Below are 54,111 nucleotides of genomic sequence, written 5' to 3' on the forward strand. Positions count from 1 at the left end.
GAAGGAGAAATCCTCGGCGCCCATCATCGGAACGAACTTGTCGTTGACGCGCTCGGCGCCGACGATGTCGCGGGCGACATCAGCGGCAACGCCGGCCTCGCGCGCATGGTTCATCGTCACCGGATACATCCGCGTGTATTTCGTCTCGGCCGACCCGCCATAGGCGCGGGCGACGCTGTCGGCGACCTCGCCGATCCGGCGCTCGACGAGATCGCGCACCTCGGGGTCGAGCGTGCGCACGGTGCCGCCGAGCTCGGCAGTCTCCGGAATGATGTTGAAGGCCGTGCCGGCGTGGAATTGCGTGATCGAGATCACCGCCGATTTCAGCGGATCGACGTTGCGCGCGACGATCGATTGCAGCGCGCCCACGATCTGCGAGCCGATCAGCACGCTGTCGATTGCCTTGTGCGGACCGGCGCCGGCGTGGCCGCCCTTGCCGTGGACGGTGATCTGGATGTTGTCGGAGGACGCGAGCATCGGACCGGGCGTGGTCGCGAAATGGCCTTCGGCGAGACCCGGCATGTTGTGCATGCCGTAGACCTCCTGGATGTTCCAGCGGGTCATCATGCCGTCCTCGACCATCGCCTTGCCGCCACCGCCGCCTTCCTCGGCAGGCTGGAAGATCACCACAGCGGTGCCGTCGAAATTGCGCGTCTCGGCGAGATATTTTGCCGCACCGAGCAGCATCGCGGTGTGGCCGTCATGGCCGCAGGCGTGCATCTTGCCGGGGACCTTCGAAGCATAAGCTACGCCGGAGGTTTCCATGATCGGCAACGCGTCCATGTCGGCCCGCAAGCCGATGGTCTTGCCGGAGGCGGATTTGCGGCCGCGGATCACGCCGACGACGCCGGTGCGGCCGATCCCCGTCACCACCTCGTCGCAGCCGAATTCGCGCAAGCGGTCGGCAACGATGCCGGCGGTGCGGTGGACTTCGTAGAGCAGCTCCGGGTTCTCGTGGAAGTCATGACGCCAGGCGGCCATTTCGTCGGAGAGGGCGGCGATGCGATTGACGATGGGCATGAGGCGGATCTCGTCTGTTTTGAGTTTTGTCGTCATTCCGGGGCGATGCGAAGCATCGAACCCGGAATCCGGAGATTGTAGAGCGAGATTCCGGGTTCACGCTTCGCGCGCCCCGGAATGACAAGTATATCAGCTCTCCCCGAACACGCGCTTGAAGATCGTGTCGACATGCTTGAGGTGATAGCCGAGGTCGAACTGCTCCGCGATCTCGGCGTCGCTGAGATATTTCTTCACCTCGGCGTCCTTCTTCAGCAGCTGAAGGAAATCGCCTTCGCCGCGCCAGACCGGCATGGCATTGCGCTGCACCAGCTTGTAGGCGTCCTCGCGGCTCGCGCCTTTCTGCGTCAGCGCCAGCAGCACGCGCTGTGAATGAACGAGGCCGCCGAGGCGGTCGAGGTTCTTCTGCATGTTGGCGGGGTACACCAGCAGCTTGTCGATCAGGCCTGCAAGGCGCACCAGCGCGAAGTCGAGAGTCACGGTCGCATCGGGACCCATCATGCGTTCGGCGGAGGAGTGCGAGATGTCGCGCTCGTGCCAGAGCACGACGTTCTCCAGCGCCGGCGTCACATAGGCGCGCACCATGCGGGAGAGGCCGGTGAGATTTTCGGACAGCACCGGATTGCGCTTGTGCGGCATCGCCGAGGAGCCCTTCTGTCCCTCCGAGAAGAACTCTTCGGCTTCCAGCACTTCGGTGCGCTGCATGTGGCGGACCTCGACCGCGAGGCGCTCGACCGAGGCGGCGATGACACCGAGGGTCGAGAAATACATCGCATGGCGGTCGCGTGGGATCACCTGGGTCGAGATCGGCTCCGGCACCAGCCCCATGGCTTTGGCGACATGCGCTTCGACGCGCGGATCGATCTGGGCGAAGGTGCCGACCGCGCCGGAGATGGCGCAGGTCGCGACTTCCTTGCGTGCCGCGATCAGGCGCTCCTTGGCGCGCGAGAATTCGGCGTAGGCATAAGCGAGCTTGAGGCCGAACGTGACGGGCTCGGCGTGGATGCCGTGGCTGCGGCCGATGGCCGGCGTCATCTTGTGCTCGAAGGCGCGCTTCTTCAGGGCCGCCAGCACCTTGTCGAGGTCGGCGAGCAGCAGGTCGGCGGCGCGGGTGAGCTGGACGTTGAGGCAGGTGTCGAGCACGTCGGAGGAGGTCATGCCCTGGTGCACGAAGCGCGCCTCGGGGCCGACGATCTCGGCGAGGTGGGTCAGGAAGGCGATGACGTCGTGCTTGGTCTCGCGCTCGATCTCATCGATGCGGGCGACGTCGAAAGTGGCATCCCTGGCCTTGGCCCAGACCGTCCTGGCGGCCTCCTTGGGGATCGTCCCGAGTTCGGCTAGCGCGTCAGCCGCATGCGCCTCGATCTCGAACCAGATCTTGAACCGGGTCTGCGGCTCCCAGATCGAGGCCATTTCCGGACGGGTGTAGCGGGGGATCATGTGACGGCTCCAAAGAGGTGGGCGGGCGCCCCAGGGGACACCGGCCAAAATGCTTTTTACGCCGTGATTTAGCAGAGGGGGAGGGCGAAACAAACGGCGCAGGCAAGGTAGCGGGGGATGGCCGGGCTATTCACGAGCCTCGGCTTCTCGCCTGATGCGCCGGCTCAGCCACTAACTATCAATCACGGATCATTGAATGACAGATATTGAAATCTGTCAGCGGGACGTGTATATCCGTTCCCGGACGCTCCGATTTGGGCGTCTCGCGGCCACCCCCGGAAGCCCTGACGTCCGAAAGTGCGGATCGAGGGACGAATTGAAGAGAGGGACCCGTGGATCAATGGAGACTTACGACAATGACGACCGAAATCATCAATTTGACCGGGACGATTGGGCACTGGCTCAATCTACTGGTGGCGCGCCAGATCGCGGCGCAGGCTGCAAAACTGCCTCATTGAGGCGAGAGCTTTCCGAAACGGCCGGCAGGGGCGCTTCGGAAGCAGCTCCATCGCCGGGTAACTGAGCCCTCAACGGGAAGATGGTGCTGGCATGAACGAAGTGGTTGTCTTGACGCCGGAGCGGATCCTCGAAGTGACCGAGGACGTATTGCGGCGCTACGGACTTGCCAAGGCCACCGTCGTTGACGTTGCCCGTGCACTCGATGTGAGCCACGGCAGCGTCTATCGCCATTTCCCGAGCAAGGCTTCGCTGCGCGAGGCCGTTGCCAAACGCTGGCTCGACCGCATCGACGCACCGCTGCGACAAATCGCCGGGGAGCAGGGACCGGCCCCGGCGCGGCTCGAACGCTGGCTGCGCACGCTGTTCGCCGCCAAACGTTCGCGCGTGCTCGACGACCCCGAGATGTTCGAGACCTATCTGACACTGGCACGCGAAGCCTGCGCGGCCGTGCGGTGTCACAAGGACACGATGATCGACCAGATCACGGCGATCCTGTCCGACGGCGTGAAGCAGGGCGTGTTCCACGTTGCCGACACCAAGGCCACCGCGCGCGCAATCTTCGATGCGACGGTCCGCTTTCATCATCCGGCCCATGCCGGTGAGTGGAAGGATGCGGACCTGCCGGCGCGCGTCGATGCGACGCTTGCGCTGCTCTTGCGCGGGCTTCAAGCCGCCTAGACCGACCAACTCCCATCAGTTCGCAAGATCTGTTTCAGCCTCTCGCCTTGTGGAGGGGAGCATTTCCGCGCGCCGCCGACCCGTGAGAGGCCCGCCTCGTCGCATGAAAGGCGCCATCCGCCGGCACGACCGGCGGGCTCTCCGGATAGGCGTTGACTTCAACCTCGACAAGATCCTTTGATCGCTTCCGCAGCCGGTAGAATGCCAGCTCCTGATCGAGCATCGGACAACGGAAGCTGACGACGGCCGTATCCGGCAGCCGGCAAAGCTCGTCGATGAGCTCGCCTACCGTGATGATCGCGGGATGGGCGGCTAACTTGTGAATGGCCTTGGTCATGGCGCTATTCCTCCACTCCGCTACCAACCGAAGCCGAAGGGACTCGGTTCCAAGCCGTCCGGCAATAACAGGACGGCAAGCATCGGAAACCTCACACAAATCCGAGCGCATTCGGAGTGAGGCGCAACGCTCTCCGTGCGACAGCATCGCTGCTAGATTGTCGTGAGCCCGCAGCTTGCAGCCAGCCGCACCAGCTGTGCGTCCGTGCGGGCGCCGGTCTTGGTTTTGATCAGATAATGATAGTTCTGGACCGTCTTCACACTGAGATTGAGACGCGCCGCGATCTCCTCTGTGGTGGCGCCGCCGGCGAATTGGCGCAGGATCTCGATCTCGCGCTCGCCCAATTGATCCAGCACTGATCCGGTCGGCGACAGGCTGTCCTCGGCCAGCACATGCGCGATGTCGTCGCTCATGGCGCGCTCGCCGCGCGCGACGCTTCGGATGGCGTTGACCACGGCGGACGGCTCGCTGCTCTTTGTGACGAAGCCAGAGGCGCCGGCATTGAAGGCGGCTTTCACCAGCACGGCCTCGTTGTGCATGGTGAAGACGAGAATGCGAGCCCGCGGACTGCGGGCGCGGATGTTGCGAATTGCCTCGAGGCCGCTGGCGCCGGGCATCGAGATGTCCATCACGACGACGTCGGGGTCATGCACCTTGAAGGCGCCGTAAGCATCCGCGGCGTTGTCGGCCTCCGCCAGAACGTGCAGATCGCCCTGGCTCTCCAGCACGCGCCGGTAGCCTTGGCGGACGATGGGGTGGTCGTCGACCAGCAGCACGGAGATCCCTGTTGCCGCGACCTGGCTCATTTGGACTTCACGCAGCGAGCGGGATGGTGGCGGCGATGCTCAAGCCGCGATTGGCGGGTAGGATCGACAGCGATCCGCCGGCTGCCGCCACGCGCTCGCGGATACCGGTGAGACCGAAGCCGGCCGATTGCGCCACGCGCGCCGCATCGCCGCCGCCATCGTCCTCGACGCGGATGAGAAGCGCATCGTCCTCGCCCGCGCGCCGCTCGACCCGCAGGGAAATCTCGCGTGCCGCGCCGTGGCGCAGCGCGTTGGTCAGGCACTCCTGCGCCACGCGATAGGCAGTATTGGCGGCGGGGCCGCTGATGTCGGTGAAGTCGCCTCTGAGGTCAAGCTGGATCGTCGGTTGCGTCGCACTCTGCGAGCGCCAGCTGTCGACGAGATTGACGAGGCTCGCCTCAAGACCGAGCTCCTCGGGCAGTGGATTGCGCAACCGCTTCAGCGCATCGCGCAGCGAGGCCATCAACTGATGCGTGGCCTGCGAGATCATGCGCGCGTCCTGCGCGATGGCGTCATCCCTGTTCTCCCTGGCGCTCGCCATCTCGATCGTGTTGGCGAAGGCGAGGATGGCCGAGAGATTTTGCCCGAACTCGTCGTGCAGCTCGCGGGCCAGCGCGCGCCGTTCTTCGTGGCGAATTTCGATCAGGCGTCGCGTCAGCGCCGCGCGCTGTTCGGTGCCCTCTTGCAGGCGGCTGCCGAGCGCATCGACCGCGCCGCCGATCATCGCAAGCTCCATCGAGCGAAAACGCGGCAGTTCCGTGCGATACTGGCCGCGGGCCATGCGCTGCAAGGCGGTGACGATGTTGCGCGCCGGCGCGAGCGCATGCGCGATCGCGAGCGAGGCAAGCACCCCGATCGCCGCCGCCATCAGCAGGGCAACGTCGATGACATTGAGGATGTACTCCCAGGCAAGCGAGATCGCGGCGGCGGAATCCGGTGTCGCAACCACGGTGCCGGCGGCAGCAGCTCGGGGGCTGACAGGCCGCACCACCTCGGCGTGGCTACCGAGCAAGGTCGGCACGATAGCGGCAAACCAGGGCGGCGGCGTCTTGCCGATGCCTTGGCTCTGGCCGCAGAGCGGCTTTTCGAATGCGGCCGCCGGCTGGAACTCGATGCAGACGCCTGGGGAGATCAGTTTCATGATCTCAAGCGTGCGCCAGTCAGGGACGGGCAGAAGATGCTCGCGCGTTCTGCTGCTGCGCAACAATAGCTCGTGCCAGTACAGCGCCTGAAGCGCCTGCGCGACCCGCTGCGCGGAGGCCGCGGTTGCCCGGTCGACGCTGCGATAGGCATCGACCGTGGCCCATACGGTCGCGGCTCCCAGGCACAGCGCGACGATCAGAAGCAGGCGGGCGACGAGCTGAAGCACGAGGCGCATGCGATCACCCCAAAGTTTGGTAAGCTCACAGTAACAACGCCGCCGCGCCTTGCCAATCGCAGGCGGTGCTGGAGGACGTGGCTCGGGCAAATTTCCCGAGCCAATTTGGGCATGGCTCTTTGGACCGAGAGCAGGGGCTTTGATCTAATCAGCAACGCAGATCGTTGCAGGCCGGGAGCGATGCAGCATGAGTTCGATGACGATTGGTCCGACCGCGCGGCAACCAGCCGATCCGTCCGAGCGAAGCGCGCTCCTGTTCTGGATGATCTTCACCGGTTTGTCTGTCTTTGCCGTGGTGCTGCTGTGGCGGTTCGGCCTGATCCATCTGATGCTCACTTCGGACCGGACCTATATTTCCAGCGTGATTGCGTTGCTTTATGTCGTCACCTGCGGTCACTGCTTTCTGCGGACGCGGGCGATTGCGCGCGAAGGCGCTGCGGCGCGGCGCTGTCGCACGGTGCTGTCGGCGTCCGACGGCAGCCGGGCGCTCGACGCAAGCGCGACGTCGCTGCCGCGCGGGCTGGTGCGGGATCATATCGAGAGCCTGGTGACCAAGGCGGCCGCGCAGGATTACCGGCCGGTCGACCAGACCTTGCTGCTGCGGACGCTGGCCGACCGCTTGCGCGGGTCCAACGGGTTCGGCGCCTTCGTCTCGGATACGCTGATGAAGCTCGGCCTGCTCGGTACCATCATCGGCTTCATCATCATGCTGGCGCCGATCGCCGGGCTCGATGCCGCCGACAAGGTCGCGATGCGGTCGTCGATGGGGCTGATGAGTGACGGCATGGCGGTCGCGATGTACACGACGCTGGCGGGTCTCGTCGGCTCGATCCTGGTCCGCATTCAATATTACATGCTCGACGCCGCGACGCAGCGAGTGTTCTCGGATGCCGTGGTGCTGACCGAGACTTATGTGACGCCGGCTCTCGAGCGCAGGCGTCCGGGACCGCCGACATGATGGATGATTTCGGACTCTATCCACGCGAGGAGCCGTTTGATCCCCTGGGCGTGATGCTGTTCAAGGCGCTCCAGGTGGTCGCTTTCCTGTTCTTCCTCGCGCTGCTCGCGGTCTCCCCGGATGCCAAGGAAGGCAAGATCGACTCCAAGGCCGAGTTCATGATCACGCTGGACTGGCCGGACAACCATCCCGACGATCTCGACCTATTCGTGCAGGATCCGGCCGGCAACATCGCCTGGTACCGCCACCGCGAGGCCGGCTTCCTGACGCTCGATCGCGACGATCGCGGCGGGGCCAACGACTTCATCATGGTCAACGGCAAGAAGATCGCTTCGCCGATCCGCGAGGAGATCGTCACGGTGCGCGGCATCGTCGCCGGCGAATACACCGTCAACGTCTCCCATTTCGTCGCCACGACGGGTCAGCCGGTCCAGGGAAACATCAAAGTTCAGAAGCTCAACCCGGTCGCGCAGGTCATCTTCGACAACAAGTTCACGGTCGACCACACCGGTGACGAGAAGACGGCGGTGCGGTTCCGGCTCGACGCCGAGGGCAAGGTGATCAATGTGGACCAGCGGCCAAAATCGCTGCTGGAGACGTTCCGCAGCGGCTGGCGCAACGGCGCCGATGTCGATCCGAAGACCGGCGTGAGGGTACGCCGTGAGTAATCTGCAAACGGTGATCCTGACGCTGTCGATCGCCTACGCCGTCATCGGCGCACTGCTGCTGGTCGTGCTGGTCTATGCACGCCTGCACTGGTCGCTGAAAGCGGTGGCGGTGGTCGTGACCAGCGCCTTCTATGTCGTCAGCTTCACGGAAATGCGCGGGCTGCTCGGCTGGGCGAGCACCGACCGGCTGCCCAGCTCCTTCAAGCTGCTCCAGGCCCGTATCGTCGAGCCGCATTCGCTGGAGGGCGATCCTGGCTCGATCTATCTATGGGTGGAGGAGCTCGACGAGGATCACCGCCCGAGCGGCATCCCACGGGCCTTTCGCGTGCCCTACAACGACAAGCTGGCCGACAAGACCCATGCGGCGGAGAACGAGATCGCGGCGGGGCATCCGCAGGGCGGGCGCGCCGCGGATTTTGGCGGCGGCGAGGGCAGCCTGATCGACATGGTGCGCGAATATGTGACGCCCAAGGTCGTCCTCGAGACCAGCGGCGGGGACTCCTCGACCGGCGAGTTCAATGCGCCGCCGGCCGGCGCTCAAGGCGCCGTGTTCACGCCGTTGCCGCCACCCCGGATGCCACCCAAGGACGAGCAATAGGCCTCTTCACCATCACATCGGTGCTGTGCTGGTAAACCGTCCCGCGCTGGCGCATCCTGTTGACCTCCCTCAATTTGGCCTTATGGGGTTTCGATAAGAACGTGAGGGTGGAGGATGCGTGCTTCTCGCTGTTTTCTCGGATATCCATGGCAACCGGCAGGCGTTCGAGGCATGCCTGAAGGTCGCTCGTGCGAAGGGTGCGGAGCGCTTCATCCTGCTCGGCGATTTCGTCGGCTATGGCGCCGATCCCGAGTGGGTGGTGGATACTGCGATGGAGTTGGTCGCCCAGGGTGCCGTCGCTGTCCGCGGCAATCATGACGAGGCCGTCAGCACCACGACCGAGACCATGAATGCCGAGGCGCAGATCGCGATCGAATGGACCCGCGGGCGCCTCGATGTCGCGCAGCGACGCTTCCTGGCCGAGCTGCCCACGCTCGCGCAGGACGGCGACCGTTTGTTCGTGCATGCGGAGGCCTCGCAGCCCACGCGCTGGAACTATGTCCGCTCGACGACCGATGCGGCCAGGAGCCTGATCGCGACGCCGTCCCATGTCACGTTCTGCGGCCATATCCACCGGCCCGCGCTCTATTCGATGTCGGTGACCGCGAAGATGACGAGTTTTGTGCCCAAGACCGACGTCCCGGTGCAGCTGCTGCGCGGGCGGCAATGGCTTGCCGTGCTCGGCTCGGTCGGCCAGCCTCGCGACGGCGATCCGGCCGCCGCTTTCGTGCTGTTCGACACGGTCTCGTGCCAGATCACCTATTGCCGCGTGCCCTATGACATCGCGAGCGCTGCGAACAAGATCCGCGAGAACGGCCTGCCGCCCTGGCTCGCCGACCGGCTGTCGCAGGGGCGCTAGGGGCCAATGCCAAAACCCCTGGTTAAATCCGGCGCGGAGATCGACGGCTACACCATCGGCGAATGCGTCCATTCCGGCGGCATGGCGACGCTCTGGACCGTCACGCATCCCGGCATCGACGTGCCGCTGCTGATGAAGATCCCGCGGGTCTCGGAGGGCGAGGACCCGGCGGCCATCGTCTCCTTCGAAATGGAGATGATGATTCTGCCGCGGCTCGCAGGCCCCCACGTGCCGGCCTGCTTCGGCACCGGCGATTTTGCCCACCAGGCCTACGCCGTGATCGAGCGCATTCCCGGGACCACGCTCTACAAGCGCCTGCCCGACCTGCCGCTGCCTTACGAGGAGGCGCGGCTGCTGGTGTCGAAGATTGCGGCCGCGCTCGCCGATTTGCACCGGCAGAACGTGATCCATCACGACATCAAGCCGAGCAGCATCATGTTCCGCGATAGCGGCGAGGCGGTGCTGATCGATTATGGCCTGTCGCACCACGACCATTTGCCCGACCTGTTGCAGGCCGAGTTCCGCCTTCCTTACGGCACTGCGCCCTACATGGCGCCGGAACGGCTGCTGGGCGTGCGCGACGATCCCCGCAGCGATCTGTTTTCGCTTGGTGTGCTGCTCTATTTCTTCACGACCGGCGAACGGCCGTTCGGCGAGGGCGAGACGTTGCGCGCGATGCGGCGGAGGCTGTGGCGCGATCCGCAGCCGCCGCGCAAATTGCGCGCCGACTATCCGCCCTGGCTCCAGGAAGTGGTGCTGCGCTGCCTCGAGATCGAGCCGGTCCGGCGCTATCCGACGGCGGCCCAGCTCGCCTTCGATCTTGCTTATCCGGATCAGGTTAGACTCACCGCGCGCTCGGAGCGGACGACGCGCGATCCCCTCAGCGTCGCGTGGCGGCGCCGCTTCAACCAGGACGCCATGCAGCCGCGCGCGAAGGCGGATGTCGCCGAGCAGATCGCCTCGAGCCCCATCCTCACCGTCGCGCTCGATACGGAGGAAGGCGCGCCGGAGCTGAACGAGGCGCTACGCGTGACCACCGAGCGTATCCTGGCAACTCTGCCGTCGGCGCGGCTCGCCTGCGTCAATGTATTGAAGCTCAACCGGATCGCCATCGATCGGACGCTGGACGAGCAGGGCTCCAACAAGCATATCGATCGCCTGGTGGCGCTCCGACACTGGGCCACACCGCTTAAATTGGATGAGAGCCGGTTGTCGGTTCACGTGCTGGAAGCGGTCGATCCCGCCGCCGCGGTGCTGGAGTTCGCCGAGGTCAACCAGGTCGACCATGTCATCATCGGCGCGCGGCAGGGATCGTTCAGGCGCACGCTGCTCGGCAGCGTCTCGGCCAAGGTGGCCGCGGAAGCGAGTTGCACCGTCACCGTGGTGCGGCCGCCGCGAATGGCCGCGGACGCGGCTGAGGCCGACGAGGCGGCCGGCTAGAAGGATCAGACCGCGTGGGCGGCGTGGACGACGCGCTTGCGGCGGATAGGCCAGGTGAACTGCGGACCAGCTTCGCCAAGATCCGGGCAGCCGCCGAAGTACTGGATGATCTCGCGGCAGGGTTCGCAGTTGAAGAGATTACGCGACGCGGATGCCTTGGTCATTTCCTTGAGGCAATTCGGGCAATGCGGTTTCATCGGTCTTGGTCCAGAAAAAAGGTTTCAATGCCGGCGCGGCGACGGATGATCCGGGTCTGCCGTCTCGGGCCCAGTGTCGTCGCGCATGTCGCCCTTGGTGTGTTCGAGCCGGCCGAAGAAATAGTCGAGGTTGGGATGCGGGCGTCGCGGGATGCGGCACCGGCGCTTCGGCTGACGCTTCACGAGTGCGATCTGCATGGCGTCAGGCCGGATAACGGTTGCGACCGATGCTAGGGGAACGCGCCGCGACCTTCACCGGTCCGGCTGATGGGCCAAAAACAACAAATGCACTAAAACCAAGCCACAACGCCACGCCAGTCCAAACCAGGGTCGTCGTCATGATGTGCTCCCGCCAAATCAGGCAGGAATCACTAGCGGTGATTTGCGCGAATCAGGGAAGTCCGGAGGAGTACGGATTCAGGTTGCAATTTTAGGCATTGCGCGCCGCAAACATCCGTAAGAACCGCAGATTGCCGGCGCAGCTGCGCTTCAGATCGCCTCGCCGCGTGCGGCTGCGGCGGCGTTGCGGATCGCCCCGATATTGGTCTTGTACGCCTCCTGCGTGCCGCCCTTGAACACCGAGGTGCCGGCAACGAAGGCGTTGGCGCCGGCCGCGGCAAGCGCGCCCGCCACCTCAGGCCCGACGCCACCGTCGACCTCGATATCGATCGGCCGGCCCGCAACCATGGCGCGGATGTCGCTGATCTTGCCGATCGCGGAGCGGATGAAGGCCTGACCGCCGAAGCCCGGATTGACCGACATCACCAGCACGAGGTCGACCAGGTCGAGCACGTATTCGAGCGCGCCGACCGGCGTGCCCGGATTGAGCGAGACGCCAGCCTTCTTGCCGAGCGCGCGGATCGCTTGCAGCGAGCGGTGAAGATGTGGACCCGCTTCCGCATGCACGGTGATGTGGTCGCAACCGGCCTTGGCGAAGGCCTCGAGATAGGGATCGCAGGGCGAGATCATCAGATGCGCGTCGAAGATCTTCTTTGTGTGCGGGCGCATCGCCTTGATGACGTCGGGGCCGTACGAGATATTGGGAACGAAATGCCCGTCCATCACGTCGAGATGAATCCAGTCGGCGCCGGCGGCATCCACCGCGCGCACCTCTTCGCCGAGCCTCGAGAAATCGGAGGCCAGGATCGAGGGCGCAATTGCCAGGGGTCGGGGGGTGAAGGCTTGGGTCATGGTGCTGTTTCCCGTGGCGGCCGAAAGAGCAATGGGCCTCGCCTAACATGGGCGTTCGCGCCCGGCAATGCAGGGGCGGTGAGCTTCCTGTGGGCGGAAATTCTTGCCGTCTCCGGCATGAATTGCCGATGGTCCCACGCTCCGCAAGGCGCGGTGGAGGCGGATTTCATTGAGCTTTTTGCGCTGGCACGACGCTTGCTGCTTGACCGTCGGAACATTGGCCGCGGCATGCCGCATCGGTTGGAGTTGTGCAATGTTGTTTGCGCTTGGTGCCGTCTCGAGTGCGCTTGATGCCATTCAGTCGCTGACAAACTCGAAATCCTCCTCCTCGGCGCAGAAGACGGGATCGTCGCAAGGCGCGGGCGCCAATCCGTTTGCGATCGACAGCGGCAGCAACAGCACGACCACCGGCGCGATCTCGTCGGTCAATTCCGGCAACGGCGCGCAGATCGCGCCGGAGACGATGAGCGCACTGATCGCCGCACAGAGCCAGTCGTCGGACAGCGCGACCAGCTCGACGTCGTCGAGCTCGGCATCGGCGAGCCGCGACGCTGCGCTGAAGGATCTGTTCTCGCAGATCGATGCGGACGGCGACGGCAAGATCACCAAGTCCGAATTCGAGAAAGCGCTGGGCGCCGGCGGCACCAACACCGCGCAGGCCGACGATGTGTTCTCGAAGCTGGACAAGAATTCCGACGGCAGCGTCAGTCTCGACGAGATGTCGAAGGCGCTGAAGAGCGGCCATCATGGCGGCCACCATCACGCGGGCGGCGCCAGCGGCTCCGGCGATGCGTCCGGCAGCGGCTCGGACTCCTCGTCGCAATCGAGCGGCGGGTCGACCTCGACCACGTCGACGGGTGCCGACGGCTCGACCACCACCACCGTCACCTATCCCGACGGTTTCAAGATGACCACGACGGTACCTGGCACGTCAGCCACCGGCAACTCGCCCTACGACTTGTTCGCACAATTGATGCAACGCCAGGGGCAGGCGTCGTCCGCGTCCTCAGCTTCATCGACATCTATGAGCGTGTGAGCGGATCGGAGGTTAGCCGGCGTGCTCGTGAGTGATCTCACGATAGGGATAGTGATCACGGATTTCGTGGTTGAAGAACGCTCCCTTTGAGCGCGCATCCCTGAACGCGGCAGCCACTTCGGGCGGAACCTCGCTGTAAACATAGACGCGGCCGTTGACGAAAGTCACGTTCAGCTCGCGAGTAGTGGGCGCATAGCGGAAGAAGCGGATCACGGAAGACGGCATGACGGTGCACCTTGGCCCGTCGGAACAACGTGGTGTCAGGCGTTTCGTTGCTACCCGAACCGATTCTTCCATGCGGGCAGCGCGCCGACGAACGGCAGCGCGGTGGCGCTGTGCACGCCGCGTGCGATCGCGCGTGCGACCACGTTGGCGGCGACCGTACCTAGCTCGGTGAGGCCGGCAACGGGCTCGATCGGTTTCGCGCACGTCGCGGCGGCAAACAGCACGTCGCCGTCGGTAGGGGCGTGCACCGGATAGATCGCGCGGGCAAAGCCCGTGTGGGCGATCATCGCCAGCCGCTTGGCTTGCGGCTTGGTCAGCACCGCATCGGTGACGATGACGCCAATCGTGGTGTTTTCGCGCTCGCTCGCGGCAGGCCCGCCCTTGATGCGCATCTTGAGCATGTCGTCCGTGAAGGTCGCAGGCAGTCCATGGCCACCGAACTCGCGGTTGACCTCGAACGGCGCCGCCCAGAACCACGGCCCGTCGCCGACGGTGACGCTGCCCACCGCGTTGACGGCGACGATCGCCGCGACCTTGACGCCGCCGGTCGTCACTGCCGAGGCCGAGCCGATCCCGCCCTTGAACGTCGCGGTGGTGGCTCCCACCCCGGCGCCAACGCTGCCAAGCGCAAACTCTGTGCCGGCGCAAGCCGCCGCGGCGTAGCCGAGGTCGCGATAGGGCGAAAAACGGCCCCAGGCCTTGTCGCCGCCATTGAGAAGATCGAACAGGATCGCACCCGGCACGATCGGAATCAGTGCCTCGCGGACCCGGAAACCGCGCCCCTGTTCGGCGAGCCAGGCCTGGACCCCGCCGCCCGCGTCGAGGCCGAAGGCGGAGCCGCCGGACAGCGCGATCGCGTCGACCCGCTCGACAGTGCCGGCGAGATCGAGCAATGCGTCCTCGCGCGTGCCGGGGCCGCCGCCACGGACGTCGATCGCCGCCACCGCCGGGGCATCGAAGATGATCGCGGTGGTGCCGGAGGCGACTTTTGCGTCCTCGGCATGGCCGACGCGAACGCCGGCAACATCGGTGAGAAGGTTTTTCAAGGACCGCACTCCATGCCGTGCCGTCTCAGCGATAGCGCACGGACGCCGCAGGCTCAACTCGCCAGCGCCGTCCTGAGCATTTTGGCGAGCTCGGACTTGCGGTATGGCTTTGCCAGCAGCAGCACGCCGGAATCGAGCCGGCCGTGGTGGACGATTGCGTTTTCGGTATAGCCCGACGTGAACAGAGTCTTGAGGTCGGGGCGCCGCCGCGCCGCCTCGTCCGCGAGCTGACGGCCGTTCATGTTGCCGGGCATGATGATGTCGGTGAAGAGCAGGTCGATGTCCTTGTCGGCATCGATGATGGTGAGCGCCTCGGCCGCATTGGCGGCTTCGAGCGCGGTATAACCGAGGCTCTTGACCTGAGTCATGACGTATTGCCGTACCAGCGCGTCGTCCTCGACGATCAGGATCTTCTCGTCGCCGCCGGTGATGGGCACGTTCTGGAGCGCCTCGTATTCGGTCTCCTGCACACCCGTGGAGCGCGGCAGGTAGATCTTCACGCTCGTGCCGTGGCCTTCCTCGCTGTAGATCTTGACGTGTCCGCCGGACTGCTTGACGAAGCCGAACACCATGCTGAGCCCGAGTCCCGTGCCCTTGCCGACTTCCTTGGTGGTGAAGAAGGGATCGAACACCCGATCGACCAGCTCGGCCGGAATTCCGGAGCCGGTATCGCTGACCGCGATCATCACGTAATTGCCGGGAGCGACGTCGGCATTCATGCTGGCATAGCCGTCGTCGAGAAAAATGTTGCGTGTCTCCAGCACCAGCGTGCCGCCTTCCGGCATGGCGTCGCGTGCGTTCAGCGCAAGGTTCAAGATCGCGGAGGTGAGCTGGTTGGGGTCGACCAGCGCGGGCCAGGCATCCTCGGTCAGCTGCGGCGTGATGGTGATCTGCTCGCCCAAAGTGGGATGCAGCAGCTTCGCGGCTTCGAGCGCCAGGGCATTGACGTCGATCTCGCGCGGCTGGAGCGGCTGCTTGCGGGCGAAGGCGAGCAGATGCTTGGTCAGCTGCGCGCCGCGCTCGGCGGCGTCGTCGATCAGCCTGGTGATGGCGGCGAGCTCGGGGCGGTCGGCAACGGCGTCCGCCAGGATGCCGATCGTGCCGGTGATGACGGTCAGCACGTTGTTGAAATCGTGGGCGACGCCGCCGGTCAGCTGGCCGATGGCGTCCATCTTCTGGACCTGCCTGAATTGTGCCTCTGCGGCTTGTTTGTCGGTCAGGTCGCGGCCAATGAAGAAATGGCGCTTGACCGGCTCGGACCACGTCCCCATCCAGTTCAGCGTGACCTCGTGACCGTCATAGTGGTAGTAGCGCGCCTCGAAGCTGCGTTTGATCTGGCCGCGGCGCGCCTCGCGCATCTCATGGCGGGTCCTTTCGAGATCGTCGGGATGGATGAACTCGGTCGCGCTGTGCCCGATCATATCGTCCGGGCTGAAGCCGAGGATGTCCTTCACGCTCGGGCTGACCTGGATGAAATTGCCAAAGCCGTCGGTCACCAGGATCAGATCCTGCGAGGTCTCGAAGATGCGCTGGCGCTCCTCGATTTCGCGGCGCAGTTTCTCCCGTGATTGCTTCTCCTCGGTGATGTCATGGGCGATCTTGGAAACCCCGATGATCTCTCCGCTGGCCGATCTCAACGGGGAAATATTCAGAACGACGTCAACTTGGCGGCCGTCATTCCGGATCCGGACCGTCTCGTGCTGGCCGATCGACTCGTTGCTGCTGATCCGGTTGAGAATACCTCTGACTTCGGCCTTCCGGTCCGGCGGCACGATGAGGTCGATCGGCTGCCCGACCGCCTCACTGGCGGAATAGCCGAACAGGCGTTCGGCAGCACTGTTCCAGCCCGTGATGACGCCATCCAGCGACTGGGTGATGATGGCATCGTTGGAGGATTCGACCACGGCACCGTACAGCGCAAGGCGCTTGCCATAGAAGTCACGGTCCAGGGCCGATTGTTCGCGCAGCCTGCCGACCAGACCGACCGTTTGCGCCTGGAGGCGAACGTTCTCGATCAGCAGCACGGCGAGCACGAAGCTCGATGCGCCGAGGCTGTAGAGGCGGCCGGCGTAGAAGCCGAGATCGTAGCGAGCGACGTTGACGATCGCCGACAGGCCGATGTCGAATAGCCAGGCGCACATCGTGACCATGAGCCAGACGTCGATCACGCTGTGCGGCTTGCGGAACCACAGCGCTATCAGCGCTGCGAAGCTCAACGACCAGATGAACGATACCACCCCGGTCATGGTCGTGGTGTAGCGACCGTCTTTGAGCAGGACTGGCAGCAGATCGTGCTGCGCCGTAGCCACCCAGGTGATGGCGGTCATCGCCACGACCACACCGAGGACGGCGAGCGCGATCGAACGCTCGGTCGATCCCTCGATCTTGTTGCCACCGCTACCGTCCTTCAGCCAGCTATAGGCCAGCACGAACAGCGGGAACCCACCGTGACAGATCATGTAGAGCCAGATCGAGGTCTGTGAGCTGGCGCCCAGCAGTCCGGCCGGGGCGAACAGCCCGGGAAAGGTGAGGGCGTGGCTCGTAGCCGCCGCGGCCGTGAACAGATATCCCGCAGCCAGCCACAGCAGCGCGCGGCTGCGCAGGATCGCGAATTGTGACAGCAGCAGAACTGCGGTGATGATGTCGATGACCGCGAGGGCCGACTGGCAGCTGGCCAGGAACGCCGGCATTTGCATCAGCGGCGTACCCGCGAACGGAGCGGCCACCGCGAACAGGATCGTGGAGATGCCCACAATCGCCAATGCTGCAGTGCGATCGCTCTGCGTGGCGGGCAGCGTCGAAAGGAAAGTGCTTCGATCGTTCTTTGCGTGCACGTTGACCTCTCGCTCGGTCGGCATAGGGTATCCTTCAGGACTTCGTCGGCCGGCTTGCCCTGGTCTCCATGGTAACGCGCTCCGGGCACCAGTCCCAAGAGGACATGCCCACGACTCAACCGAAGGTTACAGTTTACTTAATTTGCGAAGGGATGCGGAACAGGGAATCGGTAAGGTTGGCTTTACTGAACGGACCCATACTGCCTTGGGCAGGCCGCCGTTGGATTGAACCAATTAATGTTACGAATCCGGGAGTTGTTCCCATGCCCCGTGTCCTAATTGTCGACGATCAGAAGGACGTCCGCGCCATGGTCGCCATCGTGCTCCGGGTCAACCACTATGACGTGGTCGAGGCGGACAGCGGGGCGGCCGGCCTGAAGGCCTTCAGCGAGAGCGCTTTCGACGCTGCGATTGTCGACATTTTCCTGGCCGAAACCAGCGGCGTCGACCTCATGGCGACCATTCGCGAGCGGGTTCCAGGATTCCCGATCGTGGCGATCTCCGGCATGACGGCGCTGGATTTCATCGGCGAAGCACCCGGCCTTGCCGATGTGGTCTGCCTGCAAAAGCCGTTTCGGCCCAACGACCTGCTGCAGGCGCTCCAGAAGGCGCAACAAGCGGCGCGCGGAGAATTTTCCGCGGCCGTCTGACCGCGCTTGAAAAGACAACGCCCCGGCGGACCGGGGCGTTGGTGACATCTGGTAAAAGGTCAGGCGTCCTGTCTCAGGTGCCGTTGCCCTTGATCTCGGAGTAACCGCCCTTGGCGTCCCACTTGTAGACGACATAGTCGAGCTGCTTGATGTCGCCCTTGGAGTCATACTCGATCGGGCCGATCACGGTGTCCCACTTGCCGGCCTTGATGGCCGCCATGACCTTCTTGGCATCGGTGGTGCCGGCCTTCTTGGCTGCCTGCGACCAGACCTGCATCGCCGCATAGGTGTAGAGCGTGTAGCCCTCAGGGTCGATGTTCTTGGCCTTGAAGGCGTCGACGATCTTCTTTGCGGTCGCCTTCTCGCGCGGATCGGGACCGAAGGTGAACAACGTGCCTTCACCGGCAGGGCCGGTGATGGAGGCGTACTCCTTGTCGGCAAGCGCGTCGCCGGCCATCAGGATCGTCTTGAGCCCCTGGTCGCGCATCTGGCGCAGGATCAGGCCGCTTTCCTGATGGTAACCGCCGACATAGACGAGATCGATATTGTCGCGCTTCAGGCGCGAGACGATCGCGTTGAAGTCCTTGTCGCCCTTGTTGTAGGACTCGTACATCTTCTCGGTGATGCCGGCCTTGTTGAGCGCCTTCTTGGTTTCATCGGCCAGACCCTTGCCATAGGTGGTCTTGTCGTTGAGGATCGCGATGTTCTTGCCCTTGAAGTTCTTGGCGATGTACTGGGCCGCGACCAGGCCCTGCTGGTCGTCGCGGCCGCAGACGCGCGCCACGTTCCACAGTCCGCTATCGGTGAACTTCGGATTGGTGGAGGCGGGGGTAATCTGGAGCACGTTGCCGTCGGCATAGGCCTCCGAGGCCGGGATCGACGAGGACGAGCAATAGTGCCCGGCGACGAACGGGATCTTCGCGCTCGCGATCTTCTCGGCGACCGAGCGTGCCTGCTTCGGATCGCAGGCGTCGTCCTCGATATCGAGCGCGAGTTTCTTGCCATTGACGCCGCCGGCCGCGTTGATGTCAGCCACGGCCATTTCGGCACCGTTCTTCATCTGGCGGCCGAAGGCCGACTCGCCGCCGGTCATCGGGCCTGCGACTGCGATGGTGACATCCTGCGCGAACGCCGCGCTCGACAGCGCGATAGACGCACCGAATGCCAGACCGATGAGCTTGAGTGATTTCATGAGATACCTCGCGGGGTGGTCGCCTGTGGAAGTTGCCGGGGATGCCCGGTCCAAACCGGCGCCATTGTTGAATGAATCTTCGGAGAAGTCACCGGCAAAATACGGACATGCGCGGAGATATCGCCATATTCGGCCGGACGGGGTCCGGCATTGGGCGGCCTCAGCCGTGCCGCCCGCCTTCCAGATAGGCGGCGCGAATTTCGGGACGCTGCAACAACTCGGCGCCGGTTCCCGCCAGCGTAATCAGGCCATTGACCATGACGTAGCCGCGATGCGCGAGCTTGAGCGCATGGTTGGCGTTCTGCTCGACGATCAGGACGGTCAGGCCATCCTGCCGGTTCAAGGCGCGGATCGCGTCAAAAATCTGCCGGGCGATCAGCGGCGCCAGCCCGAGCGAGGGTTCATCGAGCAGGAGCAGGCGAGGGCGGCTCATCAAAGCGCGGCCGATCGCCAGCATCTGCTGCTCGCCCCCGGACAGCGTGCCGCCGCGCTGGACGTAGCGCTCCTTCAGCCGCGGAAACAGCGAGAAGACGCGCGCAAGCGTCGCCTCCCGCTCGGCCTCGGTGCATGAGGTGGCGTCCGCTCCCATCTGGAGGTTTTCCGCCACGCTCATGCGCGGGAAGATGCGGCGGCCTTCCGGCGCTTGCGCGATGCGCAAATGCGCGATCTCGTGGGTCGGAACGTCGGTGATGTCGCGGCCTTCGTACAGGATCTGGCCGGCGCGGGCGCGCGGCTTGCCGAAAATCGTCATCATCAGCGTCGACTTGCCGGCGCCGTTGGCGCCGATCAGGGCGACGATCTCGCCGGCATTGATCTCGACGTCGACGCCCTTGAGCGCCTCGATCTTGCCATAGGCGGCATGCAGGCCACGGATCGCGAGCAGGGGAGCAGGCGCCATCACGAGCCGCTCTCCATCACGGCCACGGCCTCTTCCTCGTCGGTGCCGAGATAGGCTGCGATCACCTTGGGGTCGTCGCGGACCGCGCGCGGCGATCCTTCAGCGATCTTCACGCCATGGTCCATCACCACGATGTGGTCGGAGATCTCCATCACCACGGACATGTCGTGCTCGATCAGCAGGATCGAGGTGCCGAGTTCGTTGCGGATCGAAAGCAGCAGCTCGCTCAGGGCGGCGCTTTCACGCGCATTGAGGCCGGCGGCGGGTTCGTCCAGGCACAGCAGCGCGGGCTCGGTGCACATCGCGCGCGCGATCTCGAGCCGCCGCTGGTCGCCATAGGCGAGATTGCCGGCGGCATCGTCGGCGCGGTCGAGCAGGTTGATCCGCTTGAGCCAGTCAGTGGCGAGCTCGATCGCGTGCTTTTCGGCGTCGCGGTAGGTCGGCGCACCGATCAGGCCGAGGAAGGTGAAGCCGGAGGCGAGCATCAACGCGTTGTGCTGCGCCACCATCAGGTTTTCCAGCGCGGTCATGCCGGGAAACAGGCGGATGTTCTGGAAGGTGCGGGCCACCTTGGCCTGCTTCGCGATGCGAAAATCGTTCAGCCGCTCCAGCGCGATGACCTTGCCGTCGTCATGGGTGAGGCGGATGGTGCCGCCGCTCGGCTTGTAAAAACCCGTGATGCAGTTGAACACGGTGGTCTTGCCGGCGCCGTTCGGTCCGATCAATGCCGTGATCTTGTTCCGCTCGGCCGCGAGCGAGAGCTCCTGCACGGCGACGATGCCGCCGAAGCGCATGGTGAGCTGGTCGACCTTAAGGATTGTCTCGCCGCTCATCCGTGCCCTTCCTTGACGAGGTCGGACGAGATCGCCTGAGCCTTGGTCAGAAACACGGTCGGCGCGCGATGGCCGATCAGGCCGCGCGGCCGCCAGATCATGATCAGCACCATGGCAATGCCAAACACCAGCATGCGGTAGGTCTCGAGGCTGCGGAACAGCTCGAAGCCGCCGATCATGGCGAGTGCTGCGAGCGCCACGCCGAGCTGCGAGCCCATGCCGCCGAGCACGACGATGGCGAGCACCAGCGCCGATTCCTGGAAGGTAAAAGATTCCGGGCTGATGAAGCCCTGCCGCGTGGCGAAGAATGCGCCGGCAAAGCCGCCGAACATCGCCCCGGTCGCGAACGCGGTGAGCTTTGTGGTCGTGGTGTTGATGCCGAGCGCGCGGCAGGCGACTTCGTCCTCGCGCAATGCCTCCCAGGCCCGGCCGATCGGCAGGCGGCGCAACCGGATCGTGACCCAGTTGGTGAGAAGCGCGAGCGCCAGGATCAGGTAAAACAGGAAGACGATGCGATGGGTCGGCGAATATTCGATGCCGAGCTTGGCGGCGAGCCCGTTGTCGCTGTTATCGAGCGGGATGCCGAAGAAGGAGGGGCGCGGAATGTTGGAGACACCGTTGGGCCCGCCGGTCAAATCCTGCCAGTTGATGATGACGAGGCGGATGATCTCGCCGAAGGCGAGCGTCACGATGGCGAGATAATCGCCGCGCAGTCGCAGCACGGGGAAGCCAAGCAGTACGCCCCAGAACGCGGCCAGGATGCCGGCGAGCGGCAGGCACACCCAGAAAGACCAGCCGAAATTGGTGGCCAGCAGCGCGTAGGAATAGGCGCCCACCGCATAGAACGCGACGTAGCCGAGATCGAGCAGGCCGGCGAGGCCGACCACCACGTTCAGCCCCCAGCCCAGCATCACATAGGTGAGCACGAGGATCGCGAGGTCGAGGATGTAGCGCTGGTCATAGAAGATCACCGGCACCAGCACCGTGAAAATCAGGAGCGCCGGGGCGACATAGCGGCCGAGCAACGACATTCCGCTTTGCACCGCGGGTGGCACCAGCTTTTCGGCACCGGTCGGAGCGATCCACTGACGCAACAGCTCGATCACGATCGAACCGCCAAAAACGGCAGCGACAATCGATGCAAGATCGCCGAAGCGGGTCCAATAGGTGAGTTGGCCGTCGGAGCCCGCCTCGGTGCGGATGCCGATCATCAGCGAGAACAACACCAGCGCGATCAGTGCATTGATGAAGGCGGTCTTCAGAAGGGCGGGGATGCCGGCGGTGCGACTGGCGTGCGTGGTCTTGGGCGGAGTGGGTGTCACGCGGCGGCCGTCAGACTTTTTCGACTTCGGGACGGCCGAGCAGGCCGGTCGGCATGAAGATCAGCACGACGATCAGGATCGAGAACGCCGCGACGTCCTTGTACTCGACCGAGAAATAGGCCGACCAGAACGTCTCGATCAGGCCAATGGCGAGGCCACCGAGCATGGCGCCGGGGAGCGAGCCGATGCCGCCGAGCACGGCAGCGGTGAACGCCTTGATGCCGGCGACAAAGCCCATGAAGAAATCGACCAGGCCGTAGTAGAGCAGGTACATCAGGCCCGCGACCGCGGCGAGCGCCGCACCGATCACGAACGTCATGGAGATGGTGCGGTCGACGTTCACGCCGAGCAGCGCCGCCATGGTCTGGTCCTGCTCGCAGGCGCGCATGTCGCGCCCGAGCCGGGTGTGCGAGACCAGCCAGGTGAAGATCGCCAGCAGCACGATGGTGGTGACGACCACCATGATCTGGATGTTGGAGAGCTGGATCACGAAGCCGTTCGCGCTTTCATGCAGCGTGTAGCCGCCGGTGATGAAGGGCGGGATCGGCTTGACCCGGGCGCCTTGCGCCACCTGCGAGTAATTGGTCAGCACGAAGGACATCCCGATCGCCGACAGCATCGGGGCGAGGCGGAAGGAGTGGCGGAGCGGCCGGTAGGCGATGCGCTCGATGGTCCAGCCGTAGAGGGCTGTGATCGCCATCGAGACCAGCAGCACGATGAGCAGGATCACCGGGATCGCGGTCAAGCCGGTCGAGATCAGGAGCAGGAAAGTGATCAGGGCGACGAAGCCGCCGATCATGAAAATGTCGCCATGGGCAAAGTTGATCATGCCGACGATGCCATAGACCATCGTGTAGCCGATCGCGATCAGGCCATAGATCGAGCCGAGCACGAGACCGTTGATGAGCTGCTGGGTGAAATAATCCATAGGCTGCCGTTTACCCTGACACCGCTCAAAGGGAGCTCTTGAGAAAGAGTTCTTCAAGTTTTCTTCTTGGGCCCCGGCAGCCCTTGAGCATTCTTCCCGTTTTGTAACAGGAGGGAACTGGCGCCCGCAACTGGCGATGCGGGGGCATGATAGTTTGTACAGAGGTCATTTTCGTGTTCCGCCCTCCCGTGTTCTGGAGGAAACCGGGGTTCCGTATCCGGCGGACGGGGCGATTAAGGTAAACAAAGGGTTTAAATTGCCGCCACAGTCCGATGCGAGTTAGCTCCCCGCAAAGCCGTCGCCTTCCGTCGAAGGCTTCAGGCCAACGAAGCGGGAAGCGGATGTTCAGGAACTGGCGGATCGGCTCGGTCAACGGCGCGCTGCTGGCGGCGTATTTCATTCCGGCCTGGACGCTGGTCGCCTTCAACATCGTGGTGGCGCCGGTGCACGGCCTCTACGAGCGCCCGAGCGTCGCGGTCGCACTGTTCCTCAGCGACAATCTCCAAATGTCCGGCATCGGCACGGTGCGCGCCGCCTGGCTCCTGGCACTTGGACGGCTGACCGTGGTGGCGTTCTTTGCGATCTATCTCGCGCTTCTCTGCATTCCCCGCACCCGCAAGTCTGGCGGCAGCGACGAGGCGCTCGGCATCGGGCTGGCGATCGGCAGCCTGATCTCGTTTGCGAGCATGGTGATGGCCTCGAAGGTCGGCGAGATGGCCGCACTGCGGCTGCACGCCACCGAGCTCCTGCTCTTGCTCGGTGCTGCCATCGTCCTGGTGATCGAACGCCCGGAGGCGCCGCCGCGGACCGCCGCGGCTGCGGCGCCGCTAGCTCTTGAGCAGGCCGAGCTCCTGCACAATCGCTGAGGCTTCCTTCACGGCGTGGTTCGCCGCCGGGACTCCGCAATAGATCGCCTGCTGCAGCAGAATTTCCTTGATGTCATCGGGGGTGAAGCCGCCTTCGGCCAGCGCCGCGCGCACATGCAGGCGGAATTCGTCCCATTGCCCGAGCGCGACCATGGTGCCGATCACCAGCACCCGCCGGGTGCGCTCGTCGAAATGCGGCCGGGTCCAGATCTCGCCCCAGGCGTAGCGCGTGATCATGTCCTGGAAATCGGTATTGAAGGCGTTGCGGTTGGCGATCGACTTGTCGACCCAGGCATTTCCGAGCACTTTTCGGCGCACATTCATGCCGGCATCGCGGCGCTTCTGGTCGTCCATGGTCTTTCCTCCGGATCAGTCATTCCGGGGCGCCTCGGAGAGGCGAACCCGGAATCTGGAAGTGGGTGAAATGCGGATCGAGATTCCGGGTTCGATGCTTCGCATCGCACCGGAATGACGATGGCGCGATCAGCGCTGCGTCAGGAACCCCACCACCGCGTCCGTGAACGCGTGCGGCTGCTCGACATTGGAAATGTGGGCGGCGTCGATGATGGTCATGCTCGCGCCGGGAATTTTTGAGCGGATCAGTTCGCCCGCCGAGATCGGCGTTGCCATGTCGTGGCGGCCGGCGATCACCAGCGTCGGGCTCTTGATGCGGGCCAGCAGATCGCGCTGGTCGAGCGTCGAGAGCGCCTCGCAGCAGGCGAGATAACCCTCGACGGGGCTCGCGAGCAGCATCGCCTTCATCCTGGCGGCGATCTGCGGCTCGCGCTCGCGGAAATCGGCGGTCAGCCAGCCGGCGATGACGGCGTCGGCCACCGCTGCGATGCCGCCTTTCTTCACCGCCTCGCTGCGTTCCAGCCATTTGGTCGGCTCCGCATAGTAGCAGGAAGTGTTGGCAAGGATCAGTCTGCCGAATCGTTCAGGCGCGTTCGCGCCGAGCCATTGCCCGACCATGCCGCCCATCGAAAGGCCGCACCAATGCACCTTCTCGATGTTGAGATCGTCGAGGATCGCGAGCACGTCGCGGCCGAAGCGTTCCATAGAGTAGGGGCCGGACGGCACTCCGGACTTGCCGTGGCCGCGGCGGTCGTAGCGGATGACGCGGAACACCTGCGTCAGCGCCTTCATCTGCGGCTCCCACATCTGCAGCGTGCAGCCGAGCGAGTTGGAGAGCATCAAGGTCGGCCCGCCGTCGCGACCCTCGACGGAGACGTTGAGCAGGCAACCGTCGGCATCGATCATGGGCATTGCGACGTCTCCGTTTGATGTGCGCTCACGGCTGCTCTATTCGCGATCGAGGCTGTCGAGCAGCCGGTCGATGAGAGCTTGCGAGACGCCTTGATAGGCCATCGGTTCGAACAATGCCGCAATTTTCTGCGGCGCAAGATGCGCCGTGACCTGCGAATCGCCTGACAGGACCTCGCGCAGATGCTTCTTCTCCGCGAGCGCGCGCTTGCTCGCGGCCTCGACCAGATGATGCGCATCGCTCTTGCCGATCTTTTCGGCCAGCGCAAAGGTGACCGCTTCGGCCATGATGAGCCCGTGGGTCGCATCGAGATTGCTGCGCATGCGCGCGACGTCGACCTCGAGCCCTTCGGCGATGTCGACGATGGCCGTGAGCGCGCCCGAGGTGACCAGCATCAGCTGCGGCAGCGTCGGCCATTCCGCATGCCAGGGCCCGGCGCTGCGCTCGTGGTCCTGCACCTGGGCCGCAAAAATTGTCGCGGCGAGCTGCGGGGCCATGGTCGCACAGCCGAGCGCGCTTGCGGCCGCGACCGGGTTGCGCTTGTGCGGCATGGTCGAGGAGCCGCCGCGGCCCTCGCCGGCGGGCTCAAAGGCTTCCGCGACGTCGGTCTGCATCATCAGCGAGACGTCGCGTGCGATCTTGCCGCAGCTTCCGGCGAGAATCGCGAAACACGACGCAGCCTCCGCGATCCGGTCGCGATGGGTGTGCCAGGGCGCCTCGGGCAGCGGCAGATTGAGCTCCTGTGCCAGCCGTTCGGCTACCATGAGCCCCCTGTCGCCGAGCGCTGCGAGGGTGCCGGCGGCACCGCCGAATTGCAGCGCGAGCCCGTCGCGACGCAGCCGCCTCAGCCGGCAGCGCGCACGGGCGAGGCTTGCGGCATATTCGGCGGCCTTGAGCCCGAACGGCATCGGCAGCGCGTGCTGGAGCCAGGTCCGTGCCACCATCGCGGTGTTGCGATGAGTGCGCGCAAGCGCGGCAAAACCCTTGATGGCACGGCTGAGGTCGGCGTCCAGCGCATCGATGCCTGCGCGCAGCGTCAGCATGGTCGCGGTGTCGATGACGTCCTGGCTGGTCGCGCCCCAATGCACGTAGCGCGCGGCCTCTGCGTCGGTCTTGCCGACATTCGCAGTCAGCGCCTTGACCAGGGGAATCGCCAGATTGCCCGAGCGCACCGCGGCCTGCGCCAGCGCGGCGAGGTCGAAAGTATCCGCCTTGCAGGCGGCTTCGATCGGGCCCACTGCGCTCTCGGGAATCACGCCCGTGGCGGCTTCGGCCCGCGCCAAAGTTGCCTCAAAATCGAGCATGTTCTGCAGGGTGGAGCGGTCGTCGCAGACCGCGCGCATGGCCGCGCTCGACAGCATCGGCGCGAGCAGGGGGGAGAGGGATGTGCTCATGTTGTGCGCGACCTAACCACCATGGGCCGGCTCTGCCAATCCCAAACCGCGCGGCTAAGCATTTTGCGGTTGCGAATATGCATTGCACGTGGCCGGGCTTGCCCTTTCCTTTGCGGCGTCCGTGCGTTACTTGAGCAGCATTATAGTTTCGCGATCCGGGAGGCGCCCCCATGGCCATGACGATGAACGGCGAAGTCCAGCTTGCGGCGCCGCGCGAGGCCGTCTGGGAGAAGCTCAACGATCCCGCCGTGCTGAAGGCCTGCATCCCCGGTTGCGAGGAGCTGGAAAAGACCGAGGACGGCGGTTTCCGCGCGACGGCGAAAATGAAGGTCGGCCCGGTGTCGGCGCGGTTCAAGGGCAAGGTCATGCTGAGCGATCTCGACCCGCCGAACGGCTACAAGATTTCCGGCGAAGGCGAGGGCGGCGTGGCTGGCTTCGCCAAGGGTGGCGCGGTGGTGAAGCTCGCGGAGAAAGACGGCGGCACACTGTTGTCTTACGAGGTCGAGGCCCAGATCGGCGGCAAGTTGGCGCAGCTCGGCCAGCGCCTGATCAACGGCACCGCCAAGAAACTTGCCGACGAGTTTTTCGCCAATTTCGCCAAAGCCGTACAGGGCTGAAGGCCTTGCCTTTTGTCATGGCGGCTTGCGTCCCGGGCGATGTTGCCCCAGCGGACAATGGCCCATATGATGGGTTCGAATAATTATAAAAAACCGCTTCGACGGGACCCGTCGGGGCGCTGAAGAGAGTGCTTATGGCGAAAATCTCCCTCATCGTGAACGGCAATCCTGTAACCGCCAATATCGATCCGCGTACGCTGCTGGTGCAGTTCCTGCGCGAGAATCTGCGGCTGACCGGCACCCATGTCGGCTGCGACACCTCGCAGTGCGGCGCCTGCGTCGTCCATCTCGACGGCAAGGCAGTCAAATCCTGCACCACGCTTGCCGTGATGGCCGACGGCCACGAGGTCAAGACAATCGAGGGACTGGCGGCGGACGGCGCGCCGCTGCATCCGATGCAGGAGGCCTTCCGCGAGCACCATGGCCTGCAGTGCGGATTCTGCACGCCCGGCATGATCATGACCGCGATCGACCTCGTGCATCGCAAGGGCAACGAGCTCGACGACCACACCATCCGCGAGGAGCTGGAAGGCAATCTGTGCCGCTGTACCGGCTACCAGAACATCGTCGCCTCGATCGCCGCCGGCGCGAAGGCGATGGCGAAATCCGATCTCGCGTAACCCACGCGCACTCCGCGATCAGGACATTCACATGTACGAATTCAAATACCATCGCCCTGCAACCGTGCGGCAGGCGGCCAACCTCCTGGTGAAGAACGAAGACGCCAAGCTGATTGCCGGCGGCCATACCCTCGTTCCGGTCATGAAGCAGCGCCTTGCCAGCCCCCCTCATCTGGTCGACCTCTCCCATATCGAGGGGCTCAACACGATCGAGATGAAGGGCCGCGCGCTGGTGATCGGCGCCACCGCCAAGCACGCCGAGGTCGCGACCTCCGCCATCGTCGGCGAAGCGATCCCGGCGCTGGCCAATCTTGCCGGCGGAATCGGCGATCCCGCGGTGCGCCACAAGGGCACCATCGGCGGCTCGCTCGCCAACAACGATCCGACCGCGGACTATCCGGCCGCCGTGCTCGCGCTCGGTGCGACCATCGTCACCAACAAGCGTCGCCTGAAGGCGGAAGAGTATTTCCAGGGCCTGTTCACGACGGCGCTGGAGGCCGACGAGATCATCACCAAGGTGATGTTCCCGGTGCCCAAGAAGGCGGCCTACGTCAAATTCCGCAACCAAGCCTCGCGCTATGCGTTGGTCGGCGTGTTCGTGGCACGGCGTCCGTCGGACGTGCGTGTCGCCGTCACCGGTGCCGGTTCCGAAGGCGTGTTTCGCGTTACCGCGTTTGAAGAAGCCTTGAAGAAGCGCTTCGCCGCGAAGGCGCTCGATGGCATCGAAGTGCCGGCCGAGGGGCTGAACAGCGACATCCACGGCAGCGCCGAATACCGCGCGCATCTCATCGGAGTGCTGACCCGGCGCGCCGTCGATGCCGCCAACGCCAAGGAATAGATGGGCCTGCCGATTGGCCCAACACTTGCCCCGTGTCAGGGCGTAGCGAGACTGGCTCTTTCATGAATTCAGCGGCCAATACCTCCGGTGCCTTGCCGGCATCGGTCGACGCGATGCTCGAACTCCTGACCTCGCGCGGCTACCTCGCCGAGCGGTCGCTCGCCACCGTGGCGTACCTCGCGCTGCGCATGGGCCGGCCGCTCTTCCTCGAAGGTGAGGCCGGCGTCGGCAAGACCGAGATCGCAAAGGTGCTGTCGGCGGCGCTCGGGCGCAAGCTGATCCGGCTGCAGTGCTATGAAGGCCTCGACGTCTCCTCGGCCGTCTACGAATGGAATAGCGCCGCGCAGATGATCGCGATCCGGATGGCGGAAGCCGCCGGTGATACCGATCGCGATCAATTGTCGTCGGACATCTTCGCCGACCGCTACATGATCAAGCGGCCGCTGTTGCAGGCGCTGGAGCCGGATGTGGCGGGGCCGCCGGTGCTGCTGATCGACGAGCTCGACCGCGCCGACGAAGCGTTCGAAGCCTATCTGCTCGAGATCCTTAGCGACTTCCAGGTGACGATCCCCGAGTTCGGCACCGTGAAGGCGCCGCATCCGCCGATCGTCATCATCACCTCGAACCGCACCCGCGAGATCCACGACGCGCTGAAGCGGCGCTGTCTTTATCACTGGGTCGACTATCCCGCCGCCGACCGCGAGCTCGCGATCGTCAAGTCGCGCGTGCCCGGCATCTCCGCAAAGCTGTCGCAGCAGGTCGTGCGCTTCGTGCAGGCCCTGCGCAACCAGGATTTCTACAAGTCGCCGGGCGTCGCCGAAACCATCGATTGGGCCACCGCGCTCTCGGAGCTCGACGCCCGCGCGCTGACCCCGCAAGTGGTCGGCGATACGCTGGGCGCGCTGCTCAAGTACCAGGACGACATCACGCGGATGCAGGGCGACGCCTTGGAGAAGGTGCTGAAGGAAGCGACGAGCGAGAATTGACCACCGTCGTTCCGGGGCGATGCGAAGCATCGGACTATGGTGCGCAATTGCGCACCTGAGAACCTCGAGATTCCGGGTTCGCTCGTTTCACTCGCGCCCCGGAATGACGGGGAGGATAGCTGAACCATGGCCATCAACCACCTGGCGCCCGAGCGGACCGAGCAGTTCGCCGACAACATCGTCGGCTTTGCCCGCGCGCTGCGCGCCGCTGGCATGCCGGTCGGGCCGGGCGCCGTCATCGATGCCATGAACGCGCTCCAGGTGATCGACATCGGCAGCCGCGCCGACGTCTTCGCCACGCTGGAGGCGATCTTCGTCAAGCGCCGCGAGCATGCGCTGATCTTCAAGCAGGCCTTCAACCTGTTCTTCCGCGCCTCGGAAGAGTGGAAGCACATGCTCGACTCGGTGCCGCTGCCGGATAGCGCGAAGAAGAAGCCGCCGGCCGGCTCGCGCCGCGTGCAGGAGGCGATGTCGCAGCCGCGCATGACGGAGACGCCGCAGCACCAGCAACAGGATCTGCGCCTGTCGGTGTCCGACAAGGAAATCCTCCAGAAGAAGGATTTCGCGCAGATGAGCGCGGCGGAGATTGCCGAGGCGCTGCGCGCGATCGAGCGAATGCGGTTGCCGCAGGCCGAGCTTCTCACGCGCCGGCATCGGCCCGATCCGCGCGGCCTGCGCCTCGACCTGCGCCGCACCTTGCGCGCCTCGCTTCACACCGGCGGCGACATCATCGACATCCACCGCCTCGGGCGTATCGAGAAGCCGGCGCCGATCGTGGCGCTGCTCGATATCTCGGGCTCGATGAGCGAGTACACCCGCCTGTTCCTGCATTTCCTGCATGCTATCGGAGACGCCCGCAAGCGGGTCTCGGTGTTCCTGTTCGGCACTCGCCTCACCAACGTGACCCGGGCGCTGCGCCAGCGCGACCCCGACGAGGCGCTGGCGAGCTGTTCGGCGGCGGTGGAGGACTGGGCCGGCGGCACGCGGATCTCGGGGTCGCTGCACAATTTCAACAAATTGTGGGCGCGGCGCGTGCTGAGCCAGGGCGCTATCGTGCTGCTGATCTCCGACGGGCTGGAACGGGAGGCCGATTCCAAGCTCGCCTTCGAGATGGACCGGCTGCACCGCTCGTGCCGGCGGCTGATCTGGCTCAACCCGCTGTTGCGGTTCGGCGGCTTCGAGGCCAAGGCGCAGGGCATCAAAATGATGCTCCCGCACGTTGACGAATTCCGCCCGGTACATAATTTGAGTTCGATCCAGGAGCTGATCAGCACGCTCTCCCGGCCGCTGCCGCCGCATCACCGCAGCCTGATCCGCTCCGCAGCCTGAGAGGTCAACCATGCTCGATCGCGACGAGGATATCCTGAAGGCGGCAGAGGACTGGCAGAAAGCCGGCCGTGGCGTCGCTCTGGCGACGGTCGTGGACACCTGGGGTTCGGCACCGCGTCCGGCGGGCTCGAGTCTCGTCATCAATGACGAGGGCACGTTCCTGGGGTCGGTCTCCGGCGGCTGCGTCGAGGGCGCCGTGGTCACCGAGGCCATGGATGTGATCCAGAGCGGCAAGCCGAGGATGCTCGAATTCGGCGTCGCCGACGAGACCGCCTGGAACGTCGGGCTGTCCTGCGGGGGCACCATTCGCGTCTTCGTCGAAAAGGTCGGCTAGCCGTGAAGCTCGAGATCTTGCACGAACTCAACGCCGAGCGCGCCGCGCGCCGGCCGGTGATTCTGGTCACCGACACGGAGAGCGGTGAGCAGCGGCTGGTGAAGGCAAAGGACTTCGCGAAAGACCCGCTGGCTGCCGAGCTGGACAAGCAGCTTCGCATGGGCAAGAGCGCCAGTGTCGAGGCCGGGGGCAAGAGGCTCTTCCTCAACGTCTACGCGCCCACGGCAAAGCTGGTCATTGTCGGCGCGGTCCATATCAGCCAGGCGTTGGCGCCGCTCGCACGCTCGCTCGGCTACGACGTCACCGTCGTCGATCCGCGCACGGCCTTTGCGAGCCCCGAGCGATTCCCGGATGTTCCGCTCGTGGCCGAATGGCCCGACACGGCGCTGCCGCCGCTCAATGTCGATGCCTACACCGCCTTTGTCGCAGTGACGCACGATCCCAAGATCGACGATCCCGCGCTGCTGCACGCCTTCGAGCGCAACTGCTTCTATATCGGCGCGCTCGGCTCGCGGAAGACTCATGCCAAGCGCGGCGAGCGGCTGCGGGCGCAGGGTGCGACCGAAAGCGACATCGCGCGGATTCACGCGCCGATCGGGCTTGCCATCGGCGCCGTCTCGCCGTCCGAGATCGCGGTGTCCATCATGGCGGAGATCACGGCCGTGCTTCGCCTGCCGCCCAAGCAAAAAGAACAAGCGGCATGAAATTCGGTCCGGCGAGCCCCAGGGATGCGATCGGCGGGGTGACCGTCCACACCCTGCGCCAGGGAGCGCTGGTTTTGAAGAAGGGCACGACCATCGGCGCTACCGAGGTCGAGGCGCTCGAGCGCGCCGGTATCAAGGACATCGTCGTGGTGCGGATGGAGACCGGCGATGTCTCCGAGGACGTCGCCGCCTCCAGCATCGCGCTGGCCGTCGGCGGCGACGGCATCCATGTCGAGCGCGCCTTCACCGGCCGCGCCAATCTGTTCGCCGCGCGCCCCGGCGTGTTGGTGATCGATCGCGCCGCGGTCGATCGCATCAACAATATCGACGAGGCCATCACCTTTGCGACGCTCTCCGCCTACAAGCCGGTGGTCGAGGGGGAGATGGTCGGCACTGTCAAGATCATCCCGTTCGGCGTGGAGCAAGGCTTGCGCGACGCCGCGGTGAAGGCCGCGGGCAAGGACGTGCTCAAGATCGCGCCCTATGTGATCAAGCGCGTCGGCGTGGTTTCGACGCTGCTGCCGGGGCTGTCCTCCAAGGTGATCGACAAGACGCTGCGCGTCACGGCCGAGCGGCTCGCACCGGCCGGCGCGGGCATCATCGCCGAGCGGCGCGTCGCCCATGAGGAGCGCGCGTTGTCGGCCGCGATCAAAGAGCTGCTCGGGCTTGGCGCCGAGCTAGTGATCGTGTTCGGCGCCTCGGCGATTGCCGACCGCCGTGACGTGATCCCGGCGGCCGTCACCGAAATCGGCGGCGAGATCGAGCATTTCGGCATGCCGGTCGATCCCGGCAATCTGCTGCTGATTGCGCGCGCCGGGGGTGTGCCGGTGCTGGGCGCGCCGGGTTGCGCGCGCTCGCCGGTCGAGAACGGTTTTGACTGGGTGCTGATGCGACTCTTGGCCGGCATCAAGGTGACGCGGTCCGAGCTGATGGGCATGGGCGTCGGCGGCCTCCTGATGGAGATCGTCACCCGGCCGCAACCGCGCGCCAAGCCGGAGATCGAGGGCAACAGCCGGGTCGCGGCCATCGTGCTCGCGGCAGGCCGCTCGACGCGGATGGGTGGGCCCAACAAGTTGTTGGCGGAGTTCAATGGCAAGAAGCTGGTGCGGATCGCGACCGAGCAGGCACTCGCCTCGAAGGCCTCCGAAGTGATCGTCGTGACCGGTCATCAGGCCGATCTGGTCGAACAGGCGCTTGCAGGATTAAAGGTGAAATTCGTCCGCAATCCGGATTTCACTGGCGGCATCGCAAGCTCGGTCAAGGCCGGCATCGCGGCGGTGCCTGACGGCTGCGACGGCGCATTGGTCTGTCTCGGCGACATGCCGCTGATCGATGCCAGCCTGATCGACCGCCTGATCGACGGCTTCGCGCCGGACCGCGGCAATCTCATCGTCGTGCCCGTCAGTGAAGGCCGCCGCGGCAATCCGGTGCTGTGGTCGCGGCGCTTCTTCAAAGAGTTGATGACACTCGACGGCGATGTCGGCGCGCGGCACTTGATCGCCAAGCATGCGGAGGCAGTCGCCGAAGTGACGGTCGACGGCGAGAGCGCCTTCCTCGATATCGACACGCCGCAGGCGCTGGACGCGGCACGGGGGGCGACGGTGCCGTAGGGTGGGCAAAGCGGAGCGTGCCCACCAATTTTGGAATGATGGTGTGGATGATGGTGGGCACGGCGTTCCGCCTTTGCCCCCCTAACGGCTTTTCAATCCCTCGTTCACCATCTGGAAACGTACCGCGCTTAGAGTCTTCTCCACCTGCCTTGGGGGGAGGGGTTCTCCATGACTTCGAACGTCGTCGCGCGCCGTTGCGCGATGTTTTTCTTTGCGCTGTCGGTTTGTGTCGCCGGCGCCCGCTACATCACTGAAGCCCACGCCGCCGGTGCGTTTGCAGTCGGCAAGTGCGGCGCCTATGGCCAGGCCTTTGACTATGGCGCCGAGCACGAGGCTCGCGCCGCGGCGCAAAAGCAATGCAAGGGTGAATGTACGACAGTGACGATGAAGCGCGCCTGCGCGGCGATGTCGGTCGATCTCGCCAATCCCTGCGGCGCCTACGGCTATGCCGTCAAGCCGAAGATCTCGGCCTCGCTCAACGCCGCCACGCGCGAATGCTACAAATTTGGCGGCAAGGAATGCGTGATCCGGGCCTGGGCCTGCGACGCCAAAGGCTGAAGGCTCTTAGCAGTCGCTGGCCCGCCGATCATGCCTCCGCTTCGGTCGACCAGGGCACCTTGGTCTTGACGAAGTCCGACCATGCCTTCCGCAGCCGCGGCTCGACGCCGACCATCGCGTGGGCCTGCCAGCCCGCGATCGCGGCTGCCGCAGTGGCGCTGGCCGAGGACTCGATGCCGATATCCGCGAGCAGCGAAGCCGTCGTCGCCATATCGTTGTACAGTCCGAGCTCATGTTGCAGGACCGCCAGCGCTTTGGAAAAACGCTTGGCTGATTTTCGCTGCCCGTACAGCGGCAGCAGGAAGTCGGCGACGTAACGCAATTTTTTGGCAGCGAGCCGCACCTGGTGCAGCTCTTCCGTCGTGCGCGATTTGAAACGGCGGCCGCGCTTGAGCAGTTTCGCATGCTGAGCCGAGAGAATGCGGTGTGCGAAATTCAGGGCGGGCTCGGCCAGTTGCGCCAGATGTTCCGGAGCGGCGTCGCTGCGCCAGCCGCGGGTTTCGATCCAGCTGCCAAGCCCGATCAGGAAATACGAGGCGCGGCGATCGGCCAGCACCAGGCGGATCTTGTCGTAGCACGCGGCCCGGCGTTGCTCGACGGCCGCCTCCAATGCGTCGAAGCCCGCGATCGCCGGACAGCCTTGCGCAACGACACCCAGGGTCTGCTGCTGGAACACGTCCCAGTCGCGCGCGGGGGATAGAGTTTGCGCCAGCCATTTGGCCTCTGAGCGCAGCAGGTCGACCTTGCTCAGCGACACCACCGATCGCATCAGGTCCAGTACCGATCGCAGGCGTCGCAGCGCCACGCGAAGCTGGTGAATGCCCTCGGCATCGCGCCCGTCCTCGGCGGCGGGCAGAGATTGGAGCAGATGATGCAGACAGGCACGCAGGATCGCCGCAAACGCCTCGTCGAGCGATGCGGAGGGATCAAGGCGTATCTTGCGCGGCCTTGTCGCGGCTGGTGGGTTGTCGGCCGCAAGGTCGAATCCGCGCGCCGATTTGCTGCGAATCGACGGCCTGGCCGGCCCATGCTCTGCGAGCCGCAGCGCCAGTTCGTAGATGGCGGATGCGTTACCGCCTTTGAGTTCCAGCTCAATCTCGCTGACCGGCATCGATCGGTCGCCGGATGTCAGTTGCCCCCGGTCGAAGGCGACCTCGACCGTGCCGGACGGCAGGTCGACGACGCGCTGATGCCGGCGAATGTCGGTGGTGAAGACCGCTTCCAGCGGGTGTCGTTGGAGTTCGGCGCGCAGCTTGTCCGGGATGAAGGGCAGCGCCAGCGCGATGTCGGGAGCCATGGAGGGGACGCTAGCTTCCCATTCGCCGCGGCGCAGCGGATCGTTGCCAAGTTCGGCCTTCACCGTCTGCGTGAAACGCGTGCCGCTTTGGCGGACTCGAAAACTCAATCCGTTGCGCTGGAGCGTGCGCTTGGGCGTGTCGTAGTAGACGGCCCTGAGGTGTTTCCGTGACCCCTTGTTGCGCGCGTTCGCGACGATGACGGGTGCCTTGCCGAAATCGGCGAGGCGATCCGCGTCCACAAGCAGCTTGAGCTCGATCTCGGTGGCACGTGGCGCAATCTCGCCAGAGGTTTCCCCGCGCATCGGTTCGGCGCGCGTTTCATCGGCGGAACGGCCGACCTGCACGCACGCTTCGGGCGAAACCCCGTCGTTGCGGAACTCGGAACCAGACCTTGCGCTGGAAACGGCGGAGTTCTTGTTTGCCTTCCCGTCCACCGGCAACGGATGACCATTGGTCTTCGTCGGACGCTGCGCGGGTTCGAAGGATCGCTTGATGGCGCCAATTTCCGACATTCGCAATTTGTGACAGTTCGATGACAGGGGCGCGCGAGATATAGCCCGCCTGACTCGCGAGGAGAAGTGCAGCCGAGCGCATCTCGCTTGAAATTTCCGAACTGTGATCGATAGGTCAATCCGAGTTACATTCGCAGCCGCAATCGTCGCGCGAGAAATCCTGCTGTCTTTCTCGGCGGTTGGAAGCGTGTGGGAGAATTCATGCCGTTCGACACGAAAGTCGCCGTTGTCATTCGCAACGATCTCGAGGCCTGGCAGAAGCTCAATGTCGCGTCGTTCCTGACGAGCGGCGTCGCTGCCGCGTTTCCGGAATGCATTGGCGATGCCTATGAGGACGCCTCTGGAACAAGATATCTTGCGATGATCGGCCAGCCGATCCTGATCTATGGCGCCGATGGTCCGGCCTTGTCGCGCGCACTCGATCGTGCGCTCACGCGCAACGTCGCGCCGGCGGTTTACACCGAGGGCATGTTCAAGACCACGCATGATGCCGCCAATCGTGAGGTGGTGAAGGCGGTGGCGCGTGCTGACCTCAATCTCGTCGGCATCGCTATGCGCGCCGAGCGCAAGGTGATCGACAAGATCGTCGATGGATTGAAATTCCACAGTTGACGAAGGTGCCGGTGTTGGCCGTTGAAGCTCTCCCGCAAGGCTTGCGGGGGAGGGAGCGCACCTTCCGCGCGGCCGCGATCAACCCAATCAATCGCTACCGCGGCGGCATGGTCTCGAATTTCGTCAGCTCCGGATCCAGATGATCCCAGCCATGTCCGCGCGCGGCGTAGGTGACGACCTGCGGCTTGAAGCGGGCCGGCTCGTCGAGGCTCGCTGCGCGGATGGTGAAGATTCCGGGCTGTGCTGCGAAGGTCATGTAGACCGGCACACCGCACACGGCGCAGAAGGCGCGCGTCTTCACGCCGCCGCTGTCGCTGACCATGTCCCATCGGCTGGCCTCGCCCGTCAAGGTGACGCCGTCGCGCGCGAACGTGGCGTAAGAGCCGTGGCCGGTGCCGCTCTCGCGCTGGCAGTCCCGGCACTGGCAGTGATTGGCGAATAACGGCTCGCTGGCTATCGAGTAGCGGATCGCGCCGCAGGCGCAGCCGCCGGTATAGGGCTTCTTCATCGCGATAATTCCTTACTTGGCTTCGCCGCTGATCTCGTCGAGCTGGCGAACCACCTTCTTCCAGCCGCCGCTCATGCCCGTGTAGGCCGTGTCGTTCCCGGGCAGAACGAAGCCCGCATGAACCAGCCGGATGCGCGTGCCGACTTCGACCGGGGTGAGGGACCAGGTCACGACCGTATCGAGCGGTGCGCCGTAGCCGGTGTTGCGCGCGTCGCCGCCCTTCCAGGCGTAGACGAGGCGCCGGTTCGGCACGACCTCCAGCACCCGGCAATGGATCACGCCGTCCCAGGCGCCGCCCGGGGCGGTCTGGTACGTGAAGGTGTTGCCTTCGACGGCTTCGAAGCCGGTCGGCGGCATCAGCCAGCGTGCGATCAACTGGGCACTGGTCAGCGCTTTCCAGATCGTCTCGGGCGCGTGAGGGAACACCTCATCGATCACGATGTCCCGGATATCTTTTTGGATAGCTTGTTGGGCCTCGGCTTTCAGCTCGGCAGCACTCACGGGTCGATCTCCTTCAAGAGGTCACGCAGGTTCTGGAAGCGCTCGCGCCAGAACACGCCGTAATGATCCATCCAGGTGACCAGCGGCTCGAGTCCTTGCGGCGCAGCGCGGTAATAGACGTTGCGACCCTCGGCACGCTCGGCGACCAGGCCCACCTGCTTTAGCGATTTCAGGTGCTGCGAGATCGCGCCCTGGGTCACGCCCGAGCCGCGCGTCAGCTCGGCGACGCTGATCTCCTTGCTCTCGAACACGCGCTCGAACACGGCACGCCGGGTCGGATCGGCGAGGGCGCGCATCACGGCGGTGACGGGGTTTGGGGCGGTTTCGATCATGTCTACTAATTAGCGTAGGCTAATGCATTAGTCAAGATTAATGTCTTCCTCGGTCGGGAGCGCTCATCTGATTGACAGTGACTGACTAGTCAGTCATAATAGCGCCATGACAAAAAAGCCCGCCAAAGCCGTCACAGCATCCGCAGTCCACGCACGGAGCCGCGCGCCAGCTGAAGAGAAAGCCGCGCCCGCCTCGAGCCGCGCCGCGCGCGCGGAGGAGCGGCGCGCCGCGATCGTGGACGCCGCGATGGAGGAGTTCATCGCCCGCGGCTTTGCAGCGACGCGGCTCGACGACATTGCCAAGCGCGCAGGCGTGGCCAAGGGCACGATCTACCTGCACTTCAAGGACAAGGAATCGATGTTCGAGGAGCTGGTGCGGATCGTGATCGTGCCGGTGGTGGCGCGGCTCAACGCACTGCCGCCGCCGACCGGCTCGGTGCGCGATCTCGTCGAGACCTTTGCGAGCAACTTCCTGAAAGAGGTGATCGGCACCAGGCGTGGCGATCTCGTGCGGCTGATCGTTGCAGAGGGGCCGCGCTTTCCGTCCGTGGCGGACTTCTACTACCGCGAGGTCGTCTCGCGCGGGATGGCCGGCATGCGCGCGCTGATCGAGCTCGGCATCGCCCGCGGCGAGATCCGCGAAAAGGATCTCGCGCGCTTTCCGCAGATCCTGGTCGCGCCGGCGCTCATTGCGGTGATGTGGCAGAGCCTGTTTGCGCGGCACGCGCCGCTCGATGCGCAGGAAATGCTGCGCGTTCATCTCGATTTGATATTTGGGAAACGGAGCACGACATGACGTCGTCGCAAAGCACCTTTCACCCCATCCTGAGGAGCGCGGAACGCGCGTCTCGAAGGATGAAGGCTCGGCTGTGGCTCCTCGCCCTTCGAGACGCCGCTTCGCGGCTCCTCAGGGTGAGGGTGCAACAGCGGTTTCGGCCGCGCCTCGGTTCGATCGCAGTTCTGATGCTCGCCATCGGCCTCGCCGGCTGCAACGAGAAGCGTGATCCCGGCTTCCAGGGCTGGGTCGAGGCCGACATGATCTTCGTCAGCCCGGACGAAGCCGGCCGGGTCACCAAGCTCAACGTGCGCGAAGGCGACGAAGTGAAGGCCGGCGATGCCTTGTATTCCGTCGACGACGACCTCCAGCTTGCCGATCTCAACCAGAACAAGGCGACGCTCGCCAATGCGCAACAGACCTATGACCGTGCGGCCTCGCTGAGCAAGACCGGCTCGGGCACGCAGGCCAATCTTGACTCCGCCGTCTCCGCCTTGCGGGTCGCGGAGGCGCGGGTGGCGACGTCACAGACGCGGATGGCGCGGCGAAAAGGTTTTGCGCCGGTCGCCGGCACCATCCAGCAGATCTACTTCCGCGAGGGCGAGATGGTGGCGGCGCAGCGGCCGGTGCTCTCGATCATGCCGCCCGGCAACATGAAGCTGCGCTTCTTCGTGCCGGAGACCGAGCTTCCGAAGCTTGCGATCGGCGACGAGGTGCGCGTGACATGCGACAATTGCGGCACCGATCTCACGGCAAAAATCTACTTCATCGCGACCACGGCCGAATATACCCCGCCGGTGATCTACAGCCTCGATGAACGCAACAAGCTCGTCTATCTGGTCCAGGCGCGGCCCTCGCGGCCGGATGCCCTGCGCGTCGGCCAGCCGATCAGCGTCTATCTCAACCCGAAAACGCCGGTGGCGGACAAGCGATGAACGGCGGCAACGGCATTGCGATCGACGTCAAGGGCCTGAGCAAATCGTTCGGCGGCCGCGAGGTCGTGCACGATCTGTCGATGCAGGTGAAGCGCGGCTCGATCTACGGCTTCCTCGGACCCAACGGCTCGGGCAAGACCACCACCATCCGCATCCTCTGCGGCCTGCTCACGCCCGACAGCGGCGAGGGCACCTGTCTCGGCTATGACATCTTGCGCGATGCCGAAAAGATCAAGCGCCAGGTCGGCTACATGACCCAGCGTTTCAGCCTGTATCAGGACCTCTCCGTGCGCGAGAACCTCGAATTCGTCGCGCGGCTCTACGGCCTGCGCGATCCGCGCCGCGCTGCGCGCGACATGATCACGCGGCTCGGCCTTTCAGGTCGCGGGGAGCAGCTTGCCGGTGAGCTCTCCGGAGGCTGGAAGCAACGCCTTGCGTTAGGGGCCTGCACGCTGCCCAATCCGCAATTGTTGCTGCTCGACGAGCCGACCGCCGGCGTTGATCCCAAGGCGCGGCGCGATTTCTGGAACGAGATCCATGCGCTCGCCGCCGACGGACTGACCGTGCTGGTTTCCACCCATTATATGGATGAGGCCGAGCGATGCCACGAGATCGCTTATATCGCCTATGGCCATCTGCTCGCGCACGGCACGGTGGACGAGGTCATCGCGAAATCCGCGCTCACGACCTACACCGTGACCGGCGAGGACCTCAACAGCCTGACGGCCCAGCTCACCGGCAAACCGGGTGTCGACATGGTGGCGCCGTTCGGCACCTCGCTCCACGTCTCCGGTCGCGATGTCGCGGCACTGGAGGCGAGCATCGCGCCGTGGCGTGAAAAGACCGGCCTGCACTGGCATAAATCGGCGCCGTCGCTGGAGGATGTCTTCATCGAGCTGATGGGCCGCTCCAAGGATAATTTCCAATGAGTGCCGTCGATCATTCGGCCCCCGCCCGCGAAATCCGCGAGCGGTTCGGCTTCTGGAAGCGCTCCTATGCGATGCTGATCAAGGAGTTCATCCAGCTCAGGCGCGATCGCGTCTCGTTCGCGATGATCGTGATGCTGCCGGTGATGCAGCTGTTGCTGTTCGGCTATGCCATCAACACCACGCCGCACAATTTACCGAGCGCGGTGTTGTTGCAGGAGGACTCCGATCTCGCCCGCTCGGTGCTGAAGGCGCTGGAGAACACCGCCTATTTCCGCTTCATCTACCAGGTGCACGACGTCGATGATTTCGACAACCTGCTGAAATCCGGCAAGGTGCTGTTTGGCGTCGAGATCCCGCGCGGCTTCGAGCGTGCGGTGCGGCGCGGCGACAGGCCGGCGCTGCTGGTCGCGGCCGATGCGACCGATCCGGTTGCGGCAAGCGCCGCGCTTGGCTCGCTCGGCATGATCGTGCAGACCGCGCTCCAGCACGATCTCTTTATTGGCGATCCCCCGGCCATGCCGTTCGAGATCCGCGCGCATGCCCGCTACAATCCGGCGGCGGTCTCGAGCCTCAACATCGTGCCGGGCCTCGTCGGCACCATCCTGACCATGACCATGCTGATCTTCACCGCGCTCTCGGTGACGCGCGAGGTCGAGCGCGGCACCATGGAGAGCCTGCTGTCGATGCCGATCAAGCCGGTCGAGGTGATGTTCGGCAAGATCATCCCTTACGTGCTGGTCGGCTTCGTCCAGGCCTTCCTCATCATCGGAATCGGCGTGTTCCTGTTCGGTGTGCCCGTGCTGGGCAATCTGTTCCTGCTGGCGCTGCTCTCGACGCTGTTCATCACCACCAATCTGGCGATCGGCTACACGATATCGACGGTGGTGCAGAACCAGCTCCAGGCCATGCAGATGTCGATGATGTTCTTCCTCCCGAGCATCTTGCTCTCCGGCTTCATGTTCCCGTTCGCGGGGATGCCGGCCTGGGCGCAATATGTCGGCGAGGCCCTGCCGCTGACGCACTATTTGCGCATCGTCCGCGCCATCATGCTGAAAGGCGCGAGCATGCAAAACCTTCGCTTTGATGCGCTGGCGCTGGCCGCCCTGATGCTGCTGGCGATGACGATCGCCGTGACGCGCTTCCGCCGCACGCTGGATTGAGGCAAGATGCCCCCTGATGTCATTCCGGGGCGCACGAAGTGCGAACCCGGAATCTCGAGATTCCGGGTTCGATGCTGTCGCATCGCCCCGGAATGACTGGGGGCGGAATGGCGATCTTTGCGAGCAGGAAAACCCGGCAGCGTGCCGTTTTGTCGGACGAATTCGAGCGCGAGCTGACGCGGGAGGTGCTGCGCACCGAGCTGTTGCGGGTGAAGGCGCTGATCATCACTGGCTGCGTGATGATCTTGTTCCTCACCTCGACCTACCTGATCGACCCCGCCATCGTGAACCGGATCTGGCGCGGGACGGGAGGTCTTGTCCGCGAATACATCCTCCTGGCGGGCTTCATCCTCTTCGAGGTCTGGGTCCACAGCCAGATCACGCGAAACCTCAAGCTCGATCGCGACCTGCCGGTGATCAGGCGCTATATCGGCGCAACAATCGAAACATCGCTGCCGACGATCATCCTGATCCTCCAGATTCGCAGCATGGGCGCTGGGCCCGCGCTCGGCTTCGTGCTGCCACTGGCCTATTTCATCTTCATCATTCTTTCGACGCTGCGTCTCGATTTTTGGCTGTCCACCTTCACGGGATTCGTGGCCGCAGCCGAACTCCTGGCCGTCGCGCTGTACTACAATTCGGCTGACGACGCCGGCGAACCCCTGATCTACTTTCACGCCGTGCGCAGCACCATCATCCTGATCGGCGGTGTGCTCGCGGGTGCCGTCGGCGCGCGATTGCGGCGGCAATTTGCCGCGAGCATCGCGGCCGCCACCGCGCGCGACCGGGTGACTAATTTGTTCGGCCAGCACGTCTCGCCTCAGGTGGTGGAACGATTGATGGCGGAGGGCACAAGTGCTGCCGGCGACCTCCGCCGTGTCGCCGTGATGTTCGTCGATTTCCGTGGCTTCACCGCCGGCGCGCAGTCGCGCACGCCGCAGGAGGTGGTCGACCGGCTCGACGGCGCCTTCGCCGTGCTGGTCGACATCCTCGATCGGGAGGGCGGCATCGTGAACAAGTTTCTCGGCGACGGCTTTCTCGCGCTGTTCGGCGCGCCGCTGGAAGCCTCCGACGCCGCCCATCGCGCGGTCGCCGCCGGCCGCGAGATGCTGAGCGCGATGGACCGCATCAACGCGCAGACGAGCTGGCCGCTCAGAATCGGCATCGGCATCCATTTCGGCGAGGTCGTCGCCGGCAATATCGGCTCGCCCCGGCGCAAGGAATACACCGTGATCGGCGACACCGTGAACTTTGCCTCCCGGCTTGAGGCGCTGAACAAGGAGTTTGGCTCCCAGCTCCTGATCTCGTCCGCCGTGCGCGAGGCGCTGGGCGATGACGGCGGCGATGCGGTGGCGCTCGGTGAGGTCACGGTACGCGGTTACGAGCAGCCGATGGCGGTGTTTCAGCTGGGGTGAGGGAGGCTTTTGGCGTCCTCGCAAGCCGCTCGCGTTTGTTTGAAGACCCGCGATGAAATATCTGCGGCGGCATTCCGCTCCTGCACTCAGGACGTCGAAATCTTTCGGCTTCCGTTTGTCACGCGGAGAAGATCCATGATCCGATTGAGCTTCGTCTCGGCTGCCCTGATCGCCGCTTCCGTCTATCAAGCCTACGCCGTGGCCGCTGCGCCGGCGCGGCGCGCCGCACTCCACACAACGGGCGACTGCGTGAGGGCTCCCGCAGAGGGCGCCTATGCCACCGCGCCCTACAAGGAGCCGCCTTGTATGCCGAAGACCACGAACTGACGATCGAGCTGGGCGCGGCCGGGTCGGCGAAGTCTGCGATCCGGCCGCGGGTCTTCTGCGGCGGACTCAAACATCGTGGTATTTTCGTAGTGCTTGACTCCGAATTCATCTAGTCATCTATATGACCAAATGAGTTCAGCGCCGCTCGACGACCGCCTGCCACGCTACCAGCGCCTGCGCGACGATCTCGCCGCGCGGATCAACCGCAATGAATGGCGGCCCGGCGAGCCGATCCCGTCCGAAGCCGAGCTCGCAACGCATTACGGTGTCGCCATCGGCACCGTCCGCAAGGCCATCGACCAGCTGGTCTCGGATGTGGTGCTGGAGCGCCAGCAGGGCCGCGGCACCTTCGTGCGGCGGGCGCGCTTCAATTCCTCGCTGTTCCGCTTCTTTCGTTTCCAGTCCGAGAGCGGCGAGCGCCGCGTTCCGAAGAGCCGCATCATCCGACGCAAGAGCGTGCCGGCGACGTCGGCTGTCGCATCGGCGCTACGCATTCCCACAGGCGAGCCCGTGATCAGCCTGTCGCGCCTGCGTCTGATCGACGACGTACCGCTGCTGGCGGAAGAGATCTGGCTCCAGCAATCGCGCTTCGCAAAAATCCTCGAGATCGACACCGCCGAGTTCGGCGACCTGCTTTATCCGCTCTACGAAGAACGTTGCGGCGAGGTCGTGGTTTCGGCCGAAGAAATCTTGACGGTCGAGACGGCCAACGAGATGCAGGCGCGGCTGCTGCGGCTTGAGGCGCATGCGCCGCTGATCGTGATCGAGCGCCTCGCTCTCGATCTGGAGCGGCGGCCGATCGAATGGCGACGGTCGCGCGGACCCGCCGATCGCTTCCGCTACCACGCCGAGATCCGGTGAGAGCGGGCTTCAGCAAGATCAATCAATAACGAATTCAGGGGGAAACAATGGCGAACTGGTACAGCGAATGCTCGCCGCTTGAGAAGCGGACGTTTTGGGCAAGCTTCGGCGGCTGGGCACTGGATGCGCTCGATGTCCAGATGTTCGGCCTCGCGATTCCGGCGCTGATCGCAGCGTTCGGCATCAGCAAGGCCGATGCCGGGCTGCTCGGCTCGGTGACGCTGTTCTTCGGCGCGTTCGGCGGCTGGCTCGGCGGCGCGCTCGGCGACCGCTTCGGCCGCGTCAAGGCACTCCAGATCACGGTCGCGACGTTTGCATTGGCGACCTTCGCCAGCGCGTTTGCGATGAGCTACACCCAGCTTGTCGTACTCAAGGCGATCCAGGGCGTCGGTTTCGGCGCCGAGTGGGCCTGCGGCGCGGTGCTGATGGCCGAGATCATCCGCCCCGAGCATCGCGGCAAGGCGCTCGGCTCGGTGCAGAGCGCCTGGGCTGTCGGCTGGGGCGCGGCCGTGCTGCTGTCGGCGCTGATCTTCACCTATGCGCCGGCGGATATCGCCTGGCGGCTGCTGTTTGCGATCGGGCTCTTGCCTGCGCTTCTGATCATTTTCATTCGCCGTGGTTTGAAAGAGCCGCCGCGTGCCGCAGCAGCCGACGCAAACGCGCCGTTCCTCGCCACGCTCTCCGGCATCTTCCATCGCGACGTGCTGCGTTCGACCCTGGTCGGCGGCCTGTTCGGCATCGGCGCCCATGGCGGCTATGCCGCGCTGACAACCTTTCTGCCAACCTATCTGCGCGAGGTGCGGCACCTGTCGGTGCTGGGCTCCAGCGGCTACCTCGCCGTCATCATCCTTGCCTTCTTCTGCGGCTGTATTGCAAGCGGCACCATCAGCGACCGCATCGGCCGCCGCGCCAATGTCGCCTTGTTCGCGGCGGCCTGCATCGTGACGGTGCTGGTCTATATCTTCGCGCCGTTGACGGACGCGCAGATGCTGGTGCTCGGTTTCCCCCTGGGTTTCTTCTCAGCCGGAATCCCTGCCAGCATGGCCGCACTGTTCAGCGAGCTCTATCCCGCAGGCGTGCGCGGCACCGGCGTCGGCTTCTGCTACAATTTTGGCCGCATCGTCTCCGCCGCATTCCCGTTCCTGGTCGGCTTCCTCAGCGATCACATCGGGCTCGGAGCGGCAATCGGCATCGACGCGGCCTTCGCCTATTCGCTTGTGCTGATCGCGGTGCTGCTCCTCCCCGAAACCCGCGGCAAAGTGTTTGAGCAGACTGCTGCGGCGCGCGCCTGACGAAGAATGAGGAGCAATCACCATGATGTTCAGCCAGCGTGGCCTGACCCGCCGCCAGTTCGGCGCCGGCCTTGTATCCCTCGTGCCGGCGTTGGCCGCCGCGGGCCAAGCGATGAGTGAGACGAGCTTGAAGACCATCGATACCCACGCCCATGTCTTCCATCGCGGGTTAAAACTCGCGCCCGGCAGTCGCTATGCGCCCGACTATGACGCGCCGCTGTCGCTCTATCTCGAGCAGCTCGACCGCAACGGCATGACCAACGGCGTGCTGGTGCAGCCGAGCTTTCTCGGTACCGACAATTCCTATCTGGTCGAATGCCTGAAGCAGACCAGCGGCCGCCTGCGCGGCATCGCCGTCGTCGACCCTAAAGTCGCTGCCGATGAGCTGCGTGCGCTCGATCGTGCCGGCGTTGTCGGCATCCGCCTCAACCTTGTCGGCCAGCCCTTGCCCGATCTCGCCGCCCCCGAATGGAAGACGCTGCTTGCGGAGGTGAAAGCGATGGGTTGGCAGGTCGAGATCCAGCGCAACGCCTCCGATCTCGCCGAGCTTGCGCCGAAGCTGCTCGATCACGGCGTCGCGGTGGTGCTCGATCATTACGCGCTGCCCGATCCGAAACTCGGCGTTGCCGATCCCGGCTTTCAGTCGGTGCTGAAGCTCGGGGCGACCCGGAGCGTCTGGGTCAAGATCTCGGCGCCGTACCGCAACGGCGCGGCGGGCGAGAGTTTTGCGAAAGAGGCCTATCCGCTGCTGCGCAACGCTTACGGGCTCGATCGCCTGCTGTGGGGCAGCGATTGGCCGCACACGCAGTTCGAGGCAACGCAGAATTACGCGAAGAACCGCCAATTTCTCGATGCGCTGATCGTCGACAAAGACGAGCGCGCGAAAGTGCTGGCCTCGCCCCAGCCGCTGTTCCGCTTCTGAAGCTCTCCGCGATTGCTCCGAATGCTCCGAATTTTGGGGCATGACGGACGATGTTCACGCCTTGTAGAGTGCTGCGCGAGGCGGCCGGTTGCGGCACGCCATTTGCGTGAGGGTTTTACATGCAGCGCCGCTACATCACCGTCGACGTGTTCACTGGCCACGCCTTCGGCGGCAACCAGCTCGCCGTGGTGCTGGATGCGGCGGGGCTTTCGACCGCGCAGATGCAGGCGATCGCGACCGAGTTCAATTATTCCGAGACGACCTTCGTGCTGCCGCCGCGCGATAAGGCCAATGACGCCGAGGTGCGCATCTTCACGCCGGTGCGGGAGCTGCCGTTCGCGGGCCATCCCAATGTCGGCACCGCCTTCGTGCTCGCGACGATCGCGAAGGAGCCGAAGCCGCGTCTGCTGTTCGAGGAGAAGGCTGGGCTCGTGCCGGTTGAGATCGTGCGGGAGCAGGGCCGGGTGGTCAGCACCGAACTCACGGCGCCGCAGCCGCTCTCGCGGCTCGCGCAGTGTTCCGCCGAAGAGGTCGCGGCCTGCATCTCCTTGACCGCGGAGGACATCAAGATCGATCGTCACGCGCCGCAGGTTGTCAGCGTGGGAACGCCATTTCTGGTGGCTGAGCTGCATTCGCGCGATGCGCTCAAGCGCGCCAGGCCCGACGCGGCGGCGTTCGGTAGGGTTCTTCCGCGCGACGGTGCGTTCTCGGTGTGGTTCTATACGCGCGACGTGCCGGCGGCGGAGGCGCCTTGCGAACGCCAAGCGCGGATGTTCATGCGCGGCGCCAGCGGTCTCGTCGAGGACCCCGCCACCGGCAGCGCCACCGTCGCAGCAGCCGCGTTGTTCGCCGATCTCGATCGCACGCCTGACGCCGAGTTGAAGCTCACGGTCGGGCAGGGCTATGACATGGGCCGCCCAAGCCTGCTCCTGACGCGCGTGCGCAAGCAGGACGGCAAGATCGTTTCAGCCCATGTCGGCGGCAACTGCGTGCAGATGATGGAAGGGACGTTCCGGCTGGCGGGGGAGGGGTAGAGGCGCATCGTCTAGCACGCTCTCTCCGCTCGTCATTCCGGGGCAGCGCGAAGCGCTGAGCCCGGAATCCACTTATCGACTGACTCTGTGGCCCGATGGATTCCGGGTTCGCGCTATGCGCGCCCCGGAATGACATGCAGACTACATCTGTCGCCCCGCCAAATTCTTCACCACCACCCCATCCCGCTCCTCGATCACCTCCGCGATCATCTGGCGATGGCAGTGGGTGTGGTCGCGCTCATAGCAGAGCAGGCAGACCGGGCCGGCCTTCTTCACCAGCGCCGAGAGCTCGTCGATCTCTTCTTTGGCCTGCGGCGTCTTCAGGTGTTTCGCGTAGATCCTTTCGAGCATGTCGTAGTGCCCGCTGCGCGCGGCGAGGCGGCCTTCCTTGGGTGTACCGAGCGCGGCGAGATGGACGTAGGCGATACCGCGTTCATCCAGGCCTGCGGCAAGCTGCTTCTTCGAAAAGCCCGGGCGCCGCGACGATGTCACAGCGCGGACGTCGACCACGAGCTTGACACCGGCCTGCTCCAGCTCGTCCAGCACGGCCTTGGGCGGCGTCTGCTCATAACCGATGGTGAAGAGCTTCTTTGTCTTTGCCATGAACCACCCGTCAGGCAACGCGCGCGATCAGTTCCATGGCGCCGGCCGGTGCGCGCACCTTGCCTTCGTGAATGACATACGCGAACACGTCGCGCGGTTCCTTCTTCGGCTTGGCCTTGTCGACCTTCGGCAAATCGTCGGGTTCGCTTCCCTCGGCCCAGGCCTGAAACCGCTTGCTCCAGGCGTCGAGCTGCTTCGGCGGGTAACAGGTCTTGATCTCGTCATTACCCTTCTGAAGCCGCGCGTAGACGAAATCACCGGCGACGTCTGCGATCGCCGGATATTTGCCATGCTCGGCAAATACCACCGGCGTTTCGAATTCGCGGATCAGCGCGACGAAGTCCGGCGTACAAAAACTGTCGTGGCGGACCTCCACGACATGGCGCAGCGCGCGGCCGTCGAGCTTGCGAGGCAGCAGCTCGAGGAACTTGCCGAAATCGGCGCCGTCGAATTTTTTGGTCGGCGCGAACTGCCAGAGCACGGGGCCGAGATGGTCGCCGAGCTCCAGCACGCCGGAATCGTAGAACCGCTTGATGGAATCGTCGGCCTCCGCCAGCACGCGGCGATTGGTGGCAAAGCGTGGCCCCTTCACCGAGAACACAAAACCTTCCGGGACTTCGCTTGCCCATTTGCGAAAGCTCTCCGGCTTCTGCGAGCCGTAATAGGTGCCGTTGATCTCGATCGAGCTCAGCTTCGAGGCCGCATAGGAGAGCTCCTTCGCCTGCGTCAGCTTTTCCGGATAGAACACGCCGCGCCAGGGCTCAAAGGTCCAGCCGCCGACGCCGATGAAGATGTTGCCGGATTTTTTTGACGCGGTTTTTGCTTTGGCCACGGGCGCAACTCACATCGTCGAGGAGGGGAGGGCCGTCATCCTAATCAAACCAGATGTGATTGGCCAGTTGCCGTCTCCCGTCTAAGCTCGCGGTGGAATCTGCAAAAAAAAGGAGAACAAGATGCGGATGCTGATGATGGGAGCGGCGCTCGCAATGATGACATCTGCCGCCATCACTTCTGCCGTCACGACATCAGCTGTCATGGCGGAGGACGACGACGCGAAAGGTGCGCAGAAGCTCGCGATGCAGGGCCGCGACGATTACTGGCATTGCCTGGCGCGCGAATATTCGCGGAATAGCAATCAGGGCCTGTCGGAACAGGATTTTGGCCGATCGGTCGCGGGGGCCTGTCCGTCGGAGCGCCAGTCCTACCGGGTGGCGCTGCTTGATTATCTCACCGCGCAGTATCCGACCATCGATGCCGGCGCCCATCTCGCGACCGCGAACAGGGCGGTGGAGTCGGCGCAGAAGGACATCGTGACGGCCTTCGTCAAGCACCGGCCGCCAGTACAGTAGGGGAGTGGCGGACCCCTTCCGGCCGCGCGTTCATCCGTGGTATTACTGGGCCGATCTGGAACGGGGACGGGTTCGCATGTCGTCTGAGTCGGTAGGGGGCATTTTTGGCGCGATCGTCGCTGCGGTGGTGCTTGCGGTCGCTGTCGTGTTTGGGCCGATCGGCCAATATGGCAAGCCGCCCAAGCCGGTGAAGTCCGACGCAGCCCCTGCTGCGGCGCCCGCGGCCCCCGCCGCGCCCGCACCGCGCGGCCCGGTGATCCGGGAAGTCCCGAACCAATAAGGGCCCGAAAAAGGCAGTTCCGACCCCTTGCGAGGCGCCCGTGCCGTTCCTATTTGGGCTGAGACGGCAACGTTGAGTGACAATCTCCGTTGTCGAAACGACCTTGGAATAGCTTGGCCCGCGCCGGATGTACGCGCGGTCCGCCGTTCCGGGGTCGTTGGCATTTTGGGGCCCTTTTGGGCCGATCCCCAGAGAAACCCCGGCTTGGCAGCGCAGGACGCGGCGGATATACGCTGCCGTCATGAATGAAGCGATCAGACCGGGCCCCGAAAATCCCCCCCAAGCGAGCTCGCGATCGCCGGAAGTTTCGGTCATCGTCCCGACCTTCAACGAGCGCGACAATGTCACGGTGCTGTACCGGCGGCTTGAAGCGTCGCTTGCCGGCGTTGCCTGGGAGGTCGTGTTCGTCGATGACAATTCGCCCGATGGCACCTGGGACGTGGTGCGTGCGTTGGCGCAGCGCGACAGCCGCGTGCGCTGCATCCGCCGCATCGGCCGCCGCGGCCTGTCCGGAGCCTGCATCGAGGGCATCCTTGCCTCCAGCGCACCCTATGCGGCCGTGATCGACGCCGATCTCCAGCACGACGAGACGCAACTGCCGAAAATGCTGTCGCTGCTTGCAAGCGGGCAGGCCGACCTCGTGGTCGGCAGCCGCTACATCGAGGGCTACAAGAGCGAAGGCTTCAACAAGCAGCGTGCCGGCGCCAGCGCGCTTGCGACCGAGGTCGCGAAGAAGATGCTGCGGGTCGAGATCGCCGATCCCATGAGCGGCTTCTTCATGGTTCGTCGCGACCGTTTCGAGGAGTTGGCGCCGAAGCTGTCGGTGCACGGCTTCAAGATCCTGCTCGATTTGGTTGCGACCGCGCATGGCACGTTGCGCGCCGTCGAGATTCCCTACACCTTCGGTCAACGCCAGCACGGCGAGAGCAAGCTCGATTCCATGGTCGCGCTCGATTTCATCGGCCTGGTGCTGGCGAAGCTGAGCAATGACACCGTCTCGCTGCGCTTCATCCTGTTCGCGATGGTCGGCGGCATCGGTCTCGTGGTGCATCTCACCACGCTGTTCATTGCGCTCGAGCTGATCAAGGTGCCGTTCGCGGAGGCGCAGGCCGCCGGCGCCATCGTCGCCATGACCAGCAATTTCGTCCTCAACAACTTCCTGACCTATCGCGATCAGCGGCTGAAGGGTTTTGCGCTCCTGAGCGGCCTGATCATGTTCTACGTGGTGTGCAGCGTCGGCCTGCTTGCCAATGTCGGCGTCGCCTTCTCGGTCTACGACCAGGAGCCGATCTGGTGGCTGGCCGGCATGGCCGGCGCGCTGATGGGCGTGGTGTGGAACTACGCGATGTCCGGACTGTTCGTCTGGCGCAAGAAATAGCGCGCCGAGGAATCTGGCATGGGCGGGGCTGACGCGCGGATTATCCGCAACACGGCGCTGGTGATCCTTGCGCTGGTCGGCTTGCGGCTCGTTGCGGCCGCCTTCACGCCGATCACCTTCGACGAAGCCTATTACTGGATGTGGTCGAAGAGCCTGGCGGGCGGCTATTACGACCATCCGCCGATGGTCGCCTATGTGATCCGCGCCGGCACCATGATCGCCGGCGATACCGAGCTCGGCGTCCGCCTCGTCTCGGTCCTGCTTGCATTGCCGATGAGCTACGCGATCTACCGCTCGGCTGCGATCCTGTTCGGCGGCGCGCGGGTGGCGGCGACCAGCGCCATCCTGCTCAACGTCACCCTGATGGCGGCGGTCGGCACGCTGATCGTGACGCCCGATGCGCCGCTGCTGGTGGCCTCCAGCTTCGTTTTGTTTTTTCTCGCAAAGCTGCTCGAGACCGGCCGCGGTGCCTGGTGGCTCGCGGTCGGCGCCGCCGTCGGCGCGGCGCTGCTGTCGAAATACACCGCCATGTTCTTTGGCCCTGCGATCCTGATCTGGCTCGCGGCGGTCCCGAAGCTGCGGCGCTGGTTTTTCTCGCCATGGCCCTATCTCGGCGGCCTCGTTGCGCTCGCGCTGTTTTCGCCAGTGATCCTCTGGAATGCGGATCATCAATGGGTCTCGTTCGCAAAGCAGCTCGGGCGCGCGCGGATCGAGGATTTCCGCCCTGTCTTCGTCGCTGAGCTGATCCCGACCCAGATCGCGTTCGCAACCCCGCTGGTCTTCATCCTCGGCGCCATGGGGCTGCACGCGCTGACCTGGCGCCGCGCCGGCGCGCTGGCCTCGCGCGTGCTGATCGAGGCGTTGTTCTGGACCATCGTCGGCTATTTCGTCTGGCATTCGCTGCATGCCCGCGTCGAGGCGAACTGGTTCGCGCCGGTCTATCCGCCTTTTGTCGTCGCCGCGGCGGCCGCCGCCAATCTCGTGCAGTGGAAACCGCGTGCGCGACGGCTGGTGGATTTTTGTCTGCGCTGGGCGGCGCCAGCCGGCATCGTGATGTTCGCAGCGCTCATCGTGCAGGCCAATACCGGCTGGCTGTCCGGCTACCGCCGCGATTCGACCGTGCGCAGCGTCGGCGTCGGCTGGCGCGAGCTTGCCGCCGGCATCGAAGCCGCGCGGGTCCGGACCGGGGCGACTTGCGTGCTGGCGCCGGATTACGGCACCACGGGCTGGCTCGCCTTCTATCTGCCGCGCGGCACATGCGTGGTGCAGCGGAACCAGCGCATCCGCTGGGTCAACATGCCCGAGCCCGATGCAAGACTGCTGGCGGGCAAGCTGATCTATGTCGACGAGCCGCGTCCCGATGGCCAGCCCTTCCTCAGGGACCTCTTTGCGCAGGTGACGCGCGTTGCGGAATTGCAGCGCAAGCGCGGTCCGCTCGTCATCGAAACCTATGCCGTTGATCTGCTGGAAGGCGCCAAGGGCGACGTGCTGGACCGCTCACCACCCCCGGAAGTGCAGCCGTAGCGGCGCGACCCGCTCAGCTTGCCACGTCGGCTTCGGCCGCCGGCTGCCTCGATTGGCTCTCATCGCGCCAGAACCAGACGGCGACTGTGCCGGAGCGGCCGCGGATTTGCGTGCGGAGCGGCCCTCGCAGTGTGCTGTCGCGATCGCCGAGGTAGTCGGCCGCATCGAGCAGCGTATCACTCAATGCGAGCCGCGCGCCGTTCTGGGTCGCGACTTCCATCAGCCGGCTCGCGACGTTGACGGTGTCGCCGTTGGCCGTGATGTGCTGGTGGCTCTCGCCGAGACGCGAGGCGACGATCGGGCCGAAATGCGCCCCGATCTTGAAACCGAGCCGGCCGCCGATCGCGGCCGGCAGTGACGCGATCCAGCGCTCGACGCCGCGATGCAGGTCGATGGCGCATTTCAGCGCGCGCGCCGCGTCGTCGGGCATCGCGGCTGGCAGGCCGAACAGGATCATGGCACCGTCGCCGAGAAAGCTGGTGATCATGCCGCCGCAATCGACCGAGGTCTTGTCGATCAGCACGTGGAACGTCTTCAGAATGTCCTGGAGCTGGTCGGGATCGATCCGTTCGCTCAGCGCCGTGAAGCCGGAGAGATCGATGAAGATCACCGCCGCGTCCTGGCGGACTGGTGTGGCGAGGAAATCGGGATCCTGCGCCAGCCACTCCTGAACTGCCGGCGACTGGAATTGCGCCAGCGACCGGCTCCTCGCTGTGAGGTATTGCGTGCGGCGGTCGCCCGCCCACAATTGCACGCCGGCAAAGATCGCGACCGGCGGCACCGCGGCCGCAAGCGTCGTCGCGGCATTCAGCCAGACGCCGTGCGTGAATGCGATCAGACTGAGCGCCGCCCAGGCGATCACCACCACAGCCGCTGCGATCAGGCCAGGCGCGCTGCGCCGCCACGCGAGCAGACCCACCAGCAGCATCGGCAGCAGGATCGCCGCGAGCGCGTCCGCGGTGTGAACCCTGCGGTCTCGCACGATGCTGTCGCCGGCAACGAGATGCGTGATCGCAGTCGCGACCACCTCGACGCCCGGCATCAGGGTGTCGAACGGCGTCGGGAAGAAATCGCCGCCGCCGGCGACCGCGGCGCCGATCACGACAATGCGGTTCTCGATCGCCGCGCGGTCCAGCGTTCCGTCAAAGATGCTCTGCGCGCTGACGGTGCGGATGGTCCGGCGCGGGCCGTAATAGGTGATCGGCAACGCAAAATCGGTGTCGGTCGGCACCGCGCGATCGCCGAGCATGAGGTGATCCGGCGCGATCGTCAGCGGCTTGTTGAGCGCGCGGCTCGCGACTCGCAGCGGAAATGACAGCTCGACCTTGTCGTGCGTCCGGAACAGCATGGGCACGGAGAGGGGAGAGCCCGACTGTCCCGTCGCAACGTTGACGATTCCGACATCGGCGTGATCGGCGAACGCCGGCAGCGGTAGCAGGAAGCGCTCGGCCTCG

At 64.9% G+C, this 54,111-nt stretch carries 60 protein-coding genes (2 of these 60 cut by a window edge); 33 read left to right on the plus strand and 27 right to left on the minus strand.

What is annotated here, in order from left to right:
* Positions 1 to 1,020: the 5' portion of a M20 aminoacylase family protein gene (locus tag AC0L2O_RS18570; RefSeq protein ID WP_473370704.1), read on the minus strand. It extends 153 nt beyond the left edge of the window; only the first 1,020 of its 1,173 coding nucleotides appear in the window; its start codon is at positions 1,018 to 1,020; the stop codon falls past the left edge of the window.
* A gap of 129 nt (positions 1,021 to 1,149) precedes the next feature.
* Entirely contained in the window at positions 1,150 to 2,457 is a 1,308-nt protein-coding gene (gene purB / locus AC0L2O_RS18575) for an adenylosuccinate lyase (protein ID WP_473370705.1), read from the minus strand.
* 549 nt (positions 2,458 to 3,006) lie between these two features.
* Between purB and AC0L2O_RS18580 the strand changes: the two genes are divergently transcribed.
* Complete coding sequence (locus AC0L2O_RS18580) at positions 3,007 to 3,594, plus strand: TetR/AcrR family transcriptional regulator (RefSeq protein WP_369722756.1); 588 nt, start codon at positions 3,007 to 3,009, stop codon at positions 3,592 to 3,594.
* A gap of 34 nt (positions 3,595 to 3,628) precedes the next feature.
* Here the strand turns inward: AC0L2O_RS18580 and AC0L2O_RS18585 are convergent, their stop codons facing one another.
* The 3 genes from AC0L2O_RS18585 to AC0L2O_RS18595 form a co-directional block, all read right to left on the minus strand.
* Complete coding sequence (locus AC0L2O_RS18585; RefSeq protein ID WP_369722757.1) at positions 3,629 to 3,931, minus strand: hypothetical protein; 303 nt, start codon at positions 3,929 to 3,931, stop codon at positions 3,629 to 3,631.
* A gap of 152 nt (positions 3,932 to 4,083) precedes the next feature.
* Entirely contained in the window at positions 4,084 to 4,737 is a 654-nt protein-coding gene (locus tag AC0L2O_RS18590; RefSeq protein WP_473370706.1) for a response regulator, read from the minus strand.
* A gap of 7 nt (positions 4,738 to 4,744) precedes the next feature.
* A complete protein-coding gene (locus tag AC0L2O_RS18595) occupies positions 4,745 to 6,115 on the minus strand; it encodes a sensor histidine kinase (protein ID WP_369722760.1) in 1,371 nt (456 codons plus the stop codon).
* 187 nt (positions 6,116 to 6,302) lie between these two features.
* Here AC0L2O_RS18595 and AC0L2O_RS18600 point away from each other — a divergent pair, with 187 nt between their 5' ends.
* The 5 genes from AC0L2O_RS18600 (at position 6,303) to AC0L2O_RS18620 (ending at position 10,638) form a co-directional block, all read left to right on the plus strand.
* Positions 6,303 to 7,073, plus strand: coding sequence for a MotA/TolQ/ExbB proton channel family protein (locus tag AC0L2O_RS18600; RefSeq protein ID WP_369722762.1), 771 nt, complete (start codon positions 6,303 to 6,305; stop codon positions 7,071 to 7,073).
* Positions 7,070 to 7,741, plus strand: a complete 672-nt coding sequence (locus tag AC0L2O_RS18605) for a hypothetical protein (protein ID WP_369722763.1) — start codon at positions 7,070 to 7,072, stop codon at positions 7,739 to 7,741. Before AC0L2O_RS18600 ends, AC0L2O_RS18605 begins: the two co-directional genes overlap by 4 nt.
* The gene (locus tag AC0L2O_RS18610; protein WP_473370707.1) at positions 7,734 to 8,339 is read left to right on the plus strand and encodes a hypothetical protein; all 606 of its coding nucleotides are present in this window, start codon (positions 7,734 to 7,736) and stop codon (positions 8,337 to 8,339) included. The genes AC0L2O_RS18605 and AC0L2O_RS18610 overlap by 8 nt, the downstream gene beginning before the upstream one ends.
* A 118-nt stretch (positions 8,340 to 8,457) precedes the next feature.
* The gene (locus AC0L2O_RS18615; RefSeq protein ID WP_473370708.1) at positions 8,458 to 9,198 is read left to right on the plus strand and encodes a metallophosphoesterase family protein; all 741 of its coding nucleotides are present in this window, start codon (positions 8,458 to 8,460) and stop codon (positions 9,196 to 9,198) included.
* A gap of 6 nt (positions 9,199 to 9,204) precedes the next feature.
* Complete coding sequence (locus tag AC0L2O_RS18620) at positions 9,205 to 10,638, plus strand: serine/threonine protein kinase (RefSeq protein WP_473370709.1); 1,434 nt, start codon at positions 9,205 to 9,207, stop codon at positions 10,636 to 10,638.
* A 5-nt stretch (positions 10,639 to 10,643) separates the two neighbouring features.
* Here AC0L2O_RS18620 and AC0L2O_RS18625 read toward each other — a convergent pair whose 3' ends face one another.
* From AC0L2O_RS18625 to rpe, 4 genes are all read right to left on the minus strand, one after another.
* Positions 10,644 to 10,802, minus strand: coding sequence for a hypothetical protein (locus AC0L2O_RS18625; RefSeq protein WP_369722768.1), 159 nt, complete (start codon positions 10,800 to 10,802; stop codon positions 10,644 to 10,646).
* A 57-nt stretch (positions 10,803 to 10,859) separates the two neighbouring features.
* A complete protein-coding gene (locus AC0L2O_RS18630; RefSeq protein ID WP_369722769.1) occupies positions 10,860 to 11,033 on the minus strand; it encodes a hypothetical protein in 174 nt (57 codons plus the stop codon).
* Between the two features lie 4 nt (positions 11,034 to 11,037).
* Positions 11,038 to 11,175, minus strand: coding sequence for a hypothetical protein (locus AC0L2O_RS18635; protein WP_369722770.1), 138 nt, complete (start codon positions 11,173 to 11,175; stop codon positions 11,038 to 11,040).
* Positions 11,176 to 11,324: 149 nt separating this feature from the next.
* On the minus strand, positions 11,325 to 12,026 hold the full coding sequence (rpe, locus tag AC0L2O_RS18640; RefSeq protein WP_473370710.1) for a ribulose-phosphate 3-epimerase: 702 nt from the start codon (positions 12,024 to 12,026) through the stop codon (positions 11,325 to 11,327).
* A gap of 253 nt (positions 12,027 to 12,279) precedes the next feature.
* Here rpe and AC0L2O_RS18645 point away from each other — a divergent pair, with 253 nt between their 5' ends.
* Positions 12,280 to 13,062 (plus strand): EF-hand domain-containing protein, encoded by a 783-nt coding sequence (locus AC0L2O_RS18645; protein WP_473370711.1) that lies wholly within the window; start codon positions 12,280 to 12,282, stop codon positions 13,060 to 13,062.
* A 12-nt stretch (positions 13,063 to 13,074) separates the two neighbouring features.
* On the opposite strand, the gene AC0L2O_RS18650 is transcribed toward AC0L2O_RS18645, so the two are convergent.
* Genes AC0L2O_RS18650 through AC0L2O_RS18660 form a run of 3 tightly spaced genes read right to left on the minus strand, consistent with a single transcriptional unit; the run spans position 13,075 to position 17,191 of the window.
* Positions 13,075 to 13,287, minus strand: a complete 213-nt coding sequence (locus AC0L2O_RS18650; RefSeq protein ID WP_473370712.1) for a KTSC domain-containing protein — start codon at positions 13,285 to 13,287, stop codon at positions 13,075 to 13,077.
* A 50-nt stretch (positions 13,288 to 13,337) separates the two neighbouring features.
* Entirely contained in the window at positions 13,338 to 14,333 is a 996-nt protein-coding gene (locus tag AC0L2O_RS18655) for a P1 family peptidase (RefSeq protein WP_473370713.1), read from the minus strand.
* A gap of 53 nt (positions 14,334 to 14,386) precedes the next feature.
* Positions 14,387 to 17,191, minus strand: a complete 2,805-nt coding sequence (locus AC0L2O_RS18660) for a PAS domain S-box protein (RefSeq protein ID WP_473370714.1) — start codon at positions 17,189 to 17,191, stop codon at positions 14,387 to 14,389.
* A gap of 239 nt (positions 17,192 to 17,430) precedes the next feature.
* On the opposite strand from AC0L2O_RS18660, the gene AC0L2O_RS18665 reads away from it, so the two are divergent.
* Complete coding sequence (locus AC0L2O_RS18665) at positions 17,431 to 17,817, plus strand: response regulator (protein WP_473370715.1); 387 nt, start codon at positions 17,431 to 17,433, stop codon at positions 17,815 to 17,817.
* Between the two features lie 73 nt (positions 17,818 to 17,890).
* Here the strand turns inward: AC0L2O_RS18665 and AC0L2O_RS18670 are convergent, their stop codons facing one another.
* The 5 genes from AC0L2O_RS18670 to AC0L2O_RS18690 form a co-directional block, all read right to left on the minus strand.
* On the minus strand, positions 17,891 to 19,009 hold the full coding sequence (locus AC0L2O_RS18670) for a branched-chain amino acid ABC transporter substrate-binding protein (protein WP_369722777.1): 1,119 nt from the start codon (positions 19,007 to 19,009) through the stop codon (positions 17,891 to 17,893).
* Between the two features lie 160 nt (positions 19,010 to 19,169).
* A complete protein-coding gene (locus AC0L2O_RS18675; protein ID WP_369722778.1) occupies positions 19,170 to 19,907 on the minus strand; it encodes an ABC transporter ATP-binding protein in 738 nt (245 codons plus the stop codon).
* Entirely contained in the window at positions 19,907 to 20,740 is an 834-nt protein-coding gene (locus tag AC0L2O_RS18680; RefSeq protein WP_369722779.1) for an ABC transporter ATP-binding protein, read from the minus strand. The genes AC0L2O_RS18675 and AC0L2O_RS18680 overlap by 1 nt, the downstream gene beginning before the upstream one ends.
* Positions 20,737 to 22,014 carry a high-affinity branched-chain amino acid ABC transporter permease LivM gene (gene livM / locus AC0L2O_RS18685; protein WP_369726720.1) on the minus strand — a complete coding sequence of 426 codons (1,278 nt, stop codon included), beginning with the start codon at positions 22,012 to 22,014 and terminating at the stop codon, positions 20,737 to 20,739. Before livM ends, AC0L2O_RS18680 begins: the two co-directional genes overlap by 4 nt.
* A 58-nt stretch (positions 22,015 to 22,072) precedes the next feature.
* Entirely contained in the window at positions 22,073 to 22,990 is a 918-nt protein-coding gene (locus AC0L2O_RS18690; protein WP_369722780.1) for an ABC transporter permease subunit, read from the minus strand.
* Between the two features lie 341 nt (positions 22,991 to 23,331).
* Here AC0L2O_RS18690 and AC0L2O_RS18695 point away from each other — a divergent pair, with 341 nt between their 5' ends.
* Entirely contained in the window at positions 23,332 to 23,856 is a 525-nt protein-coding gene (locus tag AC0L2O_RS18695; RefSeq protein WP_369722781.1) for a hypothetical protein, read from the plus strand.
* Here the strand turns inward: AC0L2O_RS18695 and AC0L2O_RS18700 are convergent.
* The 3 genes from AC0L2O_RS18700 to AC0L2O_RS18710 form a co-directional block, all read right to left on the minus strand.
* On the minus strand, positions 23,818 to 24,210 hold the full coding sequence (locus AC0L2O_RS18700; RefSeq protein ID WP_014494190.1) for a carboxymuconolactone decarboxylase family protein: 393 nt from the start codon (positions 24,208 to 24,210) through the stop codon (positions 23,818 to 23,820). The genes AC0L2O_RS18695 and AC0L2O_RS18700 overlap by 39 nt on opposite strands.
* Positions 24,211 to 24,339: 129 nt before the next feature.
* Positions 24,340 to 25,122, minus strand: coding sequence for a 3-oxoadipate enol-lactonase (gene pcaD / locus AC0L2O_RS18705; protein ID WP_473370716.1), 783 nt, complete (start codon positions 25,120 to 25,122; stop codon positions 24,340 to 24,342).
* A 36-nt stretch (positions 25,123 to 25,158) separates the two neighbouring features.
* Positions 25,159 to 26,514, minus strand: a complete 1,356-nt coding sequence (locus tag AC0L2O_RS18710) for a 3-carboxy-cis,cis-muconate cycloisomerase (RefSeq protein ID WP_473370717.1) — start codon at positions 26,512 to 26,514, stop codon at positions 25,159 to 25,161.
* Between the two features lie 170 nt (positions 26,515 to 26,684).
* Here AC0L2O_RS18710 and AC0L2O_RS18715 point away from each other — a divergent pair, with 170 nt between their 5' ends.
* The 9 genes from AC0L2O_RS18715 (at position 26,685) to AC0L2O_RS18755 (ending at position 34,110) form a co-directional block, all read left to right on the plus strand.
* Positions 26,685 to 27,131: an SRPBCC family protein gene (locus tag AC0L2O_RS18715; protein ID WP_473370718.1), complete on the plus strand. Its 447-nt coding sequence runs from the start codon at positions 26,685 to 26,687 to the stop codon at positions 27,129 to 27,131.
* 134 nt (positions 27,132 to 27,265) lie between these two features.
* Positions 27,266 to 27,751 carry a (2Fe-2S)-binding protein gene (locus AC0L2O_RS18720; RefSeq protein WP_369722785.1) on the plus strand — a complete coding sequence of 162 codons (486 nt, stop codon included), beginning with the start codon at positions 27,266 to 27,268 and terminating at the stop codon, positions 27,749 to 27,751.
* Between the two features lie 31 nt (positions 27,752 to 27,782).
* Positions 27,783 to 28,589: an FAD binding domain-containing protein gene (locus AC0L2O_RS18725; RefSeq protein WP_473370719.1), complete on the plus strand. Its 807-nt coding sequence runs from the start codon at positions 27,783 to 27,785 to the stop codon at positions 28,587 to 28,589.
* Positions 28,590 to 28,651: 62 nt separating this feature from the next.
* Positions 28,652 to 29,575 (plus strand): AAA family ATPase, encoded by a 924-nt coding sequence (locus AC0L2O_RS18730; RefSeq protein WP_473370720.1) that lies wholly within the window; start codon positions 28,652 to 28,654, stop codon positions 29,573 to 29,575.
* Between the two features lie 126 nt (positions 29,576 to 29,701).
* Positions 29,702 to 30,904, plus strand: coding sequence for a vWA domain-containing protein (locus AC0L2O_RS18735; protein WP_473370721.1), 1,203 nt, complete (start codon positions 29,702 to 29,704; stop codon positions 30,902 to 30,904).
* 10 nt (positions 30,905 to 30,914) lie between these two features.
* The gene (locus AC0L2O_RS18740; RefSeq protein ID WP_369722789.1) at positions 30,915 to 31,238 is read left to right on the plus strand and encodes an XdhC family protein; all 324 of its coding nucleotides are present in this window, start codon (positions 30,915 to 30,917) and stop codon (positions 31,236 to 31,238) included.
* A gap of 2 nt (positions 31,239 to 31,240) precedes the next feature.
* Positions 31,241 to 31,942: an XdhC family protein gene (locus AC0L2O_RS18745; protein ID WP_369722790.1), complete on the plus strand. Its 702-nt coding sequence runs from the start codon at positions 31,241 to 31,243 to the stop codon at positions 31,940 to 31,942.
* Positions 31,939 to 33,552 carry an NTP transferase domain-containing protein gene (locus AC0L2O_RS18750; protein WP_473370722.1) on the plus strand — a complete coding sequence of 538 codons (1,614 nt, stop codon included), beginning with the start codon at positions 31,939 to 31,941 and terminating at the stop codon, positions 33,550 to 33,552. Before AC0L2O_RS18745 ends, AC0L2O_RS18750 begins: the two co-directional genes overlap by 4 nt.
* A gap of 168 nt (positions 33,553 to 33,720) precedes the next feature.
* The gene (locus AC0L2O_RS18755) at positions 33,721 to 34,110 is read left to right on the plus strand and encodes a DUF4189 domain-containing protein (protein ID WP_369722792.1); all 390 of its coding nucleotides are present in this window, start codon (positions 33,721 to 33,723) and stop codon (positions 34,108 to 34,110) included.
* Between the two features lie 28 nt (positions 34,111 to 34,138).
* Here AC0L2O_RS18755 and AC0L2O_RS18760 read toward each other — a convergent pair whose 3' ends face one another.
* Positions 34,139 to 35,920: a CYTH and CHAD domain-containing protein gene (locus AC0L2O_RS18760; protein WP_473370723.1), complete on the minus strand. Its 1,782-nt coding sequence runs from the start codon at positions 35,918 to 35,920 to the stop codon at positions 34,139 to 34,141.
* A gap of 201 nt (positions 35,921 to 36,121) precedes the next feature.
* Between AC0L2O_RS18760 and AC0L2O_RS18765 the strand changes: the two genes are divergently transcribed.
* On the plus strand, positions 36,122 to 36,532 hold the full coding sequence (locus AC0L2O_RS18765; protein ID WP_473370724.1) for a DUF2000 family protein: 411 nt from the start codon (positions 36,122 to 36,124) through the stop codon (positions 36,530 to 36,532).
* Between the two features lie 94 nt (positions 36,533 to 36,626).
* Here AC0L2O_RS18765 and AC0L2O_RS18770 read toward each other — a convergent pair whose 3' ends face one another.
* The 3 genes from AC0L2O_RS18770 to AC0L2O_RS18780 are packed head-to-tail and all read right to left on the minus strand — an operon-like array spanning position 36,627 to position 37,873.
* Entirely contained in the window at positions 36,627 to 37,040 is a 414-nt protein-coding gene (locus AC0L2O_RS18770; protein WP_473370725.1) for a GFA family protein, read from the minus strand.
* 12 nt (positions 37,041 to 37,052) lie between these two features.
* Positions 37,053 to 37,541: an SRPBCC family protein gene (locus tag AC0L2O_RS18775; RefSeq protein ID WP_473370726.1), complete on the minus strand. Its 489-nt coding sequence runs from the start codon at positions 37,539 to 37,541 to the stop codon at positions 37,053 to 37,055.
* On the minus strand, positions 37,538 to 37,873 hold the full coding sequence (locus AC0L2O_RS18780) for an ArsR/SmtB family transcription factor (RefSeq protein WP_409188142.1): 336 nt from the start codon (positions 37,871 to 37,873) through the stop codon (positions 37,538 to 37,540). Before AC0L2O_RS18780 ends, AC0L2O_RS18775 begins: the two co-directional genes overlap by 4 nt.
* A 106-nt stretch (positions 37,874 to 37,979) precedes the next feature.
* Here AC0L2O_RS18780 and AC0L2O_RS18785 point away from each other — a divergent pair, with 106 nt between their 5' ends.
* The 10 genes from AC0L2O_RS18785 (at position 37,980) to AC0L2O_RS18830 (ending at position 47,523) form a co-directional block, all read left to right on the plus strand.
* Entirely contained in the window at positions 37,980 to 38,669 is a 690-nt protein-coding gene (locus tag AC0L2O_RS18785; protein WP_473370727.1) for a TetR/AcrR family transcriptional regulator, read from the plus strand.
* Between the two features lie 167 nt (positions 38,670 to 38,836).
* Positions 38,837 to 39,583: an HlyD family secretion protein gene (locus AC0L2O_RS18790; RefSeq protein ID WP_473370728.1), complete on the plus strand. Its 747-nt coding sequence runs from the start codon at positions 38,837 to 38,839 to the stop codon at positions 39,581 to 39,583.
* Entirely contained in the window at positions 39,580 to 40,512 is a 933-nt protein-coding gene (locus AC0L2O_RS18795; protein ID WP_473370729.1) for an ABC transporter ATP-binding protein, read from the plus strand. The genes AC0L2O_RS18790 and AC0L2O_RS18795 overlap by 4 nt, the downstream gene beginning before the upstream one ends.
* Entirely contained in the window at positions 40,509 to 41,672 is a 1,164-nt protein-coding gene (locus AC0L2O_RS18800) for an ABC transporter permease (RefSeq protein ID WP_369722800.1), read from the plus strand. Before AC0L2O_RS18795 ends, AC0L2O_RS18800 begins: the two co-directional genes overlap by 4 nt.
* A gap of 107 nt (positions 41,673 to 41,779) precedes the next feature.
* On the plus strand, positions 41,780 to 43,087 hold the full coding sequence (locus AC0L2O_RS18805) for an adenylate/guanylate cyclase domain-containing protein (RefSeq protein ID WP_473370730.1): 1,308 nt from the start codon (positions 41,780 to 41,782) through the stop codon (positions 43,085 to 43,087).
* 135 nt (positions 43,088 to 43,222) lie between these two features.
* The gene (locus AC0L2O_RS18810) at positions 43,223 to 43,414 is read left to right on the plus strand and encodes a hypothetical protein (RefSeq protein ID WP_369722802.1); all 192 of its coding nucleotides are present in this window, start codon (positions 43,223 to 43,225) and stop codon (positions 43,412 to 43,414) included.
* 129 nt (positions 43,415 to 43,543) lie between these two features.
* Complete coding sequence (locus AC0L2O_RS18815; protein ID WP_473370731.1) at positions 43,544 to 44,275, plus strand: GntR family transcriptional regulator; 732 nt, start codon at positions 43,544 to 43,546, stop codon at positions 44,273 to 44,275.
* Positions 44,276 to 44,322: 47 nt separating this feature from the next.
* A complete protein-coding gene (locus AC0L2O_RS18820) occupies positions 44,323 to 45,567 on the plus strand; it encodes an MFS transporter (RefSeq protein ID WP_369722805.1) in 1,245 nt (414 codons plus the stop codon).
* A gap of 22 nt (positions 45,568 to 45,589) precedes the next feature.
* Positions 45,590 to 46,489: an amidohydrolase family protein gene (locus tag AC0L2O_RS18825; protein WP_473370732.1), complete on the plus strand. Its 900-nt coding sequence runs from the start codon at positions 45,590 to 45,592 to the stop codon at positions 46,487 to 46,489.
* 119 nt (positions 46,490 to 46,608) lie between these two features.
* Positions 46,609 to 47,523: a PhzF family phenazine biosynthesis protein gene (locus tag AC0L2O_RS18830; protein ID WP_473370733.1), complete on the plus strand. Its 915-nt coding sequence runs from the start codon at positions 46,609 to 46,611 to the stop codon at positions 47,521 to 47,523.
* Positions 47,524 to 47,664: 141 nt separating this feature from the next.
* Here AC0L2O_RS18830 and AC0L2O_RS18835 read toward each other — a convergent pair whose 3' ends face one another.
* Both AC0L2O_RS18835 and AC0L2O_RS18840 read right to left on the minus strand, forming a co-directional pair.
* On the minus strand, positions 47,665 to 48,126 hold the full coding sequence (locus AC0L2O_RS18835) for a DUF488 domain-containing protein (RefSeq protein ID WP_473370734.1): 462 nt from the start codon (positions 48,124 to 48,126) through the stop codon (positions 47,665 to 47,667).
* Positions 48,127 to 48,136: 10 nt separating this feature from the next.
* Positions 48,137 to 48,958: a DUF72 domain-containing protein gene (locus AC0L2O_RS18840; RefSeq protein ID WP_473370735.1), complete on the minus strand. Its 822-nt coding sequence runs from the start codon at positions 48,956 to 48,958 to the stop codon at positions 48,137 to 48,139.
* Positions 48,959 to 49,079: 121 nt separating this feature from the next.
* On the opposite strand from AC0L2O_RS18840, the gene AC0L2O_RS18845 reads away from it, so the two are divergent.
* The 4 genes from AC0L2O_RS18845 (at position 49,080) to AC0L2O_RS18860 (ending at position 52,657) form a co-directional block, all read left to right on the plus strand.
* A complete protein-coding gene (locus AC0L2O_RS18845; RefSeq protein ID WP_409188151.1) occupies positions 49,080 to 49,475 on the plus strand; it encodes a hypothetical protein in 396 nt (131 codons plus the stop codon).
* 76 nt (positions 49,476 to 49,551) lie between these two features.
* A complete protein-coding gene (locus AC0L2O_RS18850) occupies positions 49,552 to 49,755 on the plus strand; it encodes a hypothetical protein (RefSeq protein WP_369722810.1) in 204 nt (67 codons plus the stop codon).
* Positions 49,756 to 49,996: 241 nt separating this feature from the next.
* Positions 49,997 to 51,133 (plus strand): glycosyltransferase family 2 protein, encoded by a 1,137-nt coding sequence (locus tag AC0L2O_RS18855; protein WP_369722812.1) that lies wholly within the window; start codon positions 49,997 to 49,999, stop codon positions 51,131 to 51,133.
* Between the two features lie 18 nt (positions 51,134 to 51,151).
* On the plus strand, positions 51,152 to 52,657 hold the full coding sequence (locus AC0L2O_RS18860) for a glycosyltransferase family 39 protein (RefSeq protein ID WP_473370736.1): 1,506 nt from the start codon (positions 51,152 to 51,154) through the stop codon (positions 52,655 to 52,657).
* A gap of 13 nt (positions 52,658 to 52,670) precedes the next feature.
* Here the strand turns inward: AC0L2O_RS18860 and AC0L2O_RS18865 are convergent, their stop codons facing one another.
* Positions 52,671 to 54,111 carry the 3' portion of a CHASE2 domain-containing protein gene (locus tag AC0L2O_RS18865; protein WP_473370737.1) on the minus strand. The gene runs 446 nt beyond the window's last position, so only the last 1,441 of its 1,887 coding nucleotides appear in the window; its start codon lies off the right edge, out of view — the gene reads right to left on this strand; the stop codon is at positions 52,671 to 52,673.

It is taken from the genome of Bradyrhizobium sp. Kon10 (assembly GCF_055807395.1).

Coding starts and splice junctions, on each gene's coding strand:
- AC0L2O_RS18700 (WP_014494190.1), bottom strand. CDS start 24,210: ATGGACGACCAGAAGCGCCGCGATGCCGGCATGAATGTGCGCCGAAAA.
- AC0L2O_RS18850 (WP_369722810.1), top strand. CDS start 49,552: ATGTCGTCTGAGTCGGTAGGGGGCATTTTTGGCGCGATCGTCGCTGCG.
- purB (WP_473370705.1), bottom strand. CDS start 2,457: ATGATCCCCCGCTACACCCGTCCGGAAATGGCCTCGATCTGGGAGCCG.
- AC0L2O_RS18825 (WP_473370732.1), top strand. CDS start 45,590: ATGATGTTCAGCCAGCGTGGCCTGACCCGCCGCCAGTTCGGCGCCGGC.
- AC0L2O_RS18580 (WP_369722756.1), top strand. CDS start 3,007: ATGAACGAAGTGGTTGTCTTGACGCCGGAGCGGATCCTCGAAGTGACC.
- AC0L2O_RS18590 (WP_473370706.1), bottom strand. CDS start 4,737: ATGAGCCAGGTCGCGGCAACAGGGATCTCCGTGCTGCTGGTCGACGAC.
- AC0L2O_RS18760 (WP_473370723.1), bottom strand. CDS start 35,920: ATGTCGGAAATTGGCGCCATCAAGCGATCCTTCGAACCCGCGCAGCGT.
- AC0L2O_RS18750 (WP_473370722.1), top strand. CDS start 31,939: ATGAAATTCGGTCCGGCGAGCCCCAGGGATGCGATCGGCGGGGTGACC.
- AC0L2O_RS18710 (WP_473370717.1), bottom strand. CDS start 26,514: ATGAGCACATCCCTCTCCCCCCTGCTCGCGCCGATGCTGTCGAGCGCG.
- AC0L2O_RS18680 (WP_369722779.1), bottom strand. CDS start 20,740: ATGAGCGGCGAGACAATCCTTAAGGTCGACCAGCTCACCATGCGCTTC.
- AC0L2O_RS18595 (WP_369722760.1), bottom strand. CDS start 6,115: ATGCGCCTCGTGCTTCAGCTCGTCGCCCGCCTGCTTCTGATCGTCGCG.
- AC0L2O_RS18860 (WP_473370736.1), top strand. CDS start 51,152: ATGGGCGGGGCTGACGCGCGGATTATCCGCAACACGGCGCTGGTGATC.
- AC0L2O_RS18755 (WP_369722792.1), top strand. CDS start 33,721: ATGACTTCGAACGTCGTCGCGCGCCGTTGCGCGATGTTTTTCTTTGCG.
- AC0L2O_RS18805 (WP_473370730.1), top strand. CDS start 41,780: ATGGCGATCTTTGCGAGCAGGAAAACCCGGCAGCGTGCCGTTTTGTCG.
- AC0L2O_RS18785 (WP_473370727.1), top strand. CDS start 37,980: ATGACAAAAAAGCCCGCCAAAGCCGTCACAGCATCCGCAGTCCACGCA.
- AC0L2O_RS18845 (WP_409188151.1), top strand. CDS start 49,080: ATGCGGATGCTGATGATGGGAGCGGCGCTCGCAATGATGACATCTGCC.
- AC0L2O_RS18725 (WP_473370719.1), top strand. CDS start 27,783: ATGTACGAATTCAAATACCATCGCCCTGCAACCGTGCGGCAGGCGGCC.
- AC0L2O_RS18830 (WP_473370733.1), top strand. CDS start 46,609: ATGCAGCGCCGCTACATCACCGTCGACGTGTTCACTGGCCACGCCTTC.
- AC0L2O_RS18695 (WP_369722781.1), top strand. CDS start 23,332: ATGTTCAGGAACTGGCGGATCGGCTCGGTCAACGGCGCGCTGCTGGCG.
- AC0L2O_RS18675 (WP_369722778.1), bottom strand. CDS start 19,907: ATGGCGCCTGCTCCCCTGCTCGCGATCCGTGGCCTGCATGCCGCCTAT.
- AC0L2O_RS18795 (WP_473370729.1), top strand. CDS start 39,580: ATGAACGGCGGCAACGGCATTGCGATCGACGTCAAGGGCCTGAGCAAA.
- AC0L2O_RS18780 (WP_409188142.1), bottom strand. CDS start 37,873: ATGATCGAAACCGCCCCAAACCCCGTCACCGCCGTGATGCGCGCCCTC.
- AC0L2O_RS18770 (WP_473370725.1), bottom strand. CDS start 37,040: ATGAAGAAGCCCTATACCGGCGGCTGCGCCTGCGGCGCGATCCGCTAC.
- AC0L2O_RS18600 (WP_369722762.1), top strand. CDS start 6,303: ATGAGTTCGATGACGATTGGTCCGACCGCGCGGCAACCAGCCGATCCG.
- AC0L2O_RS18835 (WP_473370734.1), bottom strand. CDS start 48,126: ATGGCAAAGACAAAGAAGCTCTTCACCATCGGTTATGAGCAGACGCCG.
- AC0L2O_RS18630 (WP_369722769.1), bottom strand. CDS start 11,033: ATGCAGATCGCACTCGTGAAGCGTCAGCCGAAGCGCCGGTGCCGCATC.
- AC0L2O_RS18645 (WP_473370711.1), top strand. CDS start 12,280: ATGTTGTTTGCGCTTGGTGCCGTCTCGAGTGCGCTTGATGCCATTCAG.
- AC0L2O_RS18735 (WP_473370721.1), top strand. CDS start 29,702: ATGGCCATCAACCACCTGGCGCCCGAGCGGACCGAGCAGTTCGCCGAC.
- AC0L2O_RS18810 (WP_369722802.1), top strand. CDS start 43,223: ATGATCCGATTGAGCTTCGTCTCGGCTGCCCTGATCGCCGCTTCCGTC.
- AC0L2O_RS18855 (WP_369722812.1), top strand. CDS start 49,997: ATGAATGAAGCGATCAGACCGGGCCCCGAAAATCCCCCCCAAGCGAGC.
- AC0L2O_RS18715 (WP_473370718.1), top strand. CDS start 26,685: ATGGCCATGACGATGAACGGCGAAGTCCAGCTTGCGGCGCCGCGCGAG.
- AC0L2O_RS18635 (WP_369722770.1), bottom strand. CDS start 11,175: ATGACGACGACCCTGGTTTGGACTGGCGTGGCGTTGTGGCTTGGTTTT.
- AC0L2O_RS18790 (WP_473370728.1), top strand. CDS start 38,837: ATGCTCGCCATCGGCCTCGCCGGCTGCAACGAGAAGCGTGATCCCGGC.
- AC0L2O_RS18670 (WP_369722777.1), bottom strand. CDS start 19,009: ATGAAATCACTCAAGCTCATCGGTCTGGCATTCGGTGCGTCTATCGCG.
- AC0L2O_RS18690 (WP_369722780.1), bottom strand. CDS start 22,990: ATGGATTATTTCACCCAGCAGCTCATCAACGGTCTCGTGCTCGGCTCG.
- AC0L2O_RS18585 (WP_369722757.1), bottom strand. CDS start 3,931: ATGACCAAGGCCATTCACAAGTTAGCCGCCCATCCCGCGATCATCACG.
- AC0L2O_RS18620 (WP_473370709.1), top strand. CDS start 9,205: ATGCCAAAACCCCTGGTTAAATCCGGCGCGGAGATCGACGGCTACACC.
- AC0L2O_RS18650 (WP_473370712.1), bottom strand. CDS start 13,287: ATGCCGTCTTCCGTGATCCGCTTCTTCCGCTATGCGCCCACTACTCGC.
- AC0L2O_RS18625 (WP_369722768.1), bottom strand. CDS start 10,802: ATGACCAAGGCATCCGCGTCGCGTAATCTCTTCAACTGCGAACCCTGC.
- AC0L2O_RS18765 (WP_473370724.1), top strand. CDS start 36,122: ATGCCGTTCGACACGAAAGTCGCCGTTGTCATTCGCAACGATCTCGAG.
- AC0L2O_RS18605 (WP_369722763.1), top strand. CDS start 7,070: ATGATGGATGATTTCGGACTCTATCCACGCGAGGAGCCGTTTGATCCC.
- AC0L2O_RS18730 (WP_473370720.1), top strand. CDS start 28,652: ATGAATTCAGCGGCCAATACCTCCGGTGCCTTGCCGGCATCGGTCGAC.
- AC0L2O_RS18660 (WP_473370714.1), bottom strand. CDS start 17,191: ATGCCGACCGAGCGAGAGGTCAACGTGCACGCAAAGAACGATCGAAGC.
- AC0L2O_RS18740 (WP_369722789.1), top strand. CDS start 30,915: ATGCTCGATCGCGACGAGGATATCCTGAAGGCGGCAGAGGACTGGCAG.
- rpe (WP_473370710.1), bottom strand. CDS start 12,026: ATGACCCAAGCCTTCACCCCCCGACCCCTGGCAATTGCGCCCTCGATC.
- pcaD (WP_473370716.1), bottom strand. CDS start 25,122: ATGCCCATGATCGATGCCGACGGTTGCCTGCTCAACGTCTCCGTCGAG.
- AC0L2O_RS18815 (WP_473370731.1), top strand. CDS start 43,544: ATGAGTTCAGCGCCGCTCGACGACCGCCTGCCACGCTACCAGCGCCTG.
- AC0L2O_RS18800 (WP_369722800.1), top strand. CDS start 40,509: ATGAGTGCCGTCGATCATTCGGCCCCCGCCCGCGAAATCCGCGAGCGG.
- AC0L2O_RS18665 (WP_473370715.1), top strand. CDS start 17,431: ATGCCCCGTGTCCTAATTGTCGACGATCAGAAGGACGTCCGCGCCATG.
- AC0L2O_RS18720 (WP_369722785.1), top strand. CDS start 27,266: ATGGCGAAAATCTCCCTCATCGTGAACGGCAATCCTGTAACCGCCAAT.
- AC0L2O_RS18820 (WP_369722805.1), top strand. CDS start 44,323: ATGGCGAACTGGTACAGCGAATGCTCGCCGCTTGAGAAGCGGACGTTT.